Here is a 56019-nt window from a genome sequence, read left to right as displayed (position 1 = left end):
TCCTCACGCGGTCGAGTCCTGACGCGGTCGAACGGATCGTCGCCGGACCGCCGACGGGACGGTGTGCGGGGACTTCACCGGGTCAGCGTCTCGCGCGCCGCCCGCCGCCGGGTCACCCCCGGCGGGTGATCGTCCTGCCCCCGGGACGGCGCACGCCGGGTCACTCCGGGTCACTCCGGCAGCCGGCGCATCTCTATGACGTGCAGCCCCAGCGACTGGCAGCGGGCCAGCAGCCCGTACAGGTGCGCCTCGTCGACAACGGGGCCGAACAGGACGGTCTGACCGGACATCACCACGTGATCCATCTCCGGAAACGCCTTCGTCAGTGTCTCCGTCATGTGCCCCTCGACACGGATCTCGTAGCGCATGGCCTCGGAACGACCTTTCAATGCGTCAGGACGAGCTTGAACGAGATGATCAGCAGACCGAGCAGCAGATTGATCGAGGCCGTGACGGCCGTGAGGCACCAGGAGGCGCCCGCGTGGCGTGCCGCCGCCGCCGACCAGCCCACCTGCCCGGCCACGGCGACGGCGAGCGCCAGCCAGAAGGTGCCTTGGAGGTCGAGGCCCAGGAGCGGGCTGACGGCCACGGCCACGGTCGGCGGCACGGCGGCCTTGACGATCGGCCACTCCGCACGGCACACCTCGACGACGGTCCTCCGGTCCAGGGCCTGCCGGGCCAGCCGCGCCCCGAACAGCTGGGCGTGCACGTGCGCGATCCAGAACGCCACTCCGGTGCCCAACAGCAACACCGCCAGCTCCAGGTGGGGGAAGGAACCCAGCGTGCCGGTGCCGATCACCACCGACGCGGCGAGCATGGACCCGTAGACACCACCGGTGTAGTCGGCCTGCGCCCGGTGGTCGGCGTCGGCCGCTGAGGGTACGGCGGGTTCGGTCCGCGACATCAAGGCCTTCTCTCCGGTTCGGCGCACGGGAACGAGGGACATTGGCCGCATCGCCGGGTTCGGGATGCTCCGGGCGCCCCGCCCGGTCGGGAGGTGCGTGGTGCGTGGTGCCGGCCACTCCCATCGCATCCGAGCGGCTCGTCCCGCGCCTCACCCGTGACGGGCGAGGGTGGTCACCGGTACGGGCTCACAGCAGCCGCAGCTCGCGCGCCCGGCGCACCGCTTCGTTGCGCCGGTTCACCGCGAGCTTCCGGTAGACGCTCTTGAGGTGGGTCTTGACCGTGTTCACCGACACGCAGAGGTCGGCCGCGATCTCCTCCGTCGACATCATCTGGGCCAGTCGCCGCAGAACGTCGCGTTCGCGTTCGCTCAGCTCCTGCACGACGAGCGGGGCGGGCGTTTCGAGCCGGGGCGCGTCGCCGGTCGTCAACCAGCCCGCGGCCAGTGGCTGTAGCGGCGCCGTGCCCAGGAGACGTCGGATCCACGGACCGGCCTCGAGGAAAGGCCGCCGCAGCCGCTCGCGCCGGGCCTCCAGGAGCGCCTGGCCCACGAGCTTGCCCGCGGCGGCGGAGTCACCCGCCTCCAGTGCGGCCTGCGCCCGGGTCAGCGTGGCCCGCACGGTCACCGCGGGACCGGCCGGACCCTCGGCGCGCAGTCGGTCGAGCAGGTCGAGCGCGGCGGCGGGGCGGCCCGCCGCCAGCTGGGCCCGCGCGGCCTCCACCGCACAGGCGGGCTGGTCGTCCGGCACCTGTCGCAGTACCTCGGCAGCCGCGTCCGGCCGGCCCTCGGCCAGGTGGACGGCGGAGGCGACCAGGGCGGCTTGAGCCTGCGCCCAGGGTGATGTCACCTCCGTGGAGACCGTCGGGTCCACCGCCGCCAGGGCGGCTCGGGTCTTGCCCCGGGCCAGCAGCAGACGTGCCGTCACGAGGGACCGGCCCGTGGCGGGCACCGGGTCCCGTGCCGACAGGCGCGAGCCGGCCGCCTCGTCGAGGAGGGCTTGGGCGTGATCCAGTTCGTTCCGGTCGACGGCCACGGCGGCCAGGACCAACCGCCCGATGTCCGGGCCGGACGACCCGCACAGACCGAAGCGCTCCGAGTCGGTCGTCGCCGCCAGTGCCTTGCGCTCCGCCCTGCCATGCCAGCCGTTCAGGTAGTCGATCAGCGCCAGGTGCCCCAAGGACTCCTCTCGCACAAGCGCCGTCGAGGCCCCGCCGGGACAGCCCGCCGCCGCGGACAGCGCGGTGCGGGCGTCCTCGAAGCGCCCTACCCACAGGCGCGTCGAGCCGAGATGGGTCAGCAGCAGAGCCATGAGTTCGGGATGCTGCCCCAAGAGGTGGGCGGGAACCGCCTGTCTCAGTTCCTCGGCCGCCTCCGCGGCCCTCTCCGCCTGGAGCGGGGACCCGGCCAGCCGGGCCGCCAGAGCCTCCAGGAGCGCACAGCTCAGCCGTGCCGCCGCCGGACCGGGCACGTCGGTGGCCGCGTCGGGCACGTCCGCGGCCAGGCTCGCCCCGGCGTGGTGCAGACGGGCCAGACCGCGGTCGAGGTCGCCCTGGGACAGGTCCCGGGCCGCTCGGACGACGTCCGTCGCGGGGCTCGTGGCCTCGGGTCCCATCCGGGAGAACAGCTCGGCCAGCTCGTCACGGCGCAGACCGGTGAAGAGCTGTCCGATCGCCAGGCCGTCGACGAAGGCGCCGGCGGTGAACTCCCAGTCGCCCGCGGCGGCGCCGTGGGCGATCGTCTCCGGGAGGAATCCGGAGCGCAGCAGCCACCGGGCGGCCCGCCGGTGGAGTTCGGGCTCCAGTCCAGGACAGCGCTCCCGCAGATGCGCCCGGAGGATCTCCCCGAACAGCGGGTGGAGCCGGTACCACGAGCGTCCGAGGTCCTCGACGAACGCGTTCTCGCGGTGCAGCTCGGCCAGAATGGGCTCGGCGTCGGTACGCCGCGTCAGCGCGTTGGCCAGATCGGGGCAGAGCCGCTCCAGGATGCTGACCCGCAGCAGGAGGTCCTGGGTCTCGGCGGTTCGCCGCTTGAGCACCTCGGCCAGGAGGTAGTCGGCGACCGTACTCCGCCCAGCCTCGAATTCCTTCAGGTATCTCTCCGGATCCGGGCTCTCCCGCGCGGCCAGGGCGCACAGCCGCAGGCCGGCCGCCCATCCGCCGGTGCGGTCCACGAGCGCCCCCACCGCGTGCACAGGCAGGCGCAGGCCGTGCAGCTCCAGGAGTAAGACCGCCTCCTCGGGTGTGAAGGCCAGCTCCGCGTTCCGGATCTCCGTCAGGTCACCGGCCGCCCGGTAACGGTGCACGGGCAGCAGCGGCTCGGTGCGGGTGACGAGGACCAGGCGCATTCCCGGTCCGGCATGGCGCAGGACGAATTCGAGCTGCTCCGCGATCTCCGGCGCGGTCACGCGGTCGTACTCGTCGAGCACGACGATCGCCGGCCGGTCGCGTCCGCTCAGTTCGGCGGCGAGCCGTGCCAGCAGTGTGCGGTCCACCCGGCCCGCGTCGGCGGGACAGCGAACGTCGTCGGGGAGCGGTACACCCGAGGACCGCAGGGCCTGGAGCACGTACGCCCAGAACATCCCGGGCTGCTGGTCCGCCGTGTCGGCGGTGAACCAGGCGACCGGCTGCGCCAGTCCAGTGACCCACTCGGCGACCAGCAGTGTCTTCCCCGCCCCGGCCGCTCCGTTGACCACCGTCAACGGGGTCAGCAGCGCCTGGTCCAGGTGTTCGACCAGCCGTTCACGCCGTAGGAAGGTGACGGGCCTCGCCGGCGGGGCGAACCGCGTGCGCAGAAACGGGTCCCCCATGGGATCGACCCACGCGACGGTCGACCCCTGGCCGCTCTCCTCGATCCCAGCCATGGTGCTCGCCATTATCCCGTCGGATCACGGGCGGCGCTCCTCTCACTCCTGTCCCGGCCGTCTCACTCGAGCAGTGACCCGAGCGCACAGCACCGTCACCGCTGGGCCGCCCCGGTTCCCTTCTCCCCCTCAACCGCTGCCCATCCCCCGGACCGCGCCCCCTGTCGACACCACGTTGACACCGCCGGTTGCCCGGCGTTGACTGACAGCACGGTGCGGAGCGCGGCCCCGCCCAGGGCGACGAAGCCGACGCGGCCGGTACGACGTACAGGAAAGTGGCACTCGATGATGTACGACCAGTCACGCGCCCAGCAGCCCCCGGACAAACAGCCCGGTTCGTCCGGGCGTCGTACGCCGGGCCCCGAGCCGCTGATCCCGTCGGACGAACGGGACAAGCTCACCCAGCGCCTCCAACACGCCCTCAACACCTTCGCCGACAGCCCACGTGAGGCGTTGGAAGAGGCCGAGACCGCATTCGACGAGGTCACAACCCAGCTCATGAGCACCCTCGCGGAACGGCGGCGCCTTCTCCACGCGACCTGGCAGGACCAGGACCCCGGGACAGAGCCGGAAGAGCTCCGGCACGCGCTGCGGCAGTACCGGGAGATCACACAGCGCATGCTGCGCATGTAGACACTGACGATGACACGGTTAGGGTGCCGGTGTGCCGTCGTACAGCATTGGCCAGGCCGCGCGCCTGTTGAGGGTGAGTCCGGAGACCGTGCGCCGTTGGGCGGACGGGGGCCGGCTTCCCATGGGGCGGGACGGTTCGGGGAACCGGGTGATCGACGGCTTCGGGCTGGCCCGGTTCGCGCGGGAGCGTGCGGTCGACGACGAACGCGGCGCCGTCGCCGGCGGCCCGCCGACGTCGGCGCGCAACGCGTTCACGGGCATTGTCACGGCGCTGACGGTCGACGAGGTCGTGGCGCAGGTGGAGATCCAGGCGGGGCCGCACCGGGTGGTGTCGCTCGTGACCCGGGAGGCGGTCGAAGAGCTGGACCTCGCGGTCGGCGTCACGGTCACCGCGCGGGTGAAGTCGACGAGCGTGCACGTGGATCGCTCGTAGCCGACGGCGTACGGCACAGCAGAGCGGCCCAGAGATCCAGGCGGTCGTAGAGACGGGACAGGTCGCGGCCGGTGAAGTGCTCGATGCGCTGGATCCGGTAGTGGACGGTGTTGACGTGCAGGTGCAGGACCTCCGCCGTGCGGGCCCATGAGCCGTCGTGGGCGAGGAAGGTCTCCAGGGTCTTCAGCAGTGCGGCGGCGGAGGCGTTCCGGGTGTCCAACAGGGGACCCAGGACGGTGCTGCTGTAGGCGGTGCGGACCTCGGCCGGTATGCCGGTCAGCAGGGTGTCGAGTCCGGTGAGGGACGAGGAGTCGACGACTGACGAGGAGTCGGGGACGGTGGTGCGGGCCGAGGCCAGGGCGTAACGGGCCTCGGACAACGCCCCGTTGAGGTCCTGCGGCCCGTCGGCGGCCGAGCCGATACCGCCGTGCAGCGGGACGGACGGCTCGCAGCCGGCGACCAGCGGCCAGAACTCAGCACATCCCCCTGCGCCGTCCTCTGTCTCCGGTACGACCGCGAACGCCGTGCCGTCCGGCAGCCGGCCCACGGACGCGCGTCCCGGCCCCGCGTGGGCGACCGCCTCCGTCAGCGCCCCCTCCGCCAGTCCCGCCCGTTGCGATCCCGTCTCGGCGACGATCACCCGGTAGGGGCCCTGGGCCGGGAGCCCGCAGGTCCGCAGCGCTCCCTCCACGGCGGCCACCTCGGCGCCGGGTGCGAAGAGCAGGGTGCCGAGTTCGTCCGCCGCCTGGTGTTCGGCGGCCCGGCGCCGGGCCCGTGACTCCTGGCAGCGGGCCAGGATCGCGGCGATCTCGTGCAGCATGCGCGGCGGGGTACCGCCGGGCTCGGGCAGATACAGGTGCCAGCGCTCGTACGGGGAGACGGCGTCGGAGTCGACGGAGACCGTGATCCCCGCGCCGTCGGCCAGCAGCGCGACGGCCTCCCGCGCCAGAACCGGCCGCGCGCCCTCCGTGGCCGCGACGGTCCGCCCGGCGGGTGTGAAGACGTACGCGGTCGCCCGGTCCGCGTGGGCGAAGGCGGACGCGACGATCACGTCGGGGCCCGCGTCCTGGGCGACGAGTCGGCTCAGCCGGACGCGTACGTTCTCGGGCAGCGCGTGGAGGCGGTTCAGCTCGCCCCACTGCCGGAAGTACACGGTGTCGGTGATCGCGCGGAACATGATGTGGGCCGGGACCGCCGCCAGCGGGACGCCGTGCCGCGCGCACGCCTCGATGAGATCGTCGGGCACCGAGCCGTGGGTCTCCTCGCCCGCCAGCAGTACGGCGGCGCCCGCCGTCCGCAGCGCGGCCACGAACCGCTCCGCTTTGTCCCGCCCGCCCTCGGCCGTCCACCACACCAGGCCGCTGAGCACGACCTCGCCGGGTCGCACGAAACGGGCGGGGTCCTCCAGGTCGGTGGCGGTCACCCCGCTGATCTCCCGCGTCAGCTGTGGTTCCTCGGCCCACAGCAGACGCAGGCCCAGGGACTCGTCCTTGAGGAGGTGGTCGACGTGCATGTGCGCTGGCTCCTTGTGCGGCAGCCGGGCACGAGGGCGCGTGCCCGGCATCTCACATTCACCAGGTGCATGCGAGTGATCGCATCGTAAGTGCAAGGCGAGACGAACGGTATGCCTCTTGGTCGATCCTCCAGGACACCCGCCGGAAAACTCGGCGTTTCCGTGTCGTGAACCAGTCGTCCGGAGCCCGGTCGCGTTGCTTCACTGACGCTCATGGACCTGAACACCGTGGTGGAGATACGGGACGCACGGCATCCCGCGCCCTGGCGGCCGGGCGACGCCTGGCTCGGCGGCGGGACGTACCTGTTCTCCGAGCCGCAGCCGCACCTGCGGCGGCTGGTGGACCTGAGCCGGACCGGTTGGACACCGGTGCGGCCGCACCAGGACGGCTCGCTGGAGATCGCCGCGACCTGCACGATCGCCCAGCTGTCCCGGTTCGCGAGGGAGCTGCGGGCCGAGGCGGCGCCCCTGTTCGAGCAGTGCTGCCGCGCGTTCCTCGCCTCCTTCAAGATCTGGAACATGGCCACGGTCGGCGGGAACCTCTGCAACTCCCTCCCGGCCGGCCCGATGATCTCCCTCACCGCCGCCCTCGACGGAGAGTGCCTGCTGCACGCCCAGAACGGTGCACGCCGCCGGGTCCGCGTCGTGGACTTCGTGACCGGCGCGGGCCGCAAGGTCCTGGCCGAGGGCGAGCTTCTGCGGTCCATCACCCTGCCCGCCCGCGCCCTCGCCTGCCGTACGGCGTTCCGGCAGGCGTCCCTGTACGGGCTCGGCCGCTCCGGCGCCCTGGTCATCGGCACCCTGGACCCGGTCGACCACTCCCTCGCGATCACGATCACCGCCTCGACCGTCCGCCCGGTCCGGCTGTGGTTCCCGCTGCCGCCGACGGCGGACGGACTGCGTGCGGCGATCGACGCGGCCGTCGCCGACGACGAGTGGTTCGACGACATCCATGGGCTTCCCGAATGGCGGCGGCACATGACGTTCCGGTACGCGGAGGACATCCGCCGCGAGCTGTCCCACGGTGAGGAGCCGCAGTGAGTTTCGGGATCGAGGTGAACGGCCGGCCGTTCACGCAGGAGCCACGCCCCGGCCAGTGCCTACGGACCTATCTGCGTGAGCGCGGCTGGTTCGGCGTGAAGAAGGGCTGCGACGCGGGCGACTGCGGCGCGTGCACGGTCCACGTGGACGGCGAGCCCGTGCACAGCTGCCTCTACCCCGCCTTCCGGGCCGACGGCCGCGAGGTCACCACGGTCGAGGGCCTGGCCTCCGAGGACGGCGAACTCCACCCCGTACAGCGGAAGTTCCTGGACGCGCAGGGCTTCCAGTGCGGCTTCTGCACGGCCGGGTTCCTGATGACGACCGCGGCGCTCGACGACGATCAACTGGCCGATCTTCCCCGGGCGTTCAAGGGCAATTTGTGCCGCTGCACCGGCTACCGGGCCATCGAGGACGCGATACGAGGGGTGTGTCACGCCGAGGCTCCCTCGGCCGGCGAGGCCGTGGGCCGCAACCTTCCGGCCCCCGCCGGACCGCAGGTCGTCACGGGCACCGCCCGCTACACCTTCGACGTCGACATCCCGGGCATGCTTCACATGAAGCTGCTGCGCTCCCCGCACGCCCACGCCCGCATCCTCGCCATCGACACGTCCGCCGCCCTGCGCGTACCGGGCGTGCACGCGGTCCTCACCCACCACGACGCGCCGGAACGGCACTTCTCCACCGCTCGTCACGAGCACCCGGAGGAGGATCCGGACGACACCCGCGTCCTCGACGACACCGTCCGCTACATCGGCCAGCGCGTCGCGGCCGTCGTCGCGGACAGCGAGGCGGCGGCGGAGGAGGGCTGCCGCCTCGTCGAGGTGACGTACGACGTGCTGCCCGCGGTCGTCGACCCGGAGGAGGCGATGCGGCCGGGCGCACCGGTCGTGCACGACAAGGACGCGGCGACGGCTCGCATCTCCCGTCCCCAGGAGAACGTCGCGGGTGAGGCGCACGGCGAGATCGGTGACGTCGAGGCGGGATTCGCCGAGGCCGACACCGTCTACGAGGACACCTACCGCACCCAGCGTGTCCAGCACGCGAGCCTGGAGACGCACGGAGCCGTCGCCTGGTTCGACGAGGACGGCCGGCTGAACGTACGCACCAGTTCACAGACGCCGTTCCTGACGCGGCGCGCGCTGTGCGCGTTGTACGACCTCCCTCCGGAGCGGGTGCGGGTGGTCGCGGGCCGGGTCGGCGGCGGTTTCGGCGGCAAGCAGGAGATGCTCGTCGAGGACATCGTGGCCCTCGCGGTGCTGCGGCTGCGGCGTCCGGTGAAGCTGGAGTACACGCGGGCCGAGCAGTTCTACGGGGCGACCACCCGGCACCCGTTCACGATCCGGGTGAAGGCGGGCGCCCGCCGCGACGGCACCCTGACCGCGCTGCAACTGCGGGTCGTCTCCAACACGGGCGCGTACGGCAATCACGGTCCCGCGGTGATGTTCCACAGCGTCGGCGAGTCGATGGCGGTCTATCGCGCCCCGCACAAGAAGGTCGACGCCTTCTCGGTCTACACCCACACCGTCCCGGCCGGCGCCTTCCGCGGCTACGGACTCGGGCAGGTCATGTTCGCGGTCGAGTCGGCCCTCGACGAACTCGCCCGCCGAGTGGGCCTGGACCCGCTGGAGTTCAAGGCGAAGAACATCATCGGCCCCGGGGAGCCGATGATCACCGCCGGCGGCGAGGAGGAGGACCTGCACATCGCCAGCTACGGTCTCGACCAGTGCATCGGCATCGTCCGTCGTGCCCGGGAAGAGCCCGTGTCCGAGCCCGTCCCGGACGGCTGGCTGGTCGGCGAGGGCACCGCGCTCGCGATGATCGCGACGGGTCCGCCGGGCGGCCACATCGCCGATGCCAGGGCCGCGCTGCTGCCTGACGGCACCTTCGACCTGGCCGTCGGCACGGCCGAGTTCGGCAATGGCACCACCACGGTGCACCGCCAGATCGCGGCCGGTGAACTCGCGACCACCGTCGAGCGCATCACCGTCCGCCAGTCCGACACGGACGTCGTCAAGCACGACACCGGCGCCTTCGCCTCCACCGGCGTGGTGGTCGCGGGCAAGGCCACGCTGCGTGCCTCCCGTGCCCTCGCGGACATGCTGCTGGACTTCGCCGCCGCCACCCTGCGCGTCCCCCGCGCGGACTGCCGACTCGTGGAGGAGGCGGTGGCGCATCCGGGTGGCCGGCTGACCTTGAAGGAGCTGTACGAGGCGGCCAGGGCGGTGGGTGTCACCTGTGCCGCCGACGGGCACTTCGGTGGCACCCCGCGCTCGGTCGCCTTCAACGCGCAGTGGTTCCGCCTCGCCGTCGATCCCGGCACCGGCGAGATCCGCATCCTGCGCAGTGTGCATGCCGCCGACGCCGGCAAGGTGATGAATCCCATGCAGTGCCGCGGCCAGGTCGAGGGCGGTGTGGCCCAGGCGCTGGGCGCGACGCTCTTCGAGCACGTGCGCGTCGACGCCCGCGGCGAGGTCGAGACGGCCGCCTTCCGCCGCTATCGCCTCCCTCAGTACGCCGACATCCCGCGCACGGAGGTCCACTTCATGGAGACCGCCGACGCCATCGGTCCCCTCGGCGCCAAGTCGATGAGCGAGAGCCCCTTCAACCCGGTCGCCCCGGCCTTCGCCAACGCGCTGCGCGACGCGACGGGACTCCGCTTCACCGAACTCCCGCTCACTCGCGACCGGGTGTGGCTGGCCCTCGACGCGGCGGGGGTGACCAGCCCATGAGCCCGCGGACCGGACACCTACGGTCACCTCAGCGCGGCGAGAACCTCGGCGCAGATGGCCAAGGCCGTCTCCGCGGGGGTACGGGCGCCGATGTCGAGTCCGATCGGGCCGTGAATGCGGCGCAGTTGCTCCTCGGTGAGCCCCGCCTCGGTGAGGGCTTCGGCGCGGCGGGCCTGGGTACGGCGTGAGCCGAGCGCGCCGACATAGGGGACGCCGGCCGTCAACGCGGTGTGCAGGGCGGGGATGTCGAGGTCGGGCTCGTGACTGAGCACGATCAGGCAGGCCGCGGCCGGACGGTCGGCCATGGGTGTGCGGGCATCCGCGGCGGCGTACGCGACCGTGGCCTGCCAGCCCAGCACCTTCGCCTGGGTGGTGAGGAGTTCGGCGAGTTCGCCACCGCCGACGATGACCAGGTGAGGGACGGCCGGGCAGACCTCGATGAGGACGATTCCGGTGTCGGCGCGGCGGGTCTCGCGTCCGGCACGGTGGCGGGCGAGCAGCTGCCTGGCCTGCTCGGCGGCCTGAACGACGGCCGCCGCATCATCACCCTGCACTCCCGGAGTGACACCCCCCGGAGTGACGACGTCGCTGACAGCCTGGGTCCGCTCCTCGTCGATCCGGGTGATCAGCGCGGCGTCGGCGCCCTCGCTCAGCAGGTCCCACCAGCGGGCGGGGACGGTGTGCAGCGGCTGGAGCAGGATCTCGGCCTGTCCGCCGCAGGTCAGCCGTGCCTCTTTGACCTCGTCGTCGTGTACGGCCACCTCGCACACCCGCGCGGTGTGGCCGGGCGGGAGGGCCGCGGCCTCTGCGGCCAGGTGGTCGTCGAACGCACCGCGGTACAAGGTGCCCCGGCGGTTCCCGTCCTCGTCGATGAGGAGCGCGTCGGCGGGGTGCCGGGGCCCGAAGCCCTGCTCGGTGATCGGCCGGGCCAGCACGGCCGGGCGCCCCTGAGCTGCCCACCGCCGTGCCGTGTCCGCCAGCTCACGCATGTTCGCGGCCCTCCTCGTTCCTGGCTGTCGGCACCGGGAAACCATCGGGTCACCGGGAGACCACCTGGTCGGCGCGGCACTGTCGTCGCCATTCTAGTGAGCCCTGCCCCGGCTCCACGAGAACGGACGGAACAGGCACGGACGGAACGAGCACGGACGGAACGAGCACGACGCGCGTCGACCACGGAGTGCCCCTGCCTCGGCCCCCTGGGGGCGGGCACCTAGGCTGCACAGTGGACTGGCCGGCCGGAGGAAGGAGAGCACCCATGGGAGGCGACCACCCTGGTGCACCGGGCAGCACCCCCACCGCACCCCGCCGCGTTCCTCCGGGCCGGCGCCATGTGCACGGCTGGCCCGTCTCGCACTACGGCCCCGTCCCCCGTTTCCGCCCCGAGCGCTGGAACCTGCGCGTCTTCGGCGCCACCGCCGCCGGCGACGAACGCACGTGGTCCTTCGAGGAGTTCACCGCCCTCCCCCACACGACGGTCGTCGCCGACCTGCACTGCGCGACCGGCCCGACCTCGACGGACCACGAGTGGTTCGGGATCGCCGCCACGACGGTCCTGGACCTGGCACCGCCCTCTCCGGACGTCACGCACGTCATGGCCTGGGCGGAGTACGGCTACGCCGCCAACCTGCGTCTGCGCGACTTCACGGCTCCCGAGACCCTCCTGGCCACCCACCACAACGGCGAGCTCCTCACCGCCGAACACGGCTTCCCGCTGCGTCTCGTCGTCCCGCACCTCTACGGCTACAAGAGCCCCAAGTGGCTGCGCGGCATCGAGTACCTGACCGAGGACCGGCGCGGCTTCTGGGAGGCACGCGGTTACCACAACGTCGGCGACCCCTGGAAGGAACAGCGCTACTCCCACCAGGAGCGCGAGGGCGAGGGACCGGCCCTGTAGGCGCGGGGGATCTCAGCCGCCGAGGAGTTGCCCCAGGTACAGCGTGCGCACCGGCAGGCGACCTACGCCGAACACCCGCCGCCCTCAGTGGTGGTGTCGACCATGGGTGTCGCCACCGTTGTCGTCGCTGCCACCGTGGTGATCGTCGCGACGGTCGTCGGTGGCGCCGCCCCGGTCGTCGCGGTGGTGACCGTCGCCCGCCGACTCCTGCTCCGCCCTCATGATCCGGCCGTTGCTCCGGTCGACGTACACCTTGTGCCGACTGCCGTTCTTGAGGATCCTCACGCTCCACGCCGTACGGCCGTGCTCCACTTCCGGCTCGACCTCGATGACCTGCCCGCCGCCGACGTGTCCCAGGGCGATCTCGGCGGCACGGGAGCTGGTGACCGGCATGTTCGGGGTCGTGGGAGGTGCGGTCGGAGTCGCGGTCACGATGGACGACGCGTTCCGGCTGGGGGGAACGTCGTGGCTGCCACCGCCGGCGAGAGCGGTGCCGGTGACGGTGACAGCGAGCGCTCCCGCGGTGAGCAGGATCATGGATGTGCGTTTCATGGCGAACCTCCTGCGATTGCCCTTTGGTGACAAGAGGTTCGCCCGATCCGGGATAGGGCCGCACTGCGTCAGTGCTAAGAGCGGGCTAAGACCCTGTCCTACGTGGCGAGGCGGACGAGCCGTGACGACCCGATGGGCCACCACTCCCACGGAATCACCGCTCCTGTCCCCGACCAGTGGAAACGCGTCGATCACGCCCGGAAAGGCGACAGCTTGTGAGTCCGGTGGCCTTGGGCCCGGTCAGCGGCCGACGACGGCGTCCCCGCGGAACGCCCCAGCCACCACGGGGACCAACTGCCGCTCGATCTGCTCGGCGGACATGGCGGCCAGCTCGGCGCCGATGGGTGCCAGCGCGAGCCAGTTCAGCAGGCCGGCCGCGCATCGCGTACGGAAGATCAGTTCCTGCTCGTCGACTCCGGGCAGGTTCGCCGTCAGCACCCGGAGGGCCTCCCGGCGACTCTGGTCGAACTTGCCGTTCAGCCGCTCCCACCCCTGGGGCGGATCGATGCCGACGCGCGCCACAGTCCGCATCACGGCCAGGTCTTGTCCACCGGCCGCCAGCGCGCGCACCATCGGCCGGGCGAAGGCCGCCGCCATCTCCTGGAGTGTCGAAGTGGAGCCAAGGGGATCGAGCGCCAGGATCTGCGCGTCCAGATACCGTTCCAGCGCGTGCTCTATCGCCGAGTCGCACAGTGCCTTCAGCGACCCGAAGTGGTAACTCACCGCGGCGACGTTGGCCCCGGCGCGATCGGTGATCTCGCGGAGTGTCACGCCCTCCTGGCCTCGTTGCGCGAGCAACTCCAGGGCGGCCGTCTGCAGGCCGTCCCGCGTACGCTGACCAGCCTCTCGGCGCAGGTCCGTCTTTTTCGCCCCTATCACAGCATGAACTCAAGCAGCTGCTTGAGTTCATTGTCAAACAGCCGCCTCACGGATCGAGGCCGCGCTCGAGCGGAGCCCGTCCCGACGCGAGCACACAATTCAAACAAGTGCTTGACAGCCTGCGCCGCCGTTCATAATCTCAAGCGAGCGTTTGATTTACTAACCAAGCGCGAGAGACCGTTGCGACGGATCTCGGATCCTGAGAACACACCTGGAGGAACACGACATGAAGCTGCTCAGCCGGAAGTCGATCACCGCCACGGCCGCGATAGCGATCCTGGGTGGTCTTTCCATCGCCGCTGCGCCGACACAGGCCGCAAGCCCCGTCCACCGCGGTGCGGCGGTCCACACCAGTACGGCTGCCCACGCGGACCTGACTCCTGGCGACCTGGCGAAGCTGCCGCTGACGAACCGCCACCTGACCAAGCACGAGAGGGCCAACCTCGCAGTCGTCCTGCGCGACTACCACGTGGCGGAGGGCAACAGCCTGGACGTCGACACGTTCGTCAACAGCTTCGCCGACGACGGCGTCTTCAACGACATGGTCCCCGGCCAGGCATATCGGGGCAAGGCACTCGGTGACGTTCTGCCCTACATGGCCAACCTCTTCCCCGACGTGCACCGTGAACTCAAGCGCATCACCGTGAACGGCGACGTGATCAGCATCGAGCTGTCGATCCAGGGCACGTTCGAGGGACCGCTGCAGTCACCGGCGGGCACGGTCAAGCCGAACGGCGCGAAGATCGACGTACCGACTGCCGACTTCTGGTACCTGCACAACGGCAAGGTCGAGAAGTTCAACTGCTTCGTCGGGTACTCGACCATGTACGCCCAGATGGGCGTGAACTTCGACTGGGCCTCGGCGGTCAACAAGCACTGAGTCGTTCCCCGGTGGGTGATGCCCGGCGCCACCGGCCGCGCATCACCCACCGGGTCTTGGTGGCCGGCACGCTCTCGCCGCGCACCGTCAGCTCGCACTCGTACCGGGCGTTCCCCAAGCTCGGCATCGCCGTGCGGCGCCAACTCAGGGACGTGCTCGAGGCCCACACCGCAGACAGGGGCTCCGCCTGAGGCGTACGACCCCTAAAGCCGGCCCTCCGGGGACGGACCGGAGGCGGGTGGACCCAGCTCCAGTGTCACCCGCGCACCGCCGGTCGGACCCGTGGCCAGGTCCAGGCGTCCACCGCTGGACTGGGCGACGCGCCGGGCGATGTCCAGCCCGAGGCCGGTCGACCCTCCCCGGCTCGCGCCACGCCGTACCTGATCGGCCGACATACCGGGGCCGTCGTCCGCCACCGTCAGCAAGGCTCCGCCCCCGGCTCGGGGAGCCAGGGTGACGGCGAACCCGGTGCCGTCGGGTGTGTGGGCGAAGACATTGCCCAACAGGGCGTCCAGGGCGGCGGCGAGTTCGTCGGCCGCCACACCGACGAACAGCGGGCCGGTCGCCGCCACGTCGAGAGTGACCGCCCGTCCGGTGTCCTCGGCCAACACGGTCCAGAACGCCACCCGTTCACGCAGCGAGGCCGTCGCCTCGCAGGCCGCGTCGACGCGCGCCACCCGACGCTGGCGGGCCTCGCTGATCAGGCCGGTGACCGCGCGTTCCATGGCGTCCACGCGTGCGGCGATACGGGCTCCCTCGTCGGCGTCGGCGAGTGACTCGGTCTCCAGCCGCAGTGAGGTCAGCGGCGCCCGCAGTCGATGGGACAGGTCCGCGACCTGTTCGCGCTCCTCCCGGAGCAGTTCCTGGATCCGCCCGGCCAGGTGGTTGAGCGCCCCGGCGACCTCGCGCAGTTCCGGCGGACCGACCGGACGGGCCCGTGCGGTGAGGTCGGCCCGTGCCAGTTGGTGGGAGACGGCGGACAGTTCCGCGATGGGGGCGACGAGGGTACGGCTGAGCCGGTCCGCGACGAGCAGGCCGAGCAGCAGGAGTGCGACGCCCAGGCCGACGAGGACGAGCCAGGCCCGGGTCACCCCGCGGGTCAACTCGGCCGCGGGAACGAAGGCGCGGATCACGGCAGTCCCGTCCTGCCGTCCCAGCACGGCCACCACGATCTCGCGGCCGTCGGGACGCTCCACGGTCCTGCTCACTCCCGCTCGGGCCGCGAGCCGCACGGCGCTGGTCCGTGGTGCCGGGGTGCCCAGCACCGACCCGTCGGGCAGGAAGACCGTGACCGGACCTCGGGATCCGGCGGCCATGTGCTCGACGCTGAAGCGCAGGGTGTCCGGGTCGGCGGTCCCCACCAGGGAGACGAGGCTCTGGGCGTCCGCGGCGGCCGCGACGACGGCGCGGTCCTGCGCCACCGTGCGCAGCAGCAGCGCCAAGGGCACCACGAAGGCGAGGAGCGCCAGGCACATGGTGGCGCCGACGAGCAGGGTCAGCCGCCGCCTCATCGCCGGTCCGCGGGTGCGCTCAACCGGACCCCGACGCCCCGTACGGTGTGCAGGTATCGGGGGTCCTGAGCGGTCTCGCCGAGTTTGCGGCGCAGCCAGGACAGATGCACGTCGACCGTCTTGTCCGCGCTGCCGTAGGGCACCCGCCACACCTCGGTGAGCAGTTCCCGCTTGGTGACCACCCGTCCCGCCCGAACGGCGAGGTGGTGCAGGAGATCGAACTCGCGGGGTGTGAGATCGAGCATGACGCCGGCCAGGCTCGCCTCGCGTGCTCCCGGGTCGATGCGCAGATCACCGACGACGGTCGTGGCCGCGCTCTCCTGAGGTCCCGCGCCCCGCCGGAGCACCGCCCGGACCCGCGCCTCGAGTTGGGCGGCGGTGAACGGCTTCACCACATAGTCGTCGGCGCCCGCGTCCAGCCCCCGCACCATCTCCGCCTCGTCGTCCTTCGCCGTCGCGATGATCACCGGTACGGAGCTGACCGCTCGCAACATGCGCAGCAATTGGATGCCGTCCAGATCCGGCAGACCGAGGTCGAGGACCACGAGGTCCGGACGCTCGTCCAACGCGGTCTGCAGGCCGCCCATCGCGGTGTACGCGGCGGCGACCGCGTGGCCGCGCTCACTCAGTGCACGGATCAGCGGTGTACGTATCGTCGGGTCGTCTTCGATCAGCAGCAGGCGCACCACAGCAGGCACGCTATCCGAGTCGGCGGGCGGGCCGACCCGGTTAACCGTCCCTTAGGGTCCCCCGGTTCTGTCGTTAACGACGACCACGGCATAGTCGTCCGCATGCCTTCCCGCACTGTTCTCGCCGTGGCCGGCTGGGCGACCGCCGCCGTGGCCGCCACGCTCACGGGTCTGGCCGCCGTACAGGTCATCGGCGACGGGATCACCTCCTCCACGGAGGGCGGGGTGCTCACCCCGGAGCAGGTCGAGCGGCAGCTCGCCTCGGCTACGGCTTCCCCATCGGCGGGCCCGAGCACGGCGTCCCACACCCCGACTCCGACGTCCTCTCCGTCCGCGGGAGGTCCCTCCGCCACCACGGTCAAGGAGGTGTTCTCCACTCCGGGCGGGACGGTCATCGCCGAGTGCGACGGCGCGGTGGTGCGGCTGGTGTCGTGGGCCCCCGCACAGGGTTTCGGCGTCGAACGCGCCGACGCGGGGCCCGACGAACACGCCGAAGTGAGGTTCGAGGGCACGGCGGGCAAGGCCGAGCTCCGCGTGCGCTGCGTGAGCGGCCGACCCAGCGGGTCATGGAAACAGGACGACTGATCGGACGACCAGAACCGACGGCCGTCGAGCTGACGGCGTACCACTTCGATGGTGTCGGTCGGCGTGGTGCCGTCGCACGATGCCCGCCGCGCCTACCGGCCGGCGGCGCACAGCGCGTGGTCGATCAGGGTGCCCGTGGCCCGGTTGAGCGTGGGCAGGTCCGGCATCCCGGAGGTGGTGGTGACGGAGATCGTGACCGCGCGCCGCCCGTCCGAGCTGACCGCGGGGCGGGTGTAGGTGCCGAACCCGTCGCCCTCATGCATGTAGTAGTGGCCGCCGCAGGACAGCGGGACCTCGCGCAGGCCCAGACCGTAGGTACCCTCGGGCAGCTCCGCGACATCCTCCGGGTCGTCGGTGCGCTGTACGGTCTGCCGCATCTCCCGCCACTGCTCGGCCGGCAGCAGGCGGCCGTCGGCCAGCGAGCGGAAGAAGGTGTTGAGGTCCGCGGTGGTACTCACCACTCCGGAGTCGGCGGTGTGCAGGTAGCTGTTCGTGGTGACGTCGAGCCTGGTGCCGTCCGTGCCGGTCAGATAGGTGCTCACGTACGGCGTGGGCAGGAACGGGTCGAGCCCGGGCACCGAGGTCTGGCGCAGGCCCAGTCCGGCGATGATGCGGTGTTCGACCAACTCCCTCCAGCCGGTGCCGCTCGCCTTCTCGGCGATCATTCCGGCCAGCAGGTAGTTGGTGTTGGAGTACGCCCAGCGGGTGCGGCCGGCCTCCGGCACGAACAGCGGCTTGTGGGCCACGGCCATCATGACCAGGTCGTGAGTGGAGGTGTCGTTGTAACGGTTCTCGTCGAAGTGCTCGCGGAGCTTCCGCTGCATGTCCGGGTCGTCCATGTAGTCGAACAGCCCACTGGTCTGGCGGAGCAGGTCGCGCACGGTGATCCGGGAGCCGTCGTTGCCGTTGCCGGAGACCACGCCGGGCAGCCAGTGCTCGACGGTGTCGTCCAGCGAGAGCTGCTTCTCGGCGGCGAGTTGCAGCACCACGGTGGCGACGAACGCCTTGGTGGTGGAGGCCGTCCGGAAGTGCGAGCCCCACGGCACGGGGGCGTGGGAACCGGCCGACACGGTGCCGAGGCGGGCCTGCACCCGTCCTCCGGGCAGGCCGTCGACCCTGGCCAGCACGTTCACGTCCCCGCCACCCGCTTTGCGTACGGCGGCCAGGTCGCGGCGGAGCTCGGCCCGGGTGTATTCGGCGCGTGCGGCGCGGTGCCCGGAGGCCGCGGAGGCCGCCTCCGGCAGCAGCACGGCGGCGACCAGCGCGGCTGCCGCGAGGCCGACGGCTGCCGCCTTCTTCTTGCCGGCCCTGGTTGTTGTGCGCTGCGTACCGGCCTCAAGAGCATGCATGGTTCGAACCTCCGGTTCGGGCTGGTGGACCACCGCCTGCTGACGCCGACCAGCCAACCGGATCCCGAACCCGGGCCCCATGGCCCTACCACCCGGACCAAGGGTGGTGCCCGGCCCCGCCCACGGTGGGGAAAACCCGAAGCCGGGCCCTGAGCCCCGTTGTCACATGCCCGGGTCGGGCGGTGTCTTCATGACGAACGGCCCAACAGGCACACGTACAAGGAGAACACCATGACGCTGCGCGTCCCGAAGGCCGAGCTCCCCGTCGAGCTCCGCGAAATCATGATCAAGCAACTCGGTACCGTGCCCGAGCCCGTCGAGGTGCTGTGGAACCACCCCGAACTCGCCGAGGCCAACCAGGAGTTCTCGGCCAAGGTGGCCACGTGGGACGCGGCCGACGCGAGCCTCAAGACGTTCGCCCACATGGCCGTCGCGGCACAGGTCGGCTGCAGCTGGTGCCTCGACATCAACTACTTCCACGCGCTGAACCAGAACCTGGACCTGACCAAGGCGAGCCAGGTGCCGCGCTGGCGGCAGTCGGAGGTGTTCACGCCGCTGGAGCGGGACGTGATGGAGTACGCCGAGGCCATGACGAACACACCGACGACCGTCACCGACGAGTTGTCCGCGCGGCTGCTCGACCGGCTCGGCCCGGCGGCGATGGTCGAACTCACCGTGTTCATCGGCTTCGCCAACTTTGCCACCAGGTGCAACACGGCGCACGGGATCACGTCGCAGGGCTACTCCGACGCCTGCGAGATTCCGCTGGCCGCGCGTCCGCAGAACCTCGGCGTAGCGTCGACGGCATGACCGAGGACCCGTTCGTCGTCCATCGCAGCCTCCTGTTCACGGTCGCCTACGAGATGCTCGGCTCGTCGGCCGACGCCGAGGACGTACTGCAGGAGTCCTGGCTCCGGTGGGCCGACGTCGACCGCGCGCAGGTGCGTGACCCGCGGGCCTATCTCGTACGAACCGTCACACGGCAGGCGCTCAACCGTCTGCGGACCTTGTCGCGCAGTCGCGAGGAGTACGTCGGCGAGTGGCTGCCGGAGCCGCTGCTGACCAGCCCCGACGTCGCCGAGGACATCGAGCTCGCGGAGAACGTGTCGATCGCGATGCTGACCGTGCTCGAAACGCTGGGGCCGACGGAGCGCGCGGTGTTCGTGCTCCGCGAGGTCTTCGAGGTGCCGTACGGCGAGATCGCCGAGGCCGTCGGGAAGTCCGCGGCAGCGGTGCGGCAGATCGCGCGGCGGGCACGCGAACACGTGGCGGCCCGGCGGCCGCGGGTGCCGGTGAGCCGGTCGGAGCAGCAGGCCGTGGTGGAGCGGTTCCTGGCCGCGCTGCGCACCGGCCGGTTGCAGGAACTGCTGGACGTCATGGCACCGGACGTGGTTCTGATCGCCGACGGCGGTGGGCTTGCGGGCGCCGCTCGGGCTCCGATCCACGGGGCCGCACTGGTGGCGAGCATGCTCGCTCTCCCGGGCCGGGCGGTGTCGGCGGTGTGGCTCAACGGCGCGCCGGCGGGCCGGATCGAGATCGACGGCCGAGTGGCCGCGGTGAGCCTCGTGGTGGAGGACGGGAAGGTCACCCGGATCCACGCGATCGCGAACCCGCGGAAACTGACACGGCTCGATGAACCGGCCGAACTCGCCAGGTAGGCCCGCCCGCCGCTGCCTCGGGCGACGTGTGTGTTCCGGACGGTCCGGACCGTCCGGAACACACACGACCGCGCAGTGGTCAGACGCCGAGGCACGTGGACGTGCGTCGGAACACGTCCGTCGTGCTTTGCATGACACGTCCGTCGTGCTTTGTATGAGCTGGGTATGAGCTCGGTGTGACCGCGGGCGAGTCCGGTGCGTGCGCGACCGGGGCCGGTCGCGCGCGGCATAGAGTGCCACGGCAGATCTGGCATGCCGTGGAGGTAGAACGCGATGGAGAATCCACCACAGCTCACCGTGGGACGATTCCTCACCTCATGGCAACCGGACGTGCCCGCGCTGCTGGTGGTCGTCATCCTGGGCGCGCTGTACGGCTGGGGCGTGCTGCGTCTCAGGCGCCGGGGCGAGCACTGGCCCCTGCCGCGCGCCGGCGCCTTCGCGGTGCTCGGCCTGGGCACCCTCGTCGTGGCCACGATGTCCGCGCTGGCCGTGTACGACCACGTGCTGTTCTGGCCGGCCGCCGTCCAGAACGTCCTCCTCGACCTGATCGCACCACTCGGGCTGGCTCTGGGCGATCCACTGCGGCTGGCTCTCCGTTCCCTGCCCGCGCGTGCCGCCGGGCGTGTGCAGCGGGCGCTGACCGGGCGGCTGGTACGCCTGCTCACCTTCCCGCTGGTCAGCACGGCTCTGGTGCTCGCGACGGAGCTGACGGTGTACTTCACGCCGTACTTCGCGACCGCCCTGCGCGACGACTGGCTGCACGAGGTGATGTATCTGCACCTGCTGCTCGCCGGCAGCCTGTTCGTCTTGCCGATGCTCACCCGCGAGGCGGCGCTGCCGAGGTGGTGTACCCATCCGGTCCGGGCGGCGCTGGTGTTCCTCGACGGGATCATCGACGCCGTACCGGGCATCGTCGTGATGACCCACGGCACGCTCATCGCCGGGGCCTGGTATCTGCGTCACGCGCCGTCCTGGGCGCCGGACGTACTCCATGACCAGCAGCTGGGCGGTGGCGCGATGATCAGCATCGCCGAGTTGGTGGCGCTGCCCTTCCTCCTCGCGATCCTGGTGCAGTGGGCCCGTACCGAACGCGCCGAGACCGTCATACTGGACCGCCGTCTGGAGGCGGAGCTGGTTCCGGCGACGCCCGCGCCGGGAGCGGCACAGACATCGGAACTCGTACGTCCCTGGTGGGAGACCGAGAACAGCGAAGTCGCCCAGCGCATCCGGCACCAGCGGCCGGGACGTTGACACACGCAAGCCGGCCGTCTCCCAGGAGCGCCGTGGGGCAGGATGGGGCCATGAGCGTAGTCAAGATCAACGTACTGACCGTCCCGGCCGAGCAGCGGGAAACGCTGGAGAAGCGCTTCGCCTCGCGTGCCCATGCCGTGGAGAACTCCGACGGATTCGAATGGTTCGAACTCCTCCGCCCCGTCGAAGGCACCGACAGCTACCTCGTGTACACGCGGTGGCGTGACGAGGAGTCCTTCCAGGCCTGGATGGAGGGCCCCATGAAGGCGGCCCACCAGGGCGGTGACGCGGCGAGCGGGGAGCGCCCCAAGCCGGCGGCCAGCGGGTCCACGCTGTGGTCCTTCGAGGTCGTGCAGCAGGCGGCGCCGACCAGCGCGTAACCGGACGCCGGGCAGGCCGTCGGCGGGCCGGTCGTAGCCGCAGGGCCGTGGCCTGGCGTCGCCCCCGCCGTGCGGCGAGTTCGGGGCCACGGGGCGAGAAGTTCACGGCGTGGGCACGCGGCGGCATCCGGCCGGTGCGTGTCCGCCGGGGTGGAAGCCGGGCGTGGCCGGGGTGCCACCGTCGCCCCGGTGCCACCGTCGCCCTGGTGGCCCGTGGCCCGTGGTGAGGAGCGCCCTGTCGCCCGCCCCTTGCGGCGGCCGCTCCGCGGGTCAGATTCCGCCGACTCCGTCGGTGTGGGTTCGTTCGTAGTGGCGGGCGACCCGTGCCCGGTTGCCGCAGATGTTGCTGGTACACCACCTGCGACGCTTGTTCTCGGCGAGGAAGAGCATCGAGCAGGCCGGGTTGGCACAACGGCGCAGAAGCCCGAGCCGCTCGTTGTCGGCGAGGAGCCCGATGGCCTCCGCGGCGATGGCGGCCAACGCGGCGTTCCCGCCGTGTTCGGTGTGCCAGCGTTCCTCGCCCCTGCTCCCGTCGGCCGTCACGACCAGACGAGGACTCACGGGAGCCGCTGCCGCGGCGGCGTTGATGTCGTCCACCGACGTGGGCCGCGCCGGGCGGCCCTCCAGGTGACTGTCCAGGACGTCGCGAACCGCCGCACGCAGCCGGCGCACCGCCGCGGCGTCGGGCACAGGCCCGGGCGGCAGGCTTCCGGACTGCAGTGCCCACCAGGCCGCCGAGGCCTCCGGGTTCCCGATGAGGTCCGTGGCCGGTTCGGTCACCGTCATCAGCGTGTCCGCCAGGTCCAGTGCGACGAGCGGCTCACCACCCATGGGGAACCCCGCCGCCTGAAGCTCATCTACACCAACTCGAATGCGCACGGCTTCATGCTACCCATTAGTGCGCCGCCTTGCCGGAGCAATCTAATGGTTCTACGCTCATTGTATTCATTAGTCTCAGAAGGGAACCGGCCATGGGACTGTCATGGCAGCAAGGACCGCTCTCCTCCACAGCGCTCGGAAGGTTCCTCACCCCTGAGCCGTTGCCGGAGCGGCTGCTCTTCACGGAACGGCTCCGCCGCCGGCTGAGGGTGAGGTTCGGCGGGGAATGGATCGCGGACAGCGAGGACGTCGTACTGCTGCACGAGCCGGGGCGCTACCCCGTCGCCTACTTCCCGCTCTCGTCACTGCGTTCCGGCGTTCTCGAGGCGAGCGGGCGCACCACCCGGCACCGCGAGCTCGGCGAGACGTCCTGGTTCACCGTGGACGTCGGCGGCCGTCGCACCGAGCGTGCGGCGTGGCAGTTCACGGGGCTCCCCTCGTACGCCGCCGAGCTGGAGGGACGTGTCGCCTTCGCCTGGAGGGCCATGGACGCCTTCTACGAGGAGGACGAACGGATCCTCGGGCACGCGGCGGACGCCTATCACCGCATCGACATCCGCGACACCTCCCGCACCCTTGAGGTGCGCTCTGGGGACACGGTGATCGCACGGACCACGCGTCCGGTGGTGCTCTACGAGTCCGGGTTCGCACCGCGGTGGTACGTACCGCGCGAGGACATCCAGGAGAAGGAACTGACGCCGGTGGAGGGTCGGACGTTCTGCCCCTACAAGGGACTGGCCGACTACTACGACATCGGCGAGGCCAAGAAGGCGGCGTGGTCGTACCGCGAGGCCTACCCCGAGGTCGGGCGCGTCGGCGACCTGGTCTCGTTCGAGCCGGACAGGGTCGAGGTCTACCTCGACGGTGAGCGTCTGCACCTCGAACCGGGCCAGCAGGTGGTGCCTCACGGGGTCGACCGCAGCCTGGGGACCGACGAGGTCCTCTCCCCCTGAATCGGAGTCGGCCACGGACGGCGGGGTACGACCGGGACGCAGCCGGGTACGACCGGGACGCACTCGAGGCCGCCTCCTGCGGGACCCGAGCGTCGCCCCACGGCGAAGGTCGCCCCCTCACCGTGGGGCGTGATGTGCCGACGGGACGGACAGACTCATTCCTCGCGTTCGTACTCCGCCCGGGCACGTTCGGCGTCGAGATCTTCCTGTGCGGCACGGTAGATGTCACCGGCCAGCTTGCGGGCGGCCTGAGGATCGGAGGTCGAGGAGACCGTCCGGATCCGGTCAGCCCATTTGTCCATGTCTTGCGGGGTTTCAGGATTCTTGCTCACACTACTTTTGTACCTTTTTGTAGGCTTCTTCGCCTCCCGCGCCGGAGGAAAACGTGCGCATGACCCACGAAGCCGGGTTCCGATCGGCCGGATCACTGAGCAGCATGCTGAGGCGACCGACTTCGCCGTGCGGCGGCGCCGCACCGGGAGGACGAGATGGCGACTCTGCTCTCAGTCAACGTGGGACGGCCGAAGGACGTGCGCTGGCGCGACAGGACGGTACACACGGGAGCGTGGAAGCATCCCGTCGACGGCCCCCGGATGGTGCGCCGCCTCAATATCGACGGTGACGGCCAGGGCGACCTGCAGGGCCACGGCGGGGAGCAGCGGGCTGTCCTCGTCTACCAGACGCAGTCCTACGCGTACTGGCGCAAGGTCCTCGAGCGCGACGATCTGGAGTTCGGCCAGTTCGGGGAGAACTTCACCGTCGACGGGCTGGCGGACGACGAGGTGTGCATCGGCGACCGGTACCGCATCGGCGAAGCCGAGTTCGAGGTCACCCAGCCACGCGTGACCTGTTACCGCGTCGGCATGCGCCTGAACGAACCGCGCATGGCCTCCCTGCTCGTCGCCCACCACCGCCCCGGCTTCTACCTCCGCGTCATCGCCGAGGGCCGGGTCCGGGCCGGAGACCCGATCACCCGGACCCGCACGGGCCGGGGGTCCCTCAGCGTCGCCGACACCGACGCCCTGCTCTACCTTCCGGACCCCGACCCGGCCAGACTGCGTACCGCCTTGACCATCGAGGCGCTCAGCCCCGGATGGCAGCAGTCCTTCCAGGAGATGAGCCATCGACTCGACCAGCCGCCCGCCCCCGCACCCACCGCGCCGGGCTGGAGGGGCTTCAAGCGGCTGCGCGTGACCCAGGTCGTACCCGAGACCCCCACGGTGTCCTCGTTCCTCCTGCGGCCCATCGACTCGCAGACGCTGCCCCCGGCCGCGCCCGGCCAATACCTGACCGTACGGATCCCCGAAGAGGGCCGGCCCGACCTGGTGCGTTCCTATTCGCTGTCCTCCGCCCCCGGTGCCGCCGAGTACCGGATCAGCGTCAAACGCGAAGACCGCGGCAAGGTCAGCACCTATCTCCACACCCATCTGCACACGGGCGACGTCATCGAAGCGGCAGCCCCTCGCGGGACGTTCGTGCTGGCCGATGACCACACGCCCGTGGCACTGTTCTCGGCGGGCATCGGCGTCACGCCCGTTCTGGCGATGCTGCACCAACTGGCCCTCGAACACAGCTCCCGCGCCGTGTGGTGGGTGCACACCGCGCGCGATCCGGGACAGCAGCCCTTCGCGGAAGAGGCCCGGCAACTCCTGGCCCGCCTGCCGCACGCCCGCGTCTTCATCTACTACACCGCCCCGGATCTCGAGATCGCCGGGGGGCCGGGCATCACGCACGGACGCATGACCAGCGACGGGATCCGGGAGCTCGGCATCCCTGCGGATGCGCACGCCTATCTGTGCGGCCCCGAGGGCTTCATGTCGACGGTGACATCCGCGCTCCAGCGGGCGGGGCTGAGCAGTTCGAACATCCACACCGAAGTCTTCGGGGCACTCGCGGCCATCAACCCCGGCATCACCCACACGGGTTCCGGACCTCCTCACCAGCCGCCCGGTCCCCGGGGCGCCGGGCCCTCCGTGACCTTCGCCCGCAGCGGCCTGTCCACCGGCTGGTCGGAACGGTACGCGACGCTGCTGGAGCTGGCGGAGGCGTGCGAGGTCCCCACGCGCTGGTCCTGCCGCACAGGGGTGTGCCACACCTGCGCCACTCCTCTGCTCACCGGTCAGGTCGAGTACACGACGCAGCCCCTGGAGGATCCCGCCTCGGGTGAAGTACTGCCGTGCTGCAGCATCCCCACCACTGACGTCCTGCTGGATCTGTGAGCCCCTGGCCGGGGCTCTGGGAGTGCGGGGCTTCCGGCTCTGCGAATCTAACCATCAAAGATGACTTGACAGGTTAGACCCTCCATGCTGGACTGCGGCTAACCGTTCAAAGCAACCTTGGAGGTTGACATGAGCAGCGTCGTGCATCACCGCACCGCCACCGTCAACGGCATGGATGTCTTCTACCGGGAGGCCGGAGACCCGCGGTCACCGGCGCTCGTGCTGCTGCACGGCTTCCCGACGAGCTCGCACATGTTCCGGAACCTCATCCCGGCACTCGCCGACACCTACCGCGTCATCGCGCCCGACATGATCGGATTCGGACAGTCGGCCATGCCGACGGTCGACGAGTTCGACTACACCTTCGACACTCTGACCGACGTGACCGCCGCCCTGTTGGAACAGCTCGGCGTCGACCGGTTCGCCGTCTACGCCCAGGACTACGGAGCGCCCATCGCTTGGCGGCTCGCCACACGGTCTCCGCAGCGCATCACCGCGATCATCACGCAGAACGGCAACGGCTACACCGACGGATTCGTCAAGGCATTCTGGGACGGGCTGTTCGCCTACGCCGAGAACCCGACGCCCGAGAACGAAGCCCCCCTCCGCGGGGCCCTGACCCTCGAACTGACCCGATGGCAGTACTTGAACGGGGTCGCGGATCCGAGCCTCGTCAGCCCGGACAGCTGGACCATCGACCAGGCGCTGCTCGACCGCCCCGGCAACGACGCCATCCAGCTCGCACTGTTCCGGAACTATCCGACCAACGTCGCCCTCTACCCCCAGTTGCAGCAGTACTTCCGCGACAGCCAGGTGCCGCTGCTGGCCGTCTGGGGGGCCAACGACGAAATCTTCGGCCCGGACGGAGCCCGCGCCTTCCGACGCGACCTGCCCGACGCCGAGATCCATCTCCTCGAGTCCGGACACTTCGCCCTGGAGAGCCACCTGGAGGAAATCGCCGGGTACATCCGCGACTTCCTCGCACGCGTCACCTCCTGAGCCGCACGCCCGCGCGTCCCCGCCGTCGGTAACAGCCCTTCGCCGTACGGCACATTGCGCAGGTCGGCGTACGGAACGCGGAGCCAAGGGCCACCGGGGCGAAGGGGCGGCGGGGTACTGCCTTCGTGGGGCAGCGATTTGGGCAACTTCGCCCAGGTGTGGGTGAGCGGTATCGGGACGAAAACGCGCGGCGCGGCGTCGGGGCGGGCTGGGGGACGACGGTCCCGTCGACGAGTCGTGTGTTGCGGTTGGGCCACTTCGGCAACCCCCTTCACAGGAGCCACACATGCCGTGCGAGGATGCGGCTCCCGGTATCGAGTACCGGCGTAGAGGGGAACATCATTGAGATCAAGGAAACTGAGCCGTAAGCGGCGACGGGCGACCATAGTCACGGCAGCGGCCGCCTCGGTCGTCGCCGGCGCCGCGCTGCTGCCCAACTGGACCGCGGGCGCGTCGAGTGTCGCCGACCCCGCCGTGGATCCGTCGACCAAAGCCACCTTCCAACGGCTGGCGGACGCGGTCTTCACCGACCGTACGGACGCCCTGGTGGACGGCGGCAAGACCAGTCGGAACACGTCACTGTCGTCGCGGTTCTCCGGCGACGTGCGGGTGTCCTCCACGCTGTCGCGCGAGGAGAAGTCCGCACTGTCGCAACTGCGGGGCCGCAAGTCCCGTTTGGAGTCGCTCGGCGAGAAGTACAGCTCGGCCAACACGAGCGTCTCGCTGGACCGTACGCGACTGAAGGGCCGTCACGCCACGGTCAACGTCACCGAGACGACGACGCTGACCTACGAGAAGGTCAAGGGCAACGAGCCGAAGACCACCGGCTTCCAGGCTCACCACGAGCTGACGTTCAAGGCCGATCGCAACGGCGACTGGCAGCTGACCGGCATCCGTGACACCGATGACGGCGTCGCGGTCAACCAGGTCGCCGCCACCACGTTCGTCGCCGCGCCGAAGACGGCCGCCGACGACGCGCCGCCCTCGGCGACCCGCTCCGTCACCACGTGGCCCGCGCCGGCCAAGCCGAAGAACCTCTCGGCCTCCGGCTACGACTACAAGGCCATGGCGGCGTACGCGGCCAAGTACTGGAACAACTACAACCCGGCCTACCCGAACTTCAACGGGCAGGGTGCCGGCGGCGACTGCACCAACTTCGTCAGCCAGTCCCTGAAAGCGGGCGGCTGGAAGCACGTCCCCGGCTACACGGACGACTTCCACAAGTGGTTCGGCAACTCCGACATCCAGTCGGACTCGTTCGTCGGCGTCAACGAGTTCTCGTGGTTCGCCCTGTCCTCCAAGCGGGTCACCAGCCTCGCCAACGTCTACCAGTTGGACGTGGGTGACGTCCTGCAGATGGACTTCAACAAGGACGGGTCCAAGGACCACAGCATGATCGTCACCTACCGCAGCCCGCAGGGCGTGCCGTACGTGACGTACCACTCCACCAACACCTACAACAGGTCGGTGGCGAGCATCATCGCGTCGTACCCGAACGCGGCGTACTACGCCTACCGCACCTGAGCGGTCCCCGTCCGGGGCGGGAGCCGGTCCGAGTGTCCGGCTCCCGCCCCGTCCGGGTCTCCCTGGTGACGGTGACTTTCGGCTGCTCCCGATCACTCACGGGAACAGTGCGATCCCGACGAGGATCAGCAGGATGATGCCGGCGACGAGCGCAACGGTCGCCCACGTCCCCCGCCGCCTCAGCGGCGTCGCGGGTTCTCCTCCACGGGGCCGGTCCTCCGGCAGTGCGGCGTCGGCCGGGCGCCCGCTCCTGTAGAACTCTTCGTCGGTCGGATAGACGTTGCGCGGATCAGCGAGAGCGCGCGGATCGATCTCGTGTGGACTGGTCATGAGCACTCCTTGCGCGGCGCTCATCAGGGTCGGGGTTCCCGACGGACGCCAGGGCCTGCGCCAGGGGCGATGGCTCCCATTTCCCAGGCGCGCAGCCCTTCAGGAAGACGCCGCACAGGCAATCCGCCCTGCTCACCGCGCACCATCTGATCGTATACCCGAGCAGGGCGCTCCATGAGGTCCAGCGGGGTATGCGGGCCGGACCGCGCACCTCACAGGTCGAGGACCGCCCGGAGCGCGTTGTCGATGAGCGCCTGCTGCTCGGGCCCGATGTTGCCGAGCAGGGTGGCGGTCTCGAAACGCGCCGCGGAAAGCTGGAGCAGGTTAACGGCGACGACCGAGGCGTCGACCGGGGTGGTCAGGCGCACGCTCATCGCCGTATCGGGATGCACGGCCGGGGCGTGCACCACCAGGGCGACCACGGCGCCGTACGCGTCGGCCAGTCCGTCGAGGCTGACGACGAGGACCGTGCGGTTTCCCTTGCCGGTGTCGACGTCCCAGACATCGCCCTTCTGGATCGTCACAGGGCGTCGCCCTCGCCGCCCAGATCGAGGGGCTCGATCCGGGCGAGCCGACGGGCGGCGTCCAGCGTCATCTGCCGACGTACGGCTCGGAGGATGTAGTCGTTCAGGGAGGGGGCGCCGGCCGCGGCGTCGCGCAGCGCCTTGTCCATGGCGTCGGGAATCCGCAGGGTGATGGCAGTCATGACACCAAATGTAGTGGCATCGCTGCCGTCATGCGACGAGTCGGGACGGCGGGCTTTTCGGGACGGCGGGCTTGCCCGGGAACAGTGGGACACCGCCGGGCCAGGAGGATGGACTTGCGTCATCCCAGTGACGCGGCGCCGACCGGATCGGCTCACGGAGCGCCGTCGACCACTTCTATGGCGTTGCCGTCGGGATCCTGGAGGACGGCGACGCGCACTCCGGGACCCACATCCATGGGACCGTGCCGCACACGTCCGCCGCGGGCCACACCGCGTTCGATGATCCCGTCGAGATCATCGACGTACATGGTCAGATAGCGCACGCCGGTCAAGTGAAAGAAAGGCTCGGCCGGTTCGGCGGAGGCGGGCCGCCGCGAAGGAACCATCACCTTGATCCGCGTGCCGGGTGCCTCGAGCCGGTGTACGACTCCAGAGCCCGACCTGACCGCCGGGAGCCGTTCCAGTTCGAACACGGCGGCGAAGAACTCCACCAAGGCTTCGTCGGCGCTGACCAGCCCGACTTCGACCCGCTGCAAGGTCACGGCACCCCCGGATAGCTGCCCACATCGGTCGTTCCGCATCTGGTCCCACAGATGCGAGAATGTTACTCTACTGTACGAGAATGCCATTATCGAACGTGTGCGGTGACGTCGCCTCGTCACCGAGCACCGCCCCGGCCTTGTCCAGGCGGCGTCGGACCACCGAAAGCGGGCGAGATGGATGGAAAGGCTGGGGATCGAGCTTCTCAGCGTCTTCGGAATGCCTCCGGTCGCGTTCGTGGCCCTGGCCGCGGACCTGGGTTGCCGGTACATCTCGACCGCCCTGACATCGAATCCGTACAACCCGTCGATCTATCCGCCGTTCTCCCTTCGGGACGATCCAACGCTGCGGCGCGAGATGATCGCCGCGATGCGTGATCGCGACGTGTCGATCTCGCTCGGGGAAGGCATGGTGGTCCGCGAGGGAGCCGACATCCAGGACAGAGTCGGCGATCTCGAGATCATGGCGGAGCTCGGTGTCCGGCGGATCAACACGGTCTCTCTCGATCCGGACCTCGACCGCAGCATCGACCAGTTCGGCATCCTCGCCGAGAACGCCGCGTCACTCGGGATGGAGACGACGGTGGAAGCCAGTCCGGGCCTGACGGTCCCGGATCTGCCCAGCGCACTCGACGTCGTTCGTCAGGTCGGACGGCCTGACTTCCGCCTCCTGGTCGACACGATGCACATCGTGCGCTCCGGTTCCGGGCCGGACGACCTCGCGCGGCTCGATCCTGGTGTCATCGGCTACATCCAGCTGAGCGACGCCCCGTTGGTGCCCGCCATCCCCCACTACATGGAAGAGGCGATGTTCGAGCGGATGGTGCCCGAGACGGGCGAACTGCCCTTGCTGGACGTGCTCGAGGTACTGCCGCGCGACCTTGTCATCGGCCTTGAGATACCGCTCCGCGCGGAGGCGATGGCGGGCGTCGGCCCACATGAGCGGGTCGGTCGGTGCGTCGATGCCGCCCGCGGTCTCCTGGCTCGACTGGCCGACCGGCCCCATCAGGCCTGAACCCGCTGCGTGCGAGGCTCCTGGCTGGAACGGGCGAGCGTAGGGGTGATCGCTCACGCGGTCGTAGATCCTGCGCAGCCACGGCCGGCGGACGGCGGGCCGTCGTGCCAGCGTGTGGAGGAACGCTCTCGCGTCAGGCCGGAACGCCCCCCATGGATGCATCGGCAGCGGGTCGTCGCGGAGGACACCCTCGGGCATTCCGCCTGTCGCTGTCCCGGCCCGGCGATCGAGAGCCAACTCCTTTTTGTCCGCGGATCCAGGGCCCTGTGGGGGCGTCTGCAGGGCGTGTTGAGCTTCGAGTTGGCGGGACGCCGCACACACAGCCCCCTCTACCCACTGGTGGTGGAGGGAGGAGCCTGGCGGGACCCGTTCCGCTCGGTGGGGAGCGGTCAGACTGAGCGTTGCGGACGCGGTGGGAGCGTCGAGCCTCGTGGCAAGGGGCCGCGTGGACCCGCGTGCTCCCCCTGGTACCGGACAAACGCGTCGCGGGCGTCGGGGACGAACGTCGTGTCGTACATCGCAGCGCGCAGTTCGACCGGGGTGAGCCAGGCGTGCCAGGCGACTTCCGAGGCATCCGGTACAACCGGCCGGTCCAGGACCGCCAGGCCGAGCCAGTACGGACTGATGACACCCCGGCACAGGTACTTGAAGAGGAACCGCGTCGGGGTGTGGACCCCGAGTTCTTCGGCGAGTTCGCGAGAGGCCGCCGCCGGGTAGGTCTCGCCCACGCCCACGGCACCACCGACCAGCCAGTTGTACTGGCCGGGGAAGCGGGAAACGTGATCGGGGCGCCGGTGGACGAGGATCCGACCGTCAGGGTCGCGGCAGACCGTGGTGGCGACCCGGTGCAGCCACCTTCGGCGGATGGCCTCGCCTCGATCCACCACCCCCACTGTCCGGTCCTGCTCGTCCACTCGCTCCACCATCTCCCCCACGGCTGACACGCTGCCACAGAACCGCTGGGCTGACGACACGCTCAGCGCAACGGCCGACTTGGTGTGGCGGATCAAGCTCCGACATCACCTCCTCAGACGCCGATCGCCCCATCGATGCGTTCACGGAGGAGATCGGCGTGTCCGTTGTGACGGGCGTATTCCTCGATCAGGTGGACGAGCACCCAGCGCAACGACACCGTCCCACGCCACGCGTCCTTGCCCGCGACGTCGAGGTGGGGCGCGTCCTTGGTGAAGGCGTCGGCGAACGCGACCTCGTCGCGCCATGCCTGCCACGCTTCGGTCACAAGGTCGGGATCGGAAGCCGCGCCGTCGAAGTCACCGTCTGGTTCCATCGCCGACGAGAAGCGTGGTGGCGCGTCCTGACCGGCGAGAACCTGACGGAACCATCGGCGCTCCACGTCGGCGAGATGGCGTACGAGTCCGAGCAGCGAGAGCGTGGAGGGCTCGACGGAGCGTCGGGCCAACTCCCCTTCCAGACCCGCGCACTTCAGCTCCAGCGTCGTCCGCTGGGCCCTGAGAAATCCGATGAGCATGGCTCGCTCTTCGCCGGTCGAGGGAGCATCGAGCCGGGGATCGTCGTCTCCGACGAACATGGCGGCCCGCCGCCGTGGATTGGTCGTACTCATGCTGTCTCTCCTTCAGGGTTCGTCGCTGGGAGGGAGCACGCGTTACTCCGTGCGAGTGGTGCATCCTCCGACAGCGTCGTAGCGTCGATACAGGAGCCGACCGCCGCAAGAAGGGGCGGATCAGGCACCGGGCCTGCTGGTCGAAAGAGATTGCGACTGGGAGCGAACATGTCAAGACGCACAGTGAGGACAGCGGTGACGTTCTGTGCCGCTGTGTCGCTCGTAGCAATCGCGGGAACAGCTTCCTCCGCCCCAGCTCCGTCACCGCCGTCCGCGCCGTCCACGCCGTCCACGCCGTCCACGCCGTCCACGCCCAGCGTGCAGCGCCAGGCGGGACAGCCCGTGATGGTCGACTGCTTCTGGCACCCGCAGGTGCGCCCCACCGATTTCATTCTCGCGTGCGGTGACGGCAACAGCCGCCTCACCTCGCTCCGCTGGTCGCAGTGGCACCCTGACTCCGCGGTGGCCGAGGGCTTCAACGTGGTGAACGACTGCAAGCCGTACTGCGCCGCGGGCAAGTTCCACTCGTACCGGGTGATCGTGCGGCTCAACGCCCCGCAGCCTTGGAAGAAGCGCCCTGATCTGTCGCACTACACCCAGCTGAGCCTCGTCTACACCAATGGGAAGCCGGACGGATTCGGGCAATGGGTCGACCTTCCCCTGTGGAACTGACGTCCGGGATCGGGGCGTTCCGGCTCGGTGGGGCGGCGTCAGTCGCGGCCGGCTTCCCGCGCCACGCGCTCCAGTCGGCTTCGATGGCTGTCCCACCACGAGCGGTCGCCCGAGGGCATGGCGTCGTTGCCTTCCCACATCCCGGCAGCCCCGTCGATGGACTCCCGGAGAATGTCGGCGTGGCCCGCGTGCCGGTGGGTGTCGGCGATCACGCGCACCAGGACCTGGTGCAGCGTCACCTCTCTTCGGTCCTCGGGCCACCACGCCACACGACCGATCGCGTCAAGCGCGAAGGTCTCGATCGTGGTGTCCGAGTGCTTCCACGCCTGGCGGTAGAGTCCGACGATCTGTTCGCGCGACTCATCGGTGTCGGCCCACATGTCCGCGTTGGGCTCGGCGTCGGCCGTGAACCAGAGCGGCGGCTCTTCGAAGAACGGCCGCTCGAAGGTGTCGCCGAAGTACCCCAGCTCCACTCCGGTGACGTGTTTGACCAGTCCCAACAGATTCGTTCCGGTCGGCGTCAGCGGACGGCGGACGTCGTACTCCGACAGCCCGTCGAGCTTCCACAGCAGGGCGTCGCGGGCGGCTTGCAGAGAGCGGAGAAGATCCGCCTTCGCATTCGATTCGATCATGTCCAACAGTCTCGCAGCCACCACTGACAGTCCCATGGGCCCGCAACCCGGTGACGGGACCGTCGTCGTGGCGACGGTCCCGTCGGTGGAGCGCCGGGGTGGGGTCAGCGCACCGGCAGGGTCGCGGTGTGCTCGACGCGTACGGCGTCCAGGGACCGGGGGTTGAGGCCGAGCAGTCGCAGGATCGTCGGGGCGATCTGCGTGGTCTCCACCGGGCCGCTGACGCGCACGCCGCGCGGGGTGGCGGCGCCCGAGACGACGAGCGGGACGTCGAGGTCGTCGGCGTGGGCGCCGCCGTGCTCGGCGATCTTGCTCTTGCCGCCGGTGTAGACGACGCCGTAGCGGGCGATGCCGAACAGGTCCGGCACGCGCGAGTCGCCCGCCTTGACGTGGAAGTACTTGGCGGCCGCCGCACCGGCGTACAGGGTCTTCAGGCCGCTCGCGGTGAAGGGCTTGGCCTTGCCGGCGATGTCGTTGCCGGTGCCGGACTGGGCGAGCAGGTACGCCTTGGCGAAGGCGGTGGCGGCCTGCGAGCGGTCGTTGAGCCACAGGAGCATGGCGTCGTCGTCCACGGAGTGGGCGACCAGGTCACCGGCGCCCGGGTGGGCCTTCTTCCACGCGGCGTTGAGGCCGTCGAGCAGGGGGCCGTCGTCGATACGGGTCAGGGCCTTGGGGTCGGTCGGTGACTGGCCGTGCTTGGAGGAGAGGATGACGGTCGTGTTGCCGTCCAGGTGCTGCTTGCGCAGTTCGGTGAGGAACGCTCCGACCTCCTGGTCCACGAAGGCCAGGTTCTTGGCCAGCAGCGGACCGGGGACACCCTTCGCCACGTAGCCGCCCGTCAGCCCCTCGGAGGCGGGCAGCTTCTGGGCGGTCGAGACGGACTGGAAGTTCATGCCGAAGACCGCCGGGGTGCCGGTCCTGTGGGTGCGGCCGTGGTCGTAGCCGTCGATCTCGTTGAGGACGGCCTTCACCTTGTAACCGTCGTACTGCTCCGTCGCCGCGTTGTCCTTCGTCCAGTCCGTGCCTGCCGGGTAGCCGATCGCCTGGCTGTTGATCTCGGGGGCGAAAAGGTCCTGGACGCCGTCGCCGGAGGGGCCGTTGAGGATCTCGTACGCGACGTGCTTGTCGGACCAGGCGGTCCGCAGTCCGGCCTTTCTGACCACGTTGAAGACCGTGTTCACCTTCAGATACGAGTGCGGGTACACGGGCTTGCAGGTCTTGGGGTCGACCGGCAGCTTCGACGGGTCGATGAGGCCGCGGGCGGCGCCGGTCATCCTGAGGATGCTGCCGGGCAGGCCGGCGAGGCCCTGGCCTGCGTCGATGGAGTCCTTGTTGCGGTCCAGGTCCTCGGTGAAGTCGACCTCGGCGCCGGGCTTGGCGCCCGCGCAGTGGGTGGTTCCGGCCGGGAGGAGTGCCGAGCTGTATCCGTCGTCGTAGTAGAGGCCCGTGGTGCCCGGGTTCCCGCCGGTGAGCTGGCCCACCAGGCCGGGGAACGAGTCGGAGGGGTCGGTGGTCCTCGCGTGGGTGTACTCGACCCCACCGGTGGCGAGCCGCGCGAGCGCGGACTTCGGGTGACGCGCGACGTACCAGGCCAGGTCGGACTGGTGCAGACCGTCGATCGACAACAACAAAACATGGCGCGCGACGTGCGCGGGCGAGTGCGCGGAAGTGGATGTGGCGGCGGGTGTGGCGGCGGTCGCGGTGGCGGTGAGGCCGCCGACGGCTGCGAGCGCGGCGGCGGCCGCGGTGACGGGACGGACAGGACGTCGGAACACGGGTGGTTCTCCTCTGGCTGTGCGGAGCATGTGAAACCTGCGAACCATGCACCGACATAGGAGTCGCGCAACATGTACGGAAGCGGGCTCGCGCGTCCCGTAATGCCCAAGAAACGCAACTGAGCACGCAAAGACTGCTTGTCACCCGAGTTCCGTCAGGCGCCCGCGCCGGCCGCGATGTCCAACGCGGCGATGTAGCCGAAGGTCATCGCCGGGCCGATCGTCGAACCCGCGCCCGCGTAGCTGTGGCCCATGACGGCCGCGCTGGCGTTTCCGGCGGCGTACAGGCCCGGGATGACGGATCCGTCCGGCCGCAGTACCCGCGCCCGGGCGTCCGTGCGCAGGCCGCCCTTCGTGCCCAGGTCACCCGGAACGATCTTGAAGGCGTAGTAGGGAGCGAGCCACAGGGGCGCAAGGCAGGAGTTGGGGAGGATCGCGGGGTCGGTGTAGTAGTGGTCGTAGGCGCTGTCGCCACGGTGGAAGTCGGTGTCGTTGCCGTTCAGGGCAAGGCTGTTGAAGCGGTTGACGCTGGTGCGGAGCGCGGCGGCGGGCATGCCGATCTGCCCGGCGAGGGCGTCGAGGGTCCACGCCTTGTGGGCGGCGCCGGACGTGTACCACGAATCGGGGAACGTGAAGGTCGGCAGCACGTCCTTGAAGAGGTAGCGGTTACGGTAGTTCTGGTCGACGATCAGCCACGCCGGGATGTCGGGCGCGCCGCTGTCACGGTCGTACATGATGTGCACGACGTCGCTGTAGGGGGCCGCTTCGTTGACGAAGCGCGCGCCGGCGGCGTTGACGAGGAGCCCGCCGGGCAGGGTGCGTTCGGCGAGGCAGAAGTACGGCTGGTCGGGCAGCGGGATCGCCGGGCCCCACCATGCGTCGTCCATCAGGTCGAGCGCCGCGCCGGCCCGCTGACCCGCCTGGATGCCGTCGCCGGTGTTCTCCTTGGCGCCGACCGTCCACTCGGTGCCGATGGGCTGTCGCTGGTACTGGTCGCGCATGGCCGCGTTGTGCTCGAAGCCGCCGGATCCGACGATCACCCCGTGCCGGGCTCTGATCAGGCCCGGGGTGCCGTTCCTGGTGACCACGGCTCCCGTGGCGGTTCCGTTCTCCAGGTACAGGTCGGAGAGCGGGGTGTTCAGCCACACCGGGACCTGGGCCGCGAGCAGTCCGGCACGCAGACCGGCCGCCAGCGACTGGCCCATGGTGAGGGGCTTCTGGCCGAGCAGGGCGGCCTGGGTACCGCGGGCCAGGCAGGTGGCGGCGACGGCGGCACCCCTCGCGCTGACCGCGGCGAGCGTGAGCCATTTGTAGTCGGAGCTGAAGACGACCATGCCGGTCGGTACGGTCATGTACGACGGGTTCAGACGGGCGAGTTCGGCACCGAGGATGTTGCCGTCGAGCTGGTCGGGTTCGATGGAGCGGCCGCCGGGCAGTCCGCCGGGGAGTTCGGGGTAGTAGTCGCTGTACCCCTCCATCCAGCGGAAACGGAGCGGGCTGTTCGCCATGACGAAGGAGATCATGGCGGGGCCGCTGCCGAGGAAGGCCTGCCGGCGTGCGGCGGACACGTCGGGGCCGACCACCGCCGCGAGGTAGGTGGCGGCCTTCGCCGGGGTGTCCGGCACCCCCGCGGCGAGGATCACCGGGTTGTTCGGGATCCAGACGCCCGCGCCCGAACGCGCCGCCGATCCCCCGAACGTGGGCGCCTTCTCGACGACGACGCAGCTCAGCCCCTGTTTCGCAGCCGTCAGCGCGGCGGTCATCCCCGCCGCTCCGGAACCGATCACCACCACGTCGTACGTGCCGAGCAGAGGCAGGTCGGCCGCGTCCGCGGCACCTGGCAGACCGGCCGCGAGCGCGAGCCCGGCTCCCGTCGCCGCGCCGAGCACCCGGCGACGCGACGGGCCGGGTCCGGGGGTGGAAGCGGTGGAGTACGCAGAGGAGGCTTCGGTACGTCTCACAGGGTCCGCGTTCGTGGACATGGCAGGGCGCTCCAGCCGGGCGAAGGAATGGGCGAGCGTGCTGTGCCCCGGGAAGCAACGGGCCTTATGCGTCCCGGTTCTGATGCGGAGTCAGGAATGTCGCGCGGTGGTCTTGTGAAGTCAAGGGCTACGCCGGGCGGTCGGCGGCCGTTGCGTCGGTCACGGCACCTGGGCGAGCGCGATCCCTTGTCCGTCATCCGGTCATGCCTGTGGGGGCGGCACAATTGATGCCGCCCCCACCCAAGTACTTGGTCACCTGCGGGCGGAAGTTGTACGCACCGTCAGGCATCTCCCGCTGGAAACGCCGAACCTCAAGCAATTGGCCCGCCATACTGGGGGCGGCGGGGAAGGAGAGGGCAGATGGATCTGTGATCCCACAGCACGCGGAAAGCAACCAGGACGGCGACCACGACCACGACCCGTACAGCGCGTACGACCGCTACGGGACATACGACGTCCTGGTGATCGGCGGCACCGGCGTGGACACCATCGTCCGGGTCGACTCCCTGCCGGTCCCGCTCGCCGACTCCGTCCATGTCGGCCCGATCGAGGAGTGGCCCGGTCACACCGGAGGGAACGTCGCCCTCGGCGCACGGGCGCTGGGCCTCAAGGTCGGATTGCTCGACTGCATCGGTGACGACTGGATCGGCGCACAGGTGCGCGAGCGGATGGCCAAGGGCGGTGTCGACTTCCTCCCGCTGATCTCCCCCGCCGGAACGCGGCGCGCGGTCAACCTGGTGGACGCGTCGGGCCGCCGGATGTCCTTCTACGACGGGCGCGACCCGGCGGATCTGCGGATGCCCCGGGACTTCTACCTGCCGCGGCTGCGGCGCACCCGCCACGTCCACCTCTCCATCATGAACTTCGGGCGCTTCCTCTACGAGGACATCGAGGACCTCGGCGTCCCCGTCTCCACCGACCTGCACGACTGGGACGGCCTCGCGGACCACCACCGGGAGTTCGCGCTCCGCTCCGATCTCGTCTTCTTCAGCGCGGCGGGCGTGGGCGACGAAGCCCCCGCGCTGATGCGGGAGATCCTCCGCGCCGGGCGGGCACACACGGTGGTCGCCACGGCGGGCGCGGACGGCTCCTACGTCCTCACCAGAGACGGCGACCCCGACCCCTGTCACATTCCGGCGGCCGTCCCGTCCGCTCCGGTGGTGGACTCCAACGGCGCGGGCGACGCGTACGTGTGCGGCTTCCTGTACGGCGGGCTCGCCGGCCGGGACGTACGGGAGTGCGCCCGGCTCGGGGCGATCGCGGGTGCCCACGCCTGTACGGCACCGGGCTCGACCGCCCTCATCTCCCGGGAGTCGCTCCTGAGCCGCGCATGACCGGAAGCGTCCCGACTTGATGGCTCGCGGAACAGTGGTGGGCGGCCGGATCGCAGCCGCTGTCGGGGCTGTCGCGGGCGCTGCCGCCACCGCTGGGCCGTGCTGACCGGTCCCTGATGCGACCGTAACCTCATCGGTAGACGAACTGCTGCCTGAATCCGACACAGTCGTGGTCGGTCTGGGCTAGATTCGTGAATCCTCGGCACCGGAGCCTCTCGGTGGGGTCGTGCCGGGGAGAATTCTGGAGCGGCGATGCACGCGTTCGAAAATCCTTCACCGGCTGCGACAGTGATGCAGGGTGGACTCGCCGACAGTCTCTTCGAAACGGCTCGCCGCGAGCCGGATCTGCCGCAGGTCGCACGCCGTCTCGACGACGATCCCCGCATCTGGACGACGGTGACCGCGGCCGAGCTGTGGGACGAAGTGGTCGATCTGGCCCGGGGATTGGTCGTGTCCGGCCTGCGCCCGGGGAACCGGGTGGCCGTCATGGCCCGTACGCGCTACGAGTGGACCGTCCTCAGCTACGCGCTGTGGGCGGTCGGCGCAGAGGTCGTGCCGATCTACCCCACCTCGTCGCACGAGCAGGTCGCGTGGATCCTCCAGGACGCGGGCTGTGTCGCCGTGGTCGTCGAGGACGAGGAGGGGATCATGACGGTCGGCTCGGCATGCGCGTCGCTCCCGTCGCTGCGTCATGTCTGGCAGTTGGACACCGGGGCCCTGGCACAGCTGGTCGAGCGGGGGCGGGCGATCCCGACGACGACGGTCGACTCGCTGCGCCGCATCGTGCTGCCCGACTCGACCGCGGTCATCGCCTACACCTCCGGGACGACGGGGCACCCCAAGGGCTGTGCCCTCACCCACCGTAACCTCGCCAGCCCCTGCGACACCCTCCTCGAGGGCTGGCGACACACGGCTGCTCCCCCGGGTGAGCAGCCCGCCATCCTCGCCTTCCTGCCCTTCTCGCACGTGTACGGCATCATGGTCCAGGGGCTCTGTCTGCGGGGCGGCATCCTGCTGGGACACGAGCCCGATCTCAGCGAGGAGACGCTCTCCGCGGCGCTCCTCTCCTTCCGCCCGACCTATCTCTACGCCGTTCCGTTCGTCTTCGAGAAGATCTACAAGAACTTCCTGCGTACCGCGCAACGGACGGGCCGCGGAGCCCTGTTCGAGCGTGCCGTCCAGACGGCGAAGGACTTCGCCGCGGCCGCCGAACGCCAGCGACTGGGCACGGGCTCCGGCCCCGGCTTCGACCTGCGCCTGCAGCACACCCTCTACGAGAAGACCGTCTACCGGAAGCTGCGGGCCTCCCTGGGGGGACGAGTGTGCGGCGCGGTGTCGGGCGGCTCCCCGCTCAACCGTGAACTCGCCCTCTTCTACGCGGGCATCGGGATCGTCATCCACGACGGCTACGGACTCACCGAGACGAGCGGCGGCATCACGGCTCAGCCCGTGGGGCGCGAGAAGTTCGGAACCGTCGGCCGCGCCCTGCCCGGTACGGACATCCGGGTGGCCGAGGACGGGGAGATCCTGGTGTGGGGGCCTTCGGTGTTCCAGGGTTACGTCAACGATCCCCCGTCCACGCACGCCGCGTTCCAGGACGGCTGGCTGGCGACGGGTGACCTCGGGCGCCTCGACACCGAGGGGTATCTGGCCATCACCGGCCGCAAGAAGGACGTCATCATCACGAGCGGCGGCAAGAGCGTGGCTCCCGCGGCCCTCGAAGAGCGGCTGCGCGTCCACCCGTTGATCCATCAGGCGGTCGTCGTGGGCGACAACCGGCCGTGCGTGGGCGCCCTCATCACCCTTGATCCGGACTTCCTCGCGCACTGGCGCGGAGCCTGGTCCAAGGGGGGCACGTCGGCACGGGACGCACGGGAGGAGAACGAGCTGCGGGAGGAGGTCAGACGCGCCGTGGCCGCGGCCAACAGCACCGTGTCCCGCTCCGAGTCGATCCGGGTGTTCCGTGTTCTCCCCGAACCCTTCGACCAGACCAACGGCCTGCTGACCCCGTCGATGAAGCTACGCCGGGACGCCATCTCACGGCGTTTCGCCGCCGAGATCGACGCGATGTACCAGACCTCGTCGAGGGTCCCGCGGGAGTACACGCCGAGCGAGCCCTCGATCTGGGACGATTCCGACAACGTGTTCCGGTGAGGAACTCCGCGCTGGCCACTTCCCACGGTCGGGAAGTGGCCGGTCCCCGTCGACCTCGTCCACGACGTCATCGGCGGCCGGGTCATCAGCCTGATCCGCCGCACAGGGCCCTAGTGAAGGACTTCGCCTCGGACACCGGCGCGGAGCCGTACGCGATCTGCACCGTCGACGCCTCGGCACTCCCCGCCGACGGCACCTGGAGGCTCCGCGTCATGCACGACACTCCCGGCGTCTTCACCGTCGACCCCGGCCACCTGGATGGCTGGAACCTGACTTTCCGATCCTCGTGACCTCTCCGCGCCTCTTCCACTTCCTCCGCGGCGCGGGACATAGGTGCGTCCCGCGAGCGACCGCAGGGGCGTGACACGAATTCTGACCCCCGGCATCCTGGTGGTGTTCATGTGACCACAGTGCTCCCAGGACACCGGGGCAACCAGATCCCTCCTGTACGGGGGAACGCGGATCCTGGTACCGCCACCACCACCCTGCGCAGGTCAGCGGACCTCGTCCCCGTCGACCGGAGGGTCGGTGGCGGGCAGCCTCAAGGTGAAGACCGAACCGGCGCCGAGTTCACTCGCCACCGCGACCGTACCGCCGTGGGCGGCCACGAGCTGGCGGACGATGGACAGGCCGAGCCCACTGCCGCCGGTGCGCCGGCTGCGGGACTTCTCGGCCCGCCAGAACCGGTCGAAGACGCTGGGCAGATCCTCCGCGGCGATACCGCTGCCGGTGTCGGCCACCGCCAGGACGACCTGGTCTTCCTCCTCCCGGGCGGAGAGGGTGATCGTGCCGCCGTCCGGTGTGTGCCGGATCGCGTTGGACACCAGATTGCCGAGTGCCTGCCGCATCCGGACCGGATCGGCGTCGATCCACGCAGTCCCGCTCCCCGTCGGCGCGGACGTCCCGTCCGTCCCCGTCCGCAACCCGACGCCCGCAGCCTCAGCTCCCACCCGGTGCGCCGCGGCGACCTGGGCGAGCAGCTCGTCGGCGCGGACGGCCTCGCGGTGCAGCGCGAGCGTGCCCGCGTCGGCCGCCGCGAGGTCCTGGAGATCGTCGATGACCCGCTGGAGCAGCACCGCCTCCTCGTGCAGGGAGGCGAGCAGTTCCGGGTCGGGGTCGACGATGCCGTCGCGGGTCACCTCCAGCCAGCCGCGGATGTTGGTGAGCGGGGTACGCAGCTCATGCGCGATGTCGCTGACCATCGCCTTGCGCTGGGCCTCCATCCGTTCCCGGCGCTCGGTCAGCTCATTGAACGCGACCGCCAGGATGCCCGTCTCGTCGCGGGTGGTGACGGGCACCCGTACATGCCGTTCCAACGGCTGCTGCGCGGCCTGCGTGAGCGCGCGCAGCGGGCGTACGAGGCGGGTGGCGACCAGCGCGGTCACGGCCACGGTGAGGGCCAGGACGAGACCGGTGACTCCGACGATCTTGGCCTTGTTGGCGTTCGACATGTCGAAGTGCGGGAGGGCGCTGTCCCCCGTGCCCAGGAACAGCTCGGCGACGGGCGCGACATCGGGGTCGAGCTGCTCGCGACGCGCTTCGGCGAGACACTCGTTCCCCTTCGCCCCGATCGCCGTGGGATGCCCGCCCAGGTCCTTCCTCCCCAGGGCGAACTGCGGCTGCGGGGCCTGGCTGGAGAACTCCAGCGAGATGAACCCCTTCCCGGGCAGAACGACGTTCTCGCGCCGCAGGCATGCCTCGGCGAGGCTCGCCAGCCTGGCCACCGCTGTCTCCTCGGTGTGCGTCAGGGTGTTGAGGTGTCCGTCCGCGCACACGTCGGGCACCCTCGAGTTCGGGAGGATCCCGTTCTCGTCCGCCAGGACGGGCCTACCGCTCGGCGTCCAGATGATCGTGGTGTCGACGCCGTTGCGCGCGGCGCACTTCTGCCGCACAGTCGCCATCTTGCCCAGCCGAGCCCGCTCCAGAGGCGTCAGCCGGTAGGGCCCCACGGCGCGCGGGTCTACGCCACTGAGCTGGGCCCCTGGTTCCGAGTACGTGTCGGTGTGCAGAGGGTCGACGGTGGCGGCGGCCCCGGGCGGCAGGGCGGTGCGGGACCTGGCGGAGTCGGCGATCGGCGTACGGTCCGCCGTCGTCAGCGCGATCCGTCGCCCGGTGGCGGCCGACAGCCGGCGCACGGTGTCCTGGACGCCCGCCCAGCTCGGGTGGGTGGCGGCGTATCCGCTGAGCTGCCGGAGGATGTCCGTGTCGTCGGCGAGGACCTGTCCCTGCTCCTCCTGGATGGCGCGGGTCGTCGTCTGCACCGCCAGCCACGCCGTTGCCGCCACCGAGCAGAGGGCGATGAGCACCGAGGTGATCATCAGCCGTACGAGCAGCCTCTTGCGCAGCGGTATGCGGGAGCTCACCCGCGCCCACCGCTGAGCTTGTAGCCGACGCCGAACACGGTCAGCAGCCGCACCGGCCGGCGAGGGTCGGGCTCGATCTTCTTGCGCAGGTTCATGATGTGCACGTCGATGGCCCGTTCGGTGGAGGCCCGGTCGATACCGCGCGTGCACTGGAGCAACTGCCGCCGGGAGAAGACCCGTTCCGGATCCGCGGTCATGGCGCGCAGGATCTCGTACTCCCCGGGGGTGCACTCCACGCGCGCGCCGTCGCAGTGCACTTCGTGCCGGACCGGGTCGACGGTGATTCCGGCGGCCCGGACGGCCCGGTCCTGCTCATCGGCCGGGCGCCCGCTGCGCCGCAGGACCGTGCGGATACGGGCCATCAGCTCGCGCGGGCTGTACGGCTTGGTCATGTAGTCGTCGGCGCCGAGTTCGAGGCCGAGCAGGACGTCGTCCTCGGCGGAGCGGGCGGTGAGCATGAGGACGGGGATGTCGTCGTCCCGGCGCAGTACCCGGCATACGCCGAAGCCGTCGATCACGGGCAGCATCAGGTCGAGGACGACGAGGTCGGGCTTGTTCCTCCGCACCTCGTCGAGCGCGGCCCCGCCGTCGTGGACCACGGTCGCGGTGTGTCCCTCCTGAAGCAGTGAGCGGCGTATCAGCTCCGCCTGCTTCTCGTCGTCCTCCGCGACCAGCACATGTGCGCACACGTGGCCGATGGTAAGCGCCTGCGCCCCGGAAAAAGGGAGGCGAGAGGGTCTTCCCACACCCTGACAACTTCCTGATGTCCACCTGCGAAGCTCACGCACGCCACCTGACGCGACTGTGGTCGAAGGTGTGCACGGATCTTGACGCTCTCCGATCCGGGGCCGTAGCTTCCCGGAGGATTTAAACGATTCAAAAGCGTGGGCCCCGAAGGGGTCCTGTTTGTGCTGCCCTCCGAGAGAGTGGACGAGATCCATGAGCAACGTCACCCCGGCCCGCAGCTCGGGGCTTCCCCGCCGCGCTCTCCTCGGAGCCGCCGTCGCCACGGCCGCGGCCGGTGCGTTCGGCTGGAGCCTGCCCGCGGTGGCGAGGGCGTCGACCGCCGTCGGGCCGCCCTTCGCGACGCCCGGGCGCGCCGTGCGGCCGAAGTTCCGCTGGTGGTGGCCCGATGGCCTCGTGCGGCCCGACGAGATCAGACGCGAGATCGACCAGATCGCCGACGCCGGTTTCGGCGGGGCCGAGATAGCCGCGGTCCATCACAGCGTCACGGACCCCTCGGTCCTGGACACCGAGCGGCACGGCTGGGGCAGCGCCGCGTGGGTGGCGGGAGTGGAGGCCGCACTCGGCCAGGCGGCCCGGCGCGGCCTCACCGTCGATCTGACCGTCGGCCCCAGCTGGCCGGCGGCGGTCCCCGGCATCACACCGGACAGCGAGGCGGCGGTCAAGGAACTGGCCTACGGGACGGTCACGTTGACGGCGGGATCCGCCTACGCCGGTCCGGTGCCGGCCCCGGTCCACGCCGCCGCCTCGGGCGTGACCCGGCAGCAGTTGCTCCTGGTGCAGGCCGCCCGGGTGAACACCGCGAACTCCACCCGCAAGGAGACGGGGCTCGACCTGGACTCGGTCCGGGACCTCACCGGCGCCGTCACCGACGGCACGCTCGCCTGGACCGCACCCGACGACGGCAGCTGGGTGATCGTGTCCTACTGGGTACGCGGTTCCGGGCAGACTCCGGAGGGCGGCCCGCACACCGCCCCGGCCGCGTACGTGGTCGACCACTTCAGCGCGGCCGGCACACGCGCGGTGACCGACTTCTGGGAGGCCCACCTCCTCTCCCCCACCGTGCGGCGCCTGCTCAAGGTCTCCGGCGGGGCGCTCTTCGAGGACTCCATCGAGCTGGAGACCGACGGCCTCCAGTGGACGCCCGGCCTCCCGGACGCGTTCCTCGCCCACACCGGCCGTTCTCTACTGCCGCTGCTGCCCGCCGTGATCCTCAATCACGGCAACCAGGTCTTCGCGTTCGAAGCCGCCGTCACCCGGCAGATCCGGCACGACTTCTGGGAAACGGTGTCCGTCCTCTTCAACCGGCACCATGTGACGGCCCTGCGCGCCTGGGCCCATTCCCTCGGCCTCGAACTGCGGTCCCAGCCCTACGGGCTGCAGACCGACGCGATCGCCTCGGCCGCGCTCCTGGACATCCCCGAGGGCGAGTCCCTCGGCTTCAAGAACCTCGACGACTACCGCTGTCTGGCGGGCGGCCGGGACATGGCAGGGCACACCGTGTTGTCCTGTGAGGCGGGCGCCTACGCCGGCGGCGCGTACAACACCACGTGGCAGAAGTTCCTTCGCACCATGGGCGGCGCCTATGCGGCAGGGGTCAACCAGACGGTCGTCCACGGCTTCTCCTACGCCGAGCTGCCGGGCGTGAACTGGCCCGGATACGCCGCCTTCACCCCGTACAAGGGGACGGTCGGCTATGGCGAGTCCTGGGGCCCGCGGCATCCGACCTGGCGGCACGTCGCGGACGTGTCGGGGTACCTGGGCCGGGTTCACCAGGTGCTGCAGACCGGCCGCCCGCGCGTCGACGTCGCGGTGTTCCGGCAGACCGGGTACGCCGCCACCGGCATCGGCGCCTCCTGGTTCACCGCGACGGGCATCCCTCTGGGCTGGACCCACCAGTTCCTGAGTGGGCCGCTGCTCGACCTGCCCGCCGCCACCGTGCGCCACGGGCGCCTCGCACCCGAAGGCCCGGCGTACAAGGCCCTGTTCGTCGAGGGCGACTTCTTCTACGGCTCCACGGTCACCCTTGCGCTGTCCGACGCCCGCGCCCTGCTGCGCCTCGCCCGCGCCGGACTGCCCGTCGTGCTGCTCGGCGCCTGGGACACCGTCGTACCGCCCGGCGTCCCGGAGAGCGGCGAGAGCGACGAACTGCGTTCCGTGGTGGCCGAGTTGCTGGCCCAACCGCTGGTCCGCCAGGTCACCGACAAGTCGGCCGTCCCGACCGCTCTCGCCGACCTCGGGGTGGCACCCGACGTCGGCTACGCGACCTCCTCCACCCTGCTCAACTCCCACCGCGTGGCCGACGGCGTCGACTACTACTACCTCTGCAACGGCAAGCACGCCGAGACCGTCAAACCGCCGGTGGCCGCGATCGACCACGAGGTCACCCTGCGCCGCACGACCGCGGGCGCCGTGCCCTACCTCCTCGACCCGTGGACCGGTAGGTCCGAGCGCCTCGCCCGCTACACCGAGGACGGCGACACCGTCACCGCTCGCGTCACCCTCCAGCCCGCCGAGACCCTGATCCTGGCCCTCGGTCGCCCCGGTCTCTTCGGCGACCGCTCCGGCAGCCGTCCGCACGCGGTCGGCAGCGAGGCGGACGAGGTGCGCTTCACCGACGCCGGACTCACCGTCCGGGCGACCACGGCAGGCACGTACAGCACCGTCCTGTCCTCAGGCCGCACCGTGCGGACGACACTCAAGACCGTCCCCGCGCCGATGGATCTCGCCTCCTGGCAACTGCACGTCCAGGACTGGCGGCCCGGCGACACGCCCTACCGCACCACCGTCGTCGAGCACGACCTCACCCTCGACGCACTGCTGCCCTGGTCGCAGATCGCCGAGCTCGCGGACGTCTCCGGAATCGGCCGCTACCGCACCACGGTCACCCTCGACGACGGGTGGACCGGCGGCCACGGTGCCCGCCTGGAACTGGGCACCGTCACCGACACCTGCCGGGTCACCGTGAACGGCCACCGCCTCGACCCCGTGGACCAGATCCATCCGGTGGTGGACCTGGGCGACGTGCTCAGACGCGGGGTCAATGTCATCGAGGTCGAGGTCGCCACCCCGCTCTCCAACCGGCTGCGGGTCAGCGATCCCGCGGTATACGGCGGTACGGCGCGTCAGTCGTACGGGATGCTCGGGCCGGTGCGGCTGGTGCCGTACGGCGAGGCACGGATCGACTGACCGGGCCGCCCGTGTGGGCGGACTGGACGTAACCCTCGAGTGGCGGGGGCAGTTCGGCCACGCACTGCGCCGAACACGCATTGACCAGCAGGGGCAGCGGCGTGGGTCCAGGTCGCCGGTATCGAGTCCGGCGACCGAAGTCTCGGCAGGCTGAAGCCATGGAAAGGGGGGCCGCTCCCACGACGGAATTCGAGAATTTGGGGCCGCCTTTCGCCATTGGCCAGGCAGACAAGGAACTGCCACTCGAACTGCTCGTGGCGGTCGGCCAGGTCCCCGCACTTGGCCTGAGCGCGGTCATCCGCTCATGAGCAGAGCCACCCGCCGACAGCCACGACAACTACAACAGTGGTCTTCCACGGAGCGCTGGACCCGGTTCGCCCAGCCAAAGGTGGAAGCAGGACTGGTCATCCGGCAATCCGTGCGTTCGCTATCTTGACCGGTGCGGCGACCGCCGTCGGGCAATCCTGTGTTTCTGTGAAGGGTGGCGGATGGCGGTGGTCGACGGCTGGGAGTGGGACGACACGTTGTTCTCGGGGACGGCCCCCTACTACCGACGAGGAAGGCTCCCGTACGCACCCGGTCTCGCGGACGTGCTCGCCGAGGTCCTGCGACTCGACGGTCGGGGGCGCCTGATCGACGTGGGATGCGGACCGGGCACCCTGGCACTGAGTCTTGCGCACCTGTTCGCTGAGATCGTCGGTGTGGACCCGGACAGCGGGATGCTCTCCGAAGCGGGGCGCGGAGCCGCCGAGGCCGGGGTGAGCGGGAAGTCGCGGTGGGTGCGGGTCCGAGCCGAGGACCTGCCCGCGGGTCTCGGGACGTTCACCGTGGCGACCTTCGCCCAGTCCTTCCACTGGATGGATCGGGATCTGGTGGCGGCCACTATCAGGGACATGCTCGTGCCCGGCGGGGCGTTCGTGCACATCTCGGATCTGAAGACCGAGCGTCGATCCGTCGACGGTCTTCCGTATCCGGCGGTGCCCTATCCGGCGATGGACGAGTTGGTCAGGCACTACCTCGGACCGGTACGACGCGCCGGGCGCGGGGTGCTGCCACAGGGCACGCCCGGCGGCGAGGCGGCGGTGCTCACGCGCGCGGGATTCTCCGGTCCCCGGCGTCATGTCGTTCCCGGCGGGCAGGCGCTTGAGCGCACGAGCGATGACGTCGTCGCCGGGGTGTTCTCGATGTCGTTCTCGGCTCCGCACCTGTTCGGCGCGCGCCGCGCCGCCTTCGAGTCGGACGTGCGTCTCCTGCTGCGGGAGGTGTCCCCGTCGGGCCGATTCTCCGAACGCCTCCCGGGCACCGAGGTCTTCGTCTGGGGAAAGAACCCCGCCGAGCCGTGAATCCGGCAGCCATCGGCACGAGCCCACAGCGCCGGCCCACGCCCATGTCCTCGGTCAGTTCCCTCGGGGCCTCCTGCGCGAAAGGCATCGATGTCGTACTGCTAGCGGAAGGTGACCCACCGCTCGTACTCCCGTCTACCCGGGTGAACCGACAACGGCGTCGACCTGCGGTGCGGCGTCAGAGTCGAGTCACTGGAAGGCGATGACAGCGGGAGGCTGCGGCGCGCCCAGATGTCCGACGGCAGCACTCTGGACGTCGAAGTGGCGATGGCCGCTCTCGGCAGCATCCGTAGCGTCGAATGGCTGGAGGGCTCGGGGCCGGCGGCAGGGGACTGGGGCGCGGCGTGCGATGCGGGGTGCCGCGCTGTCGACGTCAACGGCGGCATCCACTACTGCTTCGGTGCCCCGTTGGCGCGTCCCGAGACCCAGATCGCCCTCACCCAGCTGGCGCACCGGCTGGAGAACCCCCGACTCTTCGCCGACCCACCGCCCTACCGCGCGAGCCTCGGTCTGCGCGGCTGCCGCCACCTTCCGGTCGAGATCGACGGCGTCGACCCCGTATGAGGATCTCCGCGATTCGCCGACTCGGCTCGGTCGATCCCCCAGACTTGTTCTTGTTTCCCCGTGACGAAGGGACGGCAAGTATGGCGAACAGCGCACTCCTCGTGATGGACGTCCAACGGGACATCGTGGGTATCGCCGACGACGGCTCCGGATATCTGCCGCGCCTGCGGAACGCGATCGAGGGTGCCCGCGCGGCGGGCATCCCCGTGATCTACGTGGTCATCGAGTTACGGCCGGGCAATCCGGAAGTCAGCCCCCGCAACAGGGTGCTCACCGCCGCCGTGCGGGCCGGCCTGTTCACCGAGGGTGACCCCGGCACCGAGATCCACCACGACATCGCGCCCCAGCAGGGCGACATCGTGGTCACCAAGCGGCGAGGGAGCGCGTTCTCGGGCAGCGACTTCGACCTGGTCCTCAGGGCTCGTGACATCGACAGCCTTGTTCTCACCGGCATCGCCACCAGCGGTGTGGTGCTGTCCACCCTGTGCCACGCCATCGACCTGGACTTCGACCTCACCGTCCTGACGGATGCCTGCCTCGACACCGACCCCGAGGTGCACCGGATCCTCACCGAGAAGCTGTTCCCGCAATGGGCGGATGTCGTCACCGTCGAGGACTGGCTCAAAGCCCTAGCACCGCGCTAGCGGGAGGCTGAAGCGGCCACGGAATTCCTGCCGCTCAGTGCCGCTCGGTGTCGCTCCTCGCCGCTCGACTGTCGGCTCTCGGCTCACAGCTCACGGCACGCGAACCTCACGCATCCCCGGCCGGCGGCGCCGTGCTCCCCCGCACCACCAGCTTCGTGGGGACGAGCGTGGTGCCGTGTTCCGGCCCGCCGTGGCGCATCCGCCGCAGGACACCCTCGACGCAGAGGCGTCCCACCTCGGCGAAGTCCTGGTGGACCGTGGTCAGCGGCGGCAGGAAGGAGCCGGCCTCGGGGATGTCGTCGAAGCCGATGACGCTGACGTCGTCGGGGATCTTCCGGCCGCGTTCGTGCAGGGCCCGCAGGAGGCCCAGTGCCATCTGGTCGTTGGCGGCGAACACCGCCGTACATTCGCGCTCGTCGGCGAGCCGCAGGCCCGCGCGGTAGCCGGACTCCGCCGACCAGTCGCCGCGTACGAGGGGCGGCGGGACGCGGCCCGCCTCGGTCAGGGCGGCGTGCCAGGCATCGGTGCGGCGCTGTGCCGCGAAGGACTCCTCGGGGCCGGCCAGATGCCAGACCGTGCTGTGGCCGAGGTCCAGAAGGTGGCGTACGGCGGCCCGGGCTCCCCCGGCCTGGTCGGTGTCGACCACCGCGTAACGGTCGCCCGCGTCCGAGTCGGCGACGACGACCTGCACGTGCGGGGGCAGGGAGATGGTCGCCGCGTCGAGCAGATGCACCTCCATGATGGCGATGACGGCGTCGACGGCGAGTTCCCCGAGCCGGGAGAAGGCGCCGCGCACCTCGTCCTGGGTGGGCACGGCGACCGGCAGCAGCGTGACGGCGTAGCCCTCCTGCGCCGCGGAGGTGGCGATCGCCTCCAGGGTGCGCATGTTGCCCGTGGTGGAGAGGTTGAAGGTGATGACGCCGATGGTGCGGAACTCACCGCGCTTGAGGGCCCGGGCGGCGCTGTTGGGCCGGTAGCCCAGTTCCTTCATCGCCGCCAGCACCTGTTCACGGGTCTCCTCGTTCACACCCGCGTAACCATTGGACACGCGGGAAACCGTCTGCGAGGAGACCCCGGCCAGGCGTGCGACATCGGCCATGGACGCGGTCTGCGTGCGACGCACCGCCCGTTTTCCCTTGCGCCCGCGGGACCGTTCCGTCCCCGTCGAGGCGCTGTCCGCAGTGTCCACCCGTCTCCTTTGTTGCCCGGGTCGCCGTTTCGTCAGACGACCCTTGACCACCGACATTGGCGCAGTGTAGACATGCCGCCATCAGATGTTTACGTAAACATAACAGCCCTCGACGCGAAGGGGGACTGCATGTTTACGTAAACATCGCGACGGCGTGAGACGCCGGTTCCGAGATGGACGAGCGAGGAACGACATGACGACGCTTCAACCCCCTGCGGGCGTGGCACGGCGCCCGGACCGGCCTCCGAAAAGGGACCGCCGCTCCTGGACAGGATGGGGGTTCATCGGCCCCTTCGCGGTGGTCTTCGCCTTCGTCTTCCTGGCTCCGATCGGCTATTCGATCTACCTCAGCCTCTTCCGTGACAAGCTCATCGGGGGAACGTCCTTCGTCGGCCTGGACAACTACAAGCAGGCCCTCCAGGACGACCAGTTCTGGTCCTCCCTGGAGCGGGTCTCGCTGTTCCTGCTGATCCAGGTGCCGATCATGCTGGGGATCGCCCTGCTCGTCGCACTCGCGCTGGACAGCGGCCGTCTGTACGGCAAGAACTTCTTCCGGATCTCGATCTTCCTGCCGTACGCGGTGCCCGCCGTGGTCGCCACCCTGATGTGGGGCTTCATGTACGGCACCCGGTTCGGTCTGGTGGGTGACATCAACAGCGCCTTCGACGTCACCCTGCCCGACCCGCTCTCCGCGGACCTGGTCCTGGCGTCGATCGGCAACATCGTCACCTGGGAGTTCGTGGGCTACAACATGCTGATCTTCTACTCCGCGCTGCGGGTCATCCCGAGCTCGCTGTACGAGGCCGCGGAGATCGACGGCGCCGGGCAGATCCGCATCATCTCGGCCATCAAGCTCCCCGCCATCCGGGGCGCCCTGGTCATCGCGACGATCTTCTCGATCATCGGCAGCTTCCAGCTCTTCAACGAGCCGAGCATCCTGCGGCCGCTGGCGCGCAACGCCATCACGACGGACTACACCCCGAACTTCTACACGTACTCACTGTCCTTCAACGGACAGCAGCACAACTACTCCGCGGCGGTCGCCATCATCATGGGGCTGATCACCATGGTCATCGCCTATGTCGTGCAGCTCCGCGGCATGCGCAAGGGAGCGTGACCCGATGAGCAGCACGAGCAGCCCCGTCACCACCGCCTCCCAGCCCCCGTCCGCCCAGTCCGGCGGTTCCAAGAACACGCCCCGACTGCGCACACGGCACAAGCACACTCCCGGACGCCCCAAGCGCAGCGTCCTGCTGACCGTGCTCACCGGCCTGATCATGCTCTACACCGTGGTGCCCCTGGTGTGGCTGGTCATCAGCGCCACCAAGACCCGGGACGGGCTCGCCACCTCGTCCGGCCTGTGGTTCAGCCACAAGTTCGCCCTCTGGGAAAACATCCACGACACGTTCACGTACCACGACGGCATCTTCGTCCGCTGGCTGCTGAACACCCTGCTGTACGTCGTGCTCGGCGCCGGCGGCGCGACCCTCCTGGCGATCCTGGGCGGCTACGCGCTGGCGAAGTTCAACTTCCCCGGGAAGCGCGCCGTCTTCGCCGTGGTCATCGGTGCCGTCGCCGTCCCGGGCACCGCCCTGGCGGTGCCCACCTTCCTGATGTTCAGCAAGATGGGACTGACGGACACACCGTGGGCGGTGATCATCCCCTCCCTGGTCTCGCCCTTCGGCCTGTACCTGATGTGGGTCTTCGCCACCGAGGCCATCCCCACCGAACTGATGGAGGCCGCCCGCATCGACGGAGCGGGCGAGATCCGCACCTTCTTCCAGGTCGCCATGCCGCTGCTCGCTCCTGGCACCGTGACCGTCCTGCTGTTCACCACGGTCGCGACCTGGAACAACTACTTCCTGCCGCTGATCATGCTCAAGGACCCGAACTGGTACCCCCTGACCCTGGGCCTGGACGCCTGGAACTCCCAGGCCCAGACGATCGGTGGCGACGTGATCTTCAACCTGGTGATCACCGGTTCGCTGCTCACCATCGTGCCGCTGATCGCCGCGTTCCTGCTGCTGCAGAAGTACTGGCAGTCCGGGCTCGCCGCCGGAAGCGTCAAGGAATAGCCCGCCCTCAGGCCCCCACCCCCCGCAGCCTCACCTCTTTCACCCTCACCCTGTCCCACCCATGAAGAAGTCCCACCCACGAAGAAGTGGAAGCACCTCCATGCGCAGAACCACCGGCCGCCTGCTGCGCGGCTTCGCTGTCCTCTCCGTCCTCGCCCTCGGGGCGACCGCCTGCGGCGGCTCCGACAACAACAGCTCGGGCCAGAAGGCGGTCTCGGCCGCGGACATCCAGGCGGCCCTCAAGAAGGGCGGCACGGTCAACGTCTGGGCCTGGGAGCCCACGCTGAAGACGGTCGCCGCCGACTTCCAGAAGAAGTACCCCAAGGTCAAGATCAACCTCGTCAGCGACCGGTCCGGTGACAAGCACTACACCGCCCTGTCGAACGCCATCGCGGCCGGGAAGGGCGTCCCCGACGTCGCGCAGGTCGAGTACTTCGCGCTGAGCCAGTACTCCCTCACCAAGGGCCTCAGCGACCTGGCCCCCTACGGCGCCGACAAGCTCGCCGCCAAGTACACCCCGGGTCCGTGGAACGCCGTGAGCGAGGGTGACAAGGTCTACGGCCTGCCGATGGACTCCGGCCCCATGGCGATGTTCTACAACAAGAAGGTCTTCGACAAGTACAAGATCGCCGTTCCGACCACCTGGGACGAGTACGTCGACGCGGCCCGCAAGCTGCACAAGGCCGACCCCAAGGTCTACATCGCCAACGACGCCGGTGACGCGGGCTTCACCACCAGCATGCTGTGGCAGGCCGGTTCGCGCCCCTACAAGGTCGACGGCACCAAGGTGACGGTCAACTTCGAGGACGCGGGCGCCAAGAAGTACACCGACACCTGGCAGAAGCTCATCGACGAGAAGCTCGTCGCGCCCATCAACGGCTGGACCGACGACTGGTACAAGGGCCTGGGCGACGGCACCATCGCCACCCTGACCACCGGCGCCTGGATGCCCGCCAACTTCGTCTCCGGCGTGCCGAACGCCTCCGGTGACTGGCGAGCGGCCCCGATGCCGCAGTGGACCAAGGGCGACAAGGCCAGCGCGGAGAACGGCGGCAGCTCCCTCGCCCTGCCCGCGCTGGGCAAGAACAAGGAACTCGCCTACGCGTTCGTCGAGTACGCCAACTCCGGTGACGGCGTGCAGACCCGCATCAAGCAGGGCGCCTTCCCGGCGACCAAGGCCGAACTCCAGTCCACCGAGTTCCAGAACACCAAGTTCGACTACTTCGGCGGCCAGGAAGCCAACAAGATCTTCGCCGAGTCCGCCGCCAACGTCGCCAGCGACTGGTCGTACCTGCCCTTCCAGCAGTACGCCAACTCGATCTTCAACGACACCGTCGGCAAGGCCTACATCTCCGGCACCAAGCTGGCCGCCGGCCTGAAGTCCTGGCAGGACGCCTCCATCAAGTACGGCAACGAGCAGGGCTTCACCGTCTCGAAGTAACCGGCATTCCCCTCGGGAGCCGCCGCTGAGCAGCAGGAGCTCAGCGGCGGCCGCCCGGAAGCAACCACGCACCTCGCGCCACCCCGTGCAGTAACCGGAAGGACCACCATGATCTCCACCCTCCTGTCCCAGTTGCGGCACGGGCCGGACGGTGATCCCACCCCCCGCCTCGCCTACGGCGCCGACTACAACCCGGAGCAGTGGCCACGCGAGGTGTGGGAGGAGGACATCCGGCTCATGCGGGAGGCGGGCGTCAACATCGTCTCCGTGGCGATCTTCTCCTGGGCCCGCATCCAGCCCGCCGAGAACGAGTGGGACTTCGGCTGGCTCGACGAGGTCATGGACCTGCTGCACGCGGGGGGCATCGGGGTCGACCTGGCCACCGCCACCGCCTCCCCGCCGCCCTGGCTCAGCACGGCGCACCCGGAGATCCTTCCGGTCACCGCCTCCGGCGAGACGCTGTGGCCCGGGGCGCGCCAGCACTGGCGTCCCACCTCCCCCGTCTTCCGCGAGTACGCGCTGCGCCTGGTGCGCAAGATGGCCGAGCGGTACGCGAACCATCCCGCGCTGGTCGCCTGGCACGTCTCCAACGAGCTGGGCTGCCACAACGTCTACGACTACTCCGACGACGCCGCCCGCGCCTTCCGCGACTGGCTGCGCGCCCGCTACACGACGCTCGACGCCCTCAACCACGCCTGGGGTACGGCGTTCTGGTCCCAGCGCTACAGCGACTGGGAGCAGATCCTGCCGCCCCGGCTGGCCGCCTCCCACCCGAACCCCACCCAGCAGCTGGACTTCAAGCGTTTCTCCTCCGACGTGCTGAAGGACTATCTGCGCGCGGAGCGGGACGTGCTGCGCGAGCTCACGCCCGGTGTTCCGGTCACCACCAACTTCATGGTGATGGGCAACACCAAGGGAATGAACTACGCGGACTGGGCCGCCGAGATCGACTTCGTCTCCAACGACCACTACGTGGTGCCCGGCCCGCAGGACCGCGACGAGCTGTCCTTCTCCGCCAACCTCGTCAGCGGCATCGCCGGTGGCCGCCCGTGGTTCCTCATGGAGCACTCCACCAGCGCCGTGAACTGGCAGCCGATCAACGTGGCCAAGCGGCCGGGCGACCTCGCCCGTGACTCGCTGGTGCACGTCGCCCACGGCGCCGACGCGGTGTGCTTCTTCCAGTGGCGCCAGTCGGCGGCAGGCGCCGAGAAGTACCACTCGGCGATGGTCCCGCACGCCGGCGCCGACAGCGAGCTCTTCCGCGCGGTGGCCGACCTCGGACAGACCCTCAAGACCCTCGCTCCGGTCGCCGGGACCGAGCGTGAGCCGGCCCGGGTCGGCATCGTCTTCGACTGGGACTCGTGGTGGGCGAGCGAGCAGGACTCCCACCCCACCGCCCAGCTCAGCTACCGGCAGGAGGCGCTGGACTGG

The 56019-nt window shown here is 70.1% G+C and carries 53 protein-coding genes (1 of these 53 cut by a window edge); 29 read left to right on the top strand and 24 right to left on the bottom strand.

Annotated elements, in window-relative coordinates:
* Positions 1 to 170: 170 nt before the first annotated feature.
* The 3 genes from FNV62_RS48905 to FNV62_RS48895 form a co-directional block, all read right to left on the bottom strand.
* Positions 171 to 368: a hypothetical protein gene (locus tag FNV62_RS48905; protein WP_060897349.1), complete on the bottom strand. Its 198-nt coding sequence runs from the start codon at positions 366 to 368 to the stop codon at positions 171 to 173.
* Between the two features lie 17 nt (positions 369 to 385).
* Entirely contained in the window at positions 386 to 904 is a 519-nt protein-coding gene (locus tag FNV62_RS48900; RefSeq protein ID WP_060897350.1) for a hypothetical protein, read from the bottom strand.
* Between the two features lie 187 nt (positions 905 to 1091).
* Positions 1092 to 3764, bottom strand: coding sequence for a LuxR C-terminal-related transcriptional regulator (locus tag FNV62_RS48895; protein ID WP_143629835.1), 2673 nt, complete (start codon positions 3762 to 3764; stop codon positions 1092 to 1094).
* 285 nt (positions 3765 to 4049) lie between these two features.
* On the opposite strand from FNV62_RS48895, the gene FNV62_RS48890 reads away from it, so the two are divergent.
* Both FNV62_RS48890 and FNV62_RS48885 read left to right on the top strand, forming a co-directional pair.
* Positions 4050 to 4397 (top strand): hypothetical protein, encoded by a 348-nt coding sequence (locus tag FNV62_RS48890; protein WP_143629834.1) that lies wholly within the window; start codon positions 4050 to 4052, stop codon positions 4395 to 4397.
* A 31-nt stretch (positions 4398 to 4428) separates the two neighbouring features.
* Positions 4429 to 4830 carry a TOBE domain-containing protein gene (locus FNV62_RS48885; protein ID WP_144316242.1) on the top strand — a complete coding sequence of 134 codons (402 nt, stop codon included), beginning with the start codon at positions 4429 to 4431 and terminating at the stop codon, positions 4828 to 4830.
* On the opposite strand, the gene FNV62_RS48880 is transcribed toward FNV62_RS48885, so the two are convergent.
* Positions 4784 to 6343, bottom strand: coding sequence for a PucR family transcriptional regulator (locus tag FNV62_RS48880; protein ID WP_143629830.1), 1560 nt, complete (start codon positions 6341 to 6343; stop codon positions 4784 to 4786). The genes FNV62_RS48885 and FNV62_RS48880 overlap by 47 nt on opposite strands.
* Positions 6344 to 6556: 213 nt before the next feature.
* Between FNV62_RS48880 and FNV62_RS48875 the strand changes: the two genes are divergently transcribed.
* Both FNV62_RS48875 and FNV62_RS48870 read left to right on the top strand, forming a co-directional pair.
* Positions 6557 to 7384, top strand: coding sequence for an FAD binding domain-containing protein (locus FNV62_RS48875; protein WP_143604469.1), 828 nt, complete (start codon positions 6557 to 6559; stop codon positions 7382 to 7384).
* Positions 7381 to 10113 (top strand): molybdopterin-dependent oxidoreductase, encoded by a 2733-nt coding sequence (locus FNV62_RS48870; protein ID WP_143629828.1) that lies wholly within the window; start codon positions 7381 to 7383, stop codon positions 10111 to 10113. Before FNV62_RS48875 ends, FNV62_RS48870 begins: the two co-directional genes overlap by 4 nt.
* A 23-nt stretch (positions 10114 to 10136) precedes the next feature.
* Here the strand turns inward: FNV62_RS48870 and FNV62_RS48865 are convergent, their stop codons facing one another.
* On the bottom strand, positions 10137 to 11102 hold the full coding sequence (locus FNV62_RS48865) for an XdhC family protein (RefSeq protein ID WP_143604467.1): 966 nt from the start codon (positions 11100 to 11102) through the stop codon (positions 10137 to 10139).
* Positions 11103 to 11368: 266 nt separating this feature from the next.
* Between FNV62_RS48865 and FNV62_RS48860 the strand changes: the two genes are divergently transcribed.
* Entirely contained in the window at positions 11369 to 12007 is a 639-nt protein-coding gene (locus FNV62_RS48860) for a molybdopterin-dependent oxidoreductase (protein WP_143629826.1), read from the top strand.
* An 84-nt stretch (positions 12008 to 12091) separates the two neighbouring features.
* On the opposite strand, the gene FNV62_RS48855 is transcribed toward FNV62_RS48860, so the two are convergent.
* Both FNV62_RS48855 and FNV62_RS48850 read right to left on the bottom strand, forming a co-directional pair.
* A complete protein-coding gene (locus tag FNV62_RS48855; RefSeq protein ID WP_143629824.1) occupies positions 12092 to 12559 on the bottom strand; it encodes a PepSY domain-containing protein in 468 nt (155 codons plus the stop codon).
* A 240-nt stretch (positions 12560 to 12799) separates the two neighbouring features.
* Positions 12800 to 13438: a TetR/AcrR family transcriptional regulator gene (locus tag FNV62_RS48850; RefSeq protein ID WP_179858424.1), complete on the bottom strand. Its 639-nt coding sequence runs from the start codon at positions 13436 to 13438 to the stop codon at positions 12800 to 12802.
* A gap of 226 nt (positions 13439 to 13664) precedes the next feature.
* Between FNV62_RS48850 and FNV62_RS48845 the strand changes: the two genes are divergently transcribed.
* Both FNV62_RS48845 and FNV62_RS48840 read left to right on the top strand, forming a co-directional pair.
* Positions 13665 to 14318 (top strand): nuclear transport factor 2 family protein, encoded by a 654-nt coding sequence (locus tag FNV62_RS48845; protein ID WP_097288116.1) that lies wholly within the window; start codon positions 13665 to 13667, stop codon positions 14316 to 14318.
* Positions 14319 to 14329: 11 nt separating this feature from the next.
* Complete coding sequence (locus tag FNV62_RS48840; RefSeq protein WP_143629822.1) at positions 14330 to 14509, top strand: hypothetical protein; 180 nt, start codon at positions 14330 to 14332, stop codon at positions 14507 to 14509.
* A gap of 12 nt (positions 14510 to 14521) precedes the next feature.
* Here the strand turns inward: FNV62_RS48840 and FNV62_RS48835 are convergent, their stop codons facing one another.
* Complete coding sequence (locus FNV62_RS48835) at positions 14522 to 15829, bottom strand: sensor histidine kinase (protein ID WP_144316241.1); 1308 nt, start codon at positions 15827 to 15829, stop codon at positions 14522 to 14524.
* On the bottom strand, positions 15826 to 16518 hold the full coding sequence (locus tag FNV62_RS48830; RefSeq protein ID WP_060895244.1) for a response regulator transcription factor: 693 nt from the start codon (positions 16516 to 16518) through the stop codon (positions 15826 to 15828). The genes FNV62_RS48835 and FNV62_RS48830 overlap by 4 nt, the downstream gene beginning before the upstream one ends.
* A gap of 102 nt (positions 16519 to 16620) precedes the next feature.
* On the opposite strand from FNV62_RS48830, the gene FNV62_RS48825 reads away from it, so the two are divergent.
* Entirely contained in the window at positions 16621 to 17103 is a 483-nt protein-coding gene (locus FNV62_RS48825) for a septum formation initiator (protein ID WP_143629819.1), read from the top strand.
* A gap of 92 nt (positions 17104 to 17195) precedes the next feature.
* Here the strand turns inward: FNV62_RS48825 and FNV62_RS48820 are convergent, their stop codons facing one another.
* A complete protein-coding gene (locus FNV62_RS48820) occupies positions 17196 to 18452 on the bottom strand; it encodes a serine hydrolase domain-containing protein (RefSeq protein WP_143629817.1) in 1257 nt (418 codons plus the stop codon).
* 231 nt (positions 18453 to 18683) lie between these two features.
* Between FNV62_RS48820 and FNV62_RS48815 the strand changes: the two genes are divergently transcribed.
* The 4 genes from FNV62_RS48815 to FNV62_RS48800 all read left to right on the top strand — a co-directional run bounded on the left by FNV62_RS48815 (position 18684) and on the right by FNV62_RS48800 (position 21741).
* Positions 18684 to 19262 (top strand): carboxymuconolactone decarboxylase family protein, encoded by a 579-nt coding sequence (locus FNV62_RS48815; protein ID WP_143604460.1) that lies wholly within the window; start codon positions 18684 to 18686, stop codon positions 19260 to 19262.
* Entirely contained in the window at positions 19259 to 20110 is an 852-nt protein-coding gene (gene sigJ / locus FNV62_RS48810) for an RNA polymerase sigma factor SigJ (protein WP_097288110.1), read from the top strand. Before FNV62_RS48815 ends, sigJ begins: the two co-directional genes overlap by 4 nt.
* A 273-nt stretch (positions 20111 to 20383) precedes the next feature.
* Positions 20384 to 21361, top strand: coding sequence for a cytochrome c oxidase assembly protein (locus FNV62_RS48805; protein ID WP_144316240.1), 978 nt, complete (start codon positions 20384 to 20386; stop codon positions 21359 to 21361).
* Positions 21362 to 21411: 50 nt separating this feature from the next.
* A complete protein-coding gene (locus tag FNV62_RS48800; RefSeq protein ID WP_067381387.1) occupies positions 21412 to 21741 on the top strand; it encodes an antibiotic biosynthesis monooxygenase family protein in 330 nt (109 codons plus the stop codon).
* A gap of 270 nt (positions 21742 to 22011) precedes the next feature.
* Here FNV62_RS48800 and FNV62_RS48795 read toward each other — a convergent pair whose 3' ends face one another.
* Positions 22012 to 22620 (bottom strand): CGNR zinc finger domain-containing protein, encoded by a 609-nt coding sequence (locus FNV62_RS48795; protein WP_205522484.1) that lies wholly within the window; start codon positions 22618 to 22620, stop codon positions 22012 to 22014.
* Positions 22621 to 22712: 92 nt separating this feature from the next.
* On the opposite strand from FNV62_RS48795, the gene FNV62_RS48790 reads away from it, so the two are divergent.
* Positions 22713 to 23573, top strand: a complete 861-nt coding sequence (locus FNV62_RS48790; protein ID WP_143629813.1) for a DUF427 domain-containing protein — start codon at positions 22713 to 22715, stop codon at positions 23571 to 23573.
* A 155-nt stretch (positions 23574 to 23728) separates the two neighbouring features.
* On the opposite strand, the gene FNV62_RS48785 is transcribed toward FNV62_RS48790, so the two are convergent.
* The gene (locus FNV62_RS48785; protein ID WP_164657677.1) at positions 23729 to 23875 is read right to left on the bottom strand and encodes a hypothetical protein; all 147 of its coding nucleotides are present in this window, start codon (positions 23873 to 23875) and stop codon (positions 23729 to 23731) included.
* Between the two features lie 186 nt (positions 23876 to 24061).
* Between FNV62_RS48785 and FNV62_RS48780 the strand changes: the two genes are divergently transcribed.
* From FNV62_RS48780 to FNV62_RS48770, 3 genes are all read left to right on the top strand, one after another.
* Entirely contained in the window at positions 24062 to 25792 is a 1731-nt protein-coding gene (locus tag FNV62_RS48780; RefSeq protein ID WP_143629811.1) for an MOSC and FAD-binding oxidoreductase domain-containing protein, read from the top strand.
* 129 nt (positions 25793 to 25921) lie between these two features.
* Positions 25922 to 26791 carry an alpha/beta fold hydrolase gene (locus FNV62_RS48775; RefSeq protein WP_143629810.1) on the top strand — a complete coding sequence of 290 codons (870 nt, stop codon included), beginning with the start codon at positions 25922 to 25924 and terminating at the stop codon, positions 26789 to 26791.
* A 342-nt stretch (positions 26792 to 27133) separates the two neighbouring features.
* Positions 27134 to 28315, top strand: a complete 1182-nt coding sequence (locus FNV62_RS48770; RefSeq protein ID WP_097288103.1) for an amidase domain-containing protein — start codon at positions 27134 to 27136, stop codon at positions 28313 to 28315.
* Positions 28316 to 28411: 96 nt separating this feature from the next.
* Here FNV62_RS48770 and FNV62_RS48765 read toward each other — a convergent pair whose 3' ends face one another.
* The 4 genes from FNV62_RS48765 to FNV62_RS48750 all read right to left on the bottom strand — a co-directional run bounded on the left by FNV62_RS48765 (position 28412) and on the right by FNV62_RS48750 (position 29980).
* Complete coding sequence (locus tag FNV62_RS48765; protein ID WP_060896808.1) at positions 28412 to 28645, bottom strand: hypothetical protein; 234 nt, start codon at positions 28643 to 28645, stop codon at positions 28412 to 28414.
* A gap of 212 nt (positions 28646 to 28857) precedes the next feature.
* A complete protein-coding gene (locus FNV62_RS48760) occupies positions 28858 to 29169 on the bottom strand; it encodes a hypothetical protein (protein WP_186003177.1) in 312 nt (103 codons plus the stop codon).
* Positions 29166 to 29351 (bottom strand): hypothetical protein, encoded by a 186-nt coding sequence (locus tag FNV62_RS48755; RefSeq protein WP_060896809.1) that lies wholly within the window; start codon positions 29349 to 29351, stop codon positions 29166 to 29168. Before FNV62_RS48755 ends, FNV62_RS48760 begins: the two co-directional genes overlap by 4 nt.
* Before the next feature lie 152 nt (positions 29352 to 29503).
* Entirely contained in the window at positions 29504 to 29980 is a 477-nt protein-coding gene (locus FNV62_RS48750) for a VOC family protein (protein WP_205522339.1), read from the bottom strand.
* 148 nt (positions 29981 to 30128) lie between these two features.
* Between FNV62_RS48750 and FNV62_RS48745 the strand changes: the two genes are divergently transcribed.
* Positions 30129 to 30905 carry a sugar phosphate isomerase/epimerase family protein gene (locus FNV62_RS48745; protein ID WP_205522483.1) on the top strand — a complete coding sequence of 259 codons (777 nt, stop codon included), beginning with the start codon at positions 30129 to 30131 and terminating at the stop codon, positions 30903 to 30905.
* Between the two features lie 389 nt (positions 30906 to 31294).
* On the opposite strand, the gene FNV62_RS48740 is transcribed toward FNV62_RS48745, so the two are convergent.
* Both FNV62_RS48740 and FNV62_RS48735 read right to left on the bottom strand, forming a co-directional pair.
* Positions 31295 to 31840 carry an NUDIX hydrolase gene (locus FNV62_RS48740; RefSeq protein WP_143629806.1) on the bottom strand — a complete coding sequence of 182 codons (546 nt, stop codon included), beginning with the start codon at positions 31838 to 31840 and terminating at the stop codon, positions 31295 to 31297.
* 92 nt (positions 31841 to 31932) lie between these two features.
* Positions 31933 to 32487, bottom strand: coding sequence for a DinB family protein (locus FNV62_RS48735; protein WP_205522482.1), 555 nt, complete (start codon positions 32485 to 32487; stop codon positions 31933 to 31935).
* Between the two features lie 213 nt (positions 32488 to 32700).
* Here FNV62_RS48735 and FNV62_RS48730 point away from each other — a divergent pair, with 213 nt between their 5' ends.
* Complete coding sequence (locus FNV62_RS48730; RefSeq protein WP_382146897.1) at positions 32701 to 33159, top strand: hypothetical protein; 459 nt, start codon at positions 32701 to 32703, stop codon at positions 33157 to 33159.
* Positions 33160 to 33197: 38 nt separating this feature from the next.
* On the opposite strand, the gene FNV62_RS48725 is transcribed toward FNV62_RS48730, so the two are convergent.
* The 3 genes from FNV62_RS48725 to kstD all read right to left on the bottom strand — a co-directional run bounded on the left by FNV62_RS48725 (position 33198) and on the right by kstD (position 37548).
* The gene (locus FNV62_RS48725; RefSeq protein ID WP_060896815.1) at positions 33198 to 33791 is read right to left on the bottom strand and encodes a DinB family protein; all 594 of its coding nucleotides are present in this window, start codon (positions 33789 to 33791) and stop codon (positions 33198 to 33200) included.
* 104 nt (positions 33792 to 33895) lie between these two features.
* The gene (locus FNV62_RS48720) at positions 33896 to 35566 is read right to left on the bottom strand and encodes an alkaline phosphatase family protein (RefSeq protein WP_225900664.1); all 1671 of its coding nucleotides are present in this window, start codon (positions 35564 to 35566) and stop codon (positions 33896 to 33898) included.
* Positions 35567 to 35721: 155 nt separating this feature from the next.
* On the bottom strand, positions 35722 to 37548 hold the full coding sequence (gene kstD / locus FNV62_RS48715) for a 3-oxosteroid 1-dehydrogenase (RefSeq protein WP_186003176.1): 1827 nt from the start codon (positions 37546 to 37548) through the stop codon (positions 35722 to 35724).
* Positions 37549 to 38006: 458 nt separating this feature from the next.
* Here kstD and FNV62_RS48710 point away from each other — a divergent pair, with 458 nt between their 5' ends.
* The 3 genes from FNV62_RS48710 (at position 38007) to FNV62_RS48700 (ending at position 41326) form a co-directional block, all read left to right on the top strand.
* A complete protein-coding gene (locus FNV62_RS48710; RefSeq protein WP_143605806.1) occupies positions 38007 to 38882 on the top strand; it encodes a carbohydrate kinase family protein in 876 nt (291 codons plus the stop codon).
* A 252-nt stretch (positions 38883 to 39134) separates the two neighbouring features.
* Positions 39135 to 41036 (top strand): AMP-dependent synthetase/ligase, encoded by a 1902-nt coding sequence (locus FNV62_RS48705; RefSeq protein WP_143629803.1) that lies wholly within the window; start codon positions 39135 to 39137, stop codon positions 41034 to 41036.
* Positions 41037 to 41149: 113 nt separating this feature from the next.
* Positions 41150 to 41326 (top strand): hypothetical protein, encoded by a 177-nt coding sequence (locus tag FNV62_RS48700; RefSeq protein WP_164331878.1) that lies wholly within the window; start codon positions 41150 to 41152, stop codon positions 41324 to 41326.
* A 204-nt stretch (positions 41327 to 41530) separates the two neighbouring features.
* Here FNV62_RS48700 and FNV62_RS48695 read toward each other — a convergent pair whose 3' ends face one another.
* Positions 41531 to 43399 (bottom strand): sensor histidine kinase, encoded by a 1869-nt coding sequence (locus FNV62_RS48695; protein WP_143610512.1) that lies wholly within the window; start codon positions 43397 to 43399, stop codon positions 41531 to 41533.
* Positions 43396 to 44088: a response regulator transcription factor gene (locus FNV62_RS48690; RefSeq protein ID WP_143604450.1), complete on the bottom strand. Its 693-nt coding sequence runs from the start codon at positions 44086 to 44088 to the stop codon at positions 43396 to 43398. Before FNV62_RS48690 ends, FNV62_RS48695 begins: the two co-directional genes overlap by 4 nt.
* A gap of 250 nt (positions 44089 to 44338) precedes the next feature.
* On the opposite strand from FNV62_RS48690, the gene FNV62_RS48685 reads away from it, so the two are divergent.
* The 4 genes from FNV62_RS48685 (at position 44339) to FNV62_RS48665 (ending at position 49883) form a co-directional block, all read left to right on the top strand.
* Positions 44339 to 47332 carry a glycosyl hydrolase gene (locus FNV62_RS48685; protein ID WP_143629801.1) on the top strand — a complete coding sequence of 998 codons (2994 nt, stop codon included), beginning with the start codon at positions 44339 to 44341 and terminating at the stop codon, positions 47330 to 47332.
* A gap of 488 nt (positions 47333 to 47820) precedes the next feature.
* Positions 47821 to 48675 (top strand): class I SAM-dependent methyltransferase, encoded by an 855-nt coding sequence (locus FNV62_RS48680; protein ID WP_143629800.1) that lies wholly within the window; start codon positions 47821 to 47823, stop codon positions 48673 to 48675.
* A 231-nt stretch (positions 48676 to 48906) separates the two neighbouring features.
* A complete protein-coding gene (locus FNV62_RS58220; protein WP_205522481.1) occupies positions 48907 to 49239 on the top strand; it encodes a hypothetical protein in 333 nt (110 codons plus the stop codon).
* A gap of 80 nt (positions 49240 to 49319) precedes the next feature.
* On the top strand, positions 49320 to 49883 hold the full coding sequence (locus tag FNV62_RS48665) for a cysteine hydrolase family protein (RefSeq protein ID WP_143629798.1): 564 nt from the start codon (positions 49320 to 49322) through the stop codon (positions 49881 to 49883).
* A gap of 106 nt (positions 49884 to 49989) precedes the next feature.
* Here the strand turns inward: FNV62_RS48665 and FNV62_RS48660 are convergent, their stop codons facing one another.
* Positions 49990 to 50982, bottom strand: a complete 993-nt coding sequence (locus tag FNV62_RS48660; protein ID WP_164331975.1) for a LacI family DNA-binding transcriptional regulator — start codon at positions 50980 to 50982, stop codon at positions 49990 to 49992.
* Between the two features lie 283 nt (positions 50983 to 51265).
* On the opposite strand from FNV62_RS48660, the gene FNV62_RS48655 reads away from it, so the two are divergent.
* The 4 genes from FNV62_RS48655 to FNV62_RS48640 form a co-directional block, all read left to right on the top strand.
* Positions 51266 to 52189, top strand: a complete 924-nt coding sequence (locus FNV62_RS48655) for a carbohydrate ABC transporter permease (protein WP_060896764.1) — start codon at positions 51266 to 51268, stop codon at positions 52187 to 52189.
* A gap of 4 nt (positions 52190 to 52193) precedes the next feature.
* The gene (locus tag FNV62_RS48650) at positions 52194 to 53147 is read left to right on the top strand and encodes a carbohydrate ABC transporter permease (protein WP_144316238.1); all 954 of its coding nucleotides are present in this window, start codon (positions 52194 to 52196) and stop codon (positions 53145 to 53147) included.
* Positions 53148 to 53247: 100 nt separating this feature from the next.
* Positions 53248 to 54588, top strand: coding sequence for an ABC transporter substrate-binding protein (locus FNV62_RS48645; protein ID WP_097288090.1), 1341 nt, complete (start codon positions 53248 to 53250; stop codon positions 54586 to 54588).
* 108 nt (positions 54589 to 54696) lie between these two features.
* Positions 54697 to 56019, top strand: partial view of a beta-galactosidase gene (locus tag FNV62_RS48640; RefSeq protein ID WP_097288089.1) — the 5' portion only. It continues 738 nt past the right edge of the window; the window shows 1323 of its 2061 coding nt (coding positions 1–1323); the start codon lies at positions 54697 to 54699; its stop codon lies off the right edge, out of view.

This window comes from Streptomyces sp. RLB3-17, assembly GCF_007113425.2.
Taxonomy (GTDB): Bacteria; Actinomycetota; Actinomycetes; order Streptomycetales; family Streptomycetaceae; genus Streptomyces; species Streptomyces mirabilis_D.
The sequence above is the reverse complement of the archived record's forward strand: the minus strand, read 5'-3'. Positions and strand labels throughout refer to the sequence as shown.

Bases quoted from the DNA above. Each gene is read 5' to 3' on its own strand.
- FNV62_RS48905 (WP_060897349.1), bottom strand. From the start codon at position 368: ATGCGCTACGAGATCCGTGTCGAGGGGCACATGACGGAGACACTGACG.
- FNV62_RS48900 (WP_060897350.1), bottom strand. From the start codon at position 904: ATGTCGCGGACCGAACCCGCCGTACCCTCAGCGGCCGACGCCGACCAC.
- FNV62_RS48895 (WP_143629835.1), bottom strand. From the start codon at position 3,764: ATGGCTGGGATCGAGGAGAGCGGCCAGGGGTCGACCGTCGCGTGGGTC.
- FNV62_RS48890 (WP_143629834.1), top strand. From the start codon at position 4,050: ATGATGTACGACCAGTCACGCGCCCAGCAGCCCCCGGACAAACAGCCC.
- FNV62_RS48880 (WP_143629830.1), bottom strand. From the start codon at position 6,343: ATGCACGTCGACCACCTCCTCAAGGACGAGTCCCTGGGCCTGCGTCTG.
- FNV62_RS48875 (WP_143604469.1), top strand. From the start codon at position 6,557: ATGGACCTGAACACCGTGGTGGAGATACGGGACGCACGGCATCCCGCG.
- FNV62_RS48865 (WP_143604467.1), bottom strand. From the start codon at position 11,102: ATGCGTGAGCTGGCGGACACGGCACGGCGGTGGGCAGCTCAGGGGCGC.
- FNV62_RS48860 (WP_143629826.1), top strand. From the start codon at position 11,369: ATGGGAGGCGACCACCCTGGTGCACCGGGCAGCACCCCCACCGCACCC.
- FNV62_RS48855 (WP_143629824.1), bottom strand. From the start codon at position 12,559: ATGAAACGCACATCCATGATCCTGCTCACCGCGGGAGCGCTCGCTGTC.
- FNV62_RS48845 (WP_097288116.1), top strand. From the start codon at position 13,665: ATGAAGCTGCTCAGCCGGAAGTCGATCACCGCCACGGCCGCGATAGCG.
- FNV62_RS48835 (WP_144316241.1), bottom strand. From the start codon at position 15,829: ATGAGGCGGCGGCTGACCCTGCTCGTCGGCGCCACCATGTGCCTGGCG.
- FNV62_RS48825 (WP_143629819.1), top strand. From the start codon at position 16,621: ATGCCTTCCCGCACTGTTCTCGCCGTGGCCGGCTGGGCGACCGCCGCC.
- FNV62_RS48820 (WP_143629817.1), bottom strand. From the start codon at position 18,452: ATGCATGCTCTTGAGGCCGGTACGCAGCGCACAACAACCAGGGCCGGC.
- FNV62_RS48815 (WP_143604460.1), top strand. From the start codon at position 18,684: ATGACGCTGCGCGTCCCGAAGGCCGAGCTCCCCGTCGAGCTCCGCGAA.
- sigJ (WP_097288110.1), top strand. From the start codon at position 19,259: ATGACCGAGGACCCGTTCGTCGTCCATCGCAGCCTCCTGTTCACGGTC.
- FNV62_RS48805 (WP_144316240.1), top strand. From the start codon at position 20,384: ATGGAGAATCCACCACAGCTCACCGTGGGACGATTCCTCACCTCATGG.
- FNV62_RS48800 (WP_067381387.1), top strand. From the start codon at position 21,412: ATGAGCGTAGTCAAGATCAACGTACTGACCGTCCCGGCCGAGCAGCGG.
- FNV62_RS48790 (WP_143629813.1), top strand. From the start codon at position 22,713: ATGGGACTGTCATGGCAGCAAGGACCGCTCTCCTCCACAGCGCTCGGA.
- FNV62_RS48785 (WP_164657677.1), bottom strand. From the start codon at position 23,875: ATGGACAAATGGGCTGACCGGATCCGGACGGTCTCCTCGACCTCCGAT.
- FNV62_RS48780 (WP_143629811.1), top strand. From the start codon at position 24,062: ATGGCGACTCTGCTCTCAGTCAACGTGGGACGGCCGAAGGACGTGCGC.
- FNV62_RS48775 (WP_143629810.1), top strand. From the start codon at position 25,922: ATGAGCAGCGTCGTGCATCACCGCACCGCCACCGTCAACGGCATGGAT.
- FNV62_RS48765 (WP_060896808.1), bottom strand. From the start codon at position 28,645: ATGACCAGTCCACACGAGATCGATCCGCGCGCTCTCGCTGATCCGCGC.
- FNV62_RS48755 (WP_060896809.1), bottom strand. From the start codon at position 29,351: ATGACTGCCATCACCCTGCGGATTCCCGACGCCATGGACAAGGCGCTG.
- FNV62_RS48750 (WP_205522339.1), bottom strand. From the start codon at position 29,980: ATGGCATTCTCGTACAGTAGAGTAACATTCTCGCATCTGTGGGACCAG.
- FNV62_RS48735 (WP_205522482.1), bottom strand. From the start codon at position 32,487: ATGAGTACGACCAATCCACGGCGGCGGGCCGCCATGTTCGTCGGAGAC.
- FNV62_RS48725 (WP_060896815.1), bottom strand. From the start codon at position 33,791: ATGATCGAATCGAATGCGAAGGCGGATCTTCTCCGCTCTCTGCAAGCC.
- kstD (WP_186003176.1), bottom strand. From the start codon at position 37,548: ATGTCCACGAACGCGGACCCTGTGAGACGTACCGAAGCCTCCTCTGCG.
- FNV62_RS48705 (WP_143629803.1), top strand. From the start codon at position 39,135: ATGCACGCGTTCGAAAATCCTTCACCGGCTGCGACAGTGATGCAGGGT.
- FNV62_RS48685 (WP_143629801.1), top strand. From the start codon at position 44,339: ATGAGCAACGTCACCCCGGCCCGCAGCTCGGGGCTTCCCCGCCGCGCT.
- FNV62_RS48680 (WP_143629800.1), top strand. From the start codon at position 47,821: ATGGCGGTGGTCGACGGCTGGGAGTGGGACGACACGTTGTTCTCGGGG.
- FNV62_RS58220 (WP_205522481.1), top strand. From the start codon at position 48,907: ATGTCCGACGGCAGCACTCTGGACGTCGAAGTGGCGATGGCCGCTCTC.
- FNV62_RS48665 (WP_143629798.1), top strand. From the start codon at position 49,320: ATGGCGAACAGCGCACTCCTCGTGATGGACGTCCAACGGGACATCGTG.
- FNV62_RS48660 (WP_164331975.1), bottom strand. From the start codon at position 50,982: ATGGCCGATGTCGCACGCCTGGCCGGGGTCTCCTCGCAGACGGTTTCC.
- FNV62_RS48655 (WP_060896764.1), top strand. From the start codon at position 51,266: ATGACGACGCTTCAACCCCCTGCGGGCGTGGCACGGCGCCCGGACCGG.
- FNV62_RS48650 (WP_144316238.1), top strand. From the start codon at position 52,194: ATGAGCAGCACGAGCAGCCCCGTCACCACCGCCTCCCAGCCCCCGTCC.
- FNV62_RS48645 (WP_097288090.1), top strand. From the start codon at position 53,248: ATGCGCAGAACCACCGGCCGCCTGCTGCGCGGCTTCGCTGTCCTCTCC.